Here is a 56,570-nt window from a genome sequence, read left to right as displayed (position 1 = left end):
GCGCTCGGGCTCGGCCATGCGGTGCTGACCGTCGAGAACATCGCGCCTGTGATGAGCTTCTATGTCGACGTGCTCGGCTTCGGCCTCAGCGACTACATCGAAAAACCATTCCGCGCCTATTTCTTCCACGTCAATGCGCGCCACCATTCGCTGGCGCTGATCGAGACCGGCACGAACGGCATGCATCATCTGATGGTGGAGCTGTTCTCGCTCGACGATGTCGGTCAGGCCTACGACATCGCGATGAAGGAAGACCGGGTCAACGTCACGCTCGGCCGCCACACCAACGACCTGATGACCTCGTTCTACGCCAAGTCGCCGTCAGCCTTCATGGTCGAGTGCGGCTGGGGCGGCCGCGAGATCGATCCCGCGAACTGGACGCCGTTCGAGATGCATGACGGCCCGAGCCTGTGGGGCCACGAGCGCGTCTGGCTGTCAGCGGAGAATCGCGCCGTCGCACGCGAGATGCGGATGCGCGCCGCCTCGGAAGGCAAGCGCGCGCCGGTGCAGGTGCTGGAAGGCAATTTCAAGCTGATGTCGGGGACCTGTCCGTGGTGGGACGGGGTGAAGGCGGAGAACTAGCTCTCCGTCGTCCCTGCGAAAGCAGGGACCCATAACCACAGGGCGTAGTTGCGTGGGAGATAACCGCCAATGTGCCCATTGCCGCGGCCGCGGCGTATGGGTCCCTGCTCCCATGCGCAATTGCGCACTCGGCAGGGACGACATCTCGCTTGAGGACGCAACTACCCCAGATGCTTCTTGAAGAAGTCCGTCGCCCGGTCCCAGGCCAGTTCCGCGCACTGGCGGTCGTGCACCGACAGGCGCTGCTCGTTGCCGAAACCGTGCTCGGCGTCATAGCGGTACAGCTCCAGCGATTTGCCGGCGGCCCTCATCGCCTTCTCAAAACCATCGACCAGTGCCGGCGTGCACCAGTCGTCCTTGGTGGCGAAATGGGCCTGCAGCGGAATTCTCACGTCGGCCGGCTTGGCCGCCTGCTCCGGCGGAATGCCGTAGAACACCACACCGGCGGTCAGCTCCGGGATCTTGGTGGCGCCGATGATGGTCACCGCGCCGCCGAGGCAGAAGCCGGTCAGGCCGACCTTGGCGCCGTTCTTGCCGAGATATTGCGCGGCGCCGCGCACCGTCTGCGTGGTGGCGTCCATGAAGTCGAGCGAGTTCATCTCTTTGCCGGCCGCGTCGGTGTCGTGATACGGCACCACCTTGCCCTTGTAGAGATCGGGCGCCAGCGCATCGAAACCGGCCCGCGCGAAGCGGTCGCACATTCCCTTGATCTGGTCCTGCAGCCCCCACCATTCCTGGATCACGACGACCCCGGGCGCGTTGCCGCGCGCTGCGTTGGCGAGATAGCCTGATGCTTCCTTGCCGTCCGGACGCTTGAAGTTGATGCTGGTACCCATGAGTTCCTCCGCGAAGTTTGCCCGCCGATTGGCCGGCATTTTGTCCGTACTCGGTGACGGACGCAATCGCCCTGCGGCGCGCTCGCGCACTCGTCATAACTGCGGAAGCACAAACGCCTTTCTCGCGAACCGGGGCTTGAACACGCACAAAACAAAAAAGCCCCCGAAGGGGCTTTTTCAAACGCGCGATACCATACCCGAGGTCAGTGAGCGTCGGCCCAGACCTTGCGCTTGGTGAAGTACATCAGGATGGCGAAGATCACGAGGAAGAAGAACACCTGCATGCCGATCCGCTTGCGCTCTTCCATGCGCGGCTCGGCCGCCCACATCAGGAACGTGGTGACGTCGTGCGCATACTGCTTGACCGTCGCCGGCGAACCGTCGTCGAAGGTCACCTGACCGTCGGACAGCGGCTTCGGCATCTTGATGGCGTGGCCGGGAAAATACTTATTGTAGTACGAGCCTTCCGGGATCGTCACGCCGGCCGGAGCCTTGTCCTCGAAGCCCTGCAGAACGGCGTCGACGTAGTCGGGTCCCTGCTCCTGGTACTGGGTGAAGAAGTCGATCACGAACTGCGGGAAGCCGCGCTTGTAGGACCGCGCCTTGGTGATCAGCGAGAGGTCCGGCGGTGCCGCGCCGCCATTGGCCACGCGCGCGGCCTGCTCGTTCGGGAACGGCGCCGGGAAATAATCCGCCGGGCGGCCCGGGCGCTCGAACATCTCGCCCTGGTCGTTCGGGCCGTCCTTGATCTTGTACTCGGCCGCGAGAGCCGCCGCCTGCGCCTCCGAATAGCCGGGGCCACCGGCATCGGCGAGGTTGCGGAACGCGATGTAGTTCAGGCCGTGGCAGGCCGAGCAGACTTCCTTGTAGACCTTCAGGCCACGCTGCAGCGAGCCGCGGTCATACTTGCCGAAAGGGCCGGAGAACGACCAGCTCTGGGCCGGCGGGGTGTCGCCGCCCTCCTCGGCCTTGGCGTTCTGGGTGCTGCCGGCGAACAGGCCGCCAGCCACCACCAGCGCAAGCATGACGGAGGCTGCGGTCGCGGCCCTGCCCTTGCTCTTCGCCAGCACGTCGTCGGCGATCGAGTTTGGCACCGGGCGCGGCGTCTCGATACGGGCGAGCAGCGGCAGCACGATCAGGAAGTAGGCGAAGTAGCACACCGTCAGGATCCGGCCGGCGATCACATAGATGCCTTCCGGCGGCTGCGAGCCGAGATAGCCGAGCAGGATGCAGACCACCACGAAGATCCAGAAGAACTGCTTGGCCAGCGGACGATACTTCGACGAACGGGTTCGTGCGTTGTCGAGCCAGGGCAGGAATGCCAGGACGATGATCGCACCGAACATGCACGCGACACCGGCGAGCTTGTTCGGGATCGAACGCAGGATCGCGTAGAACGGCAGGTAGTACCATTCAGGCACGATGTGCGCCGGGGTCACGCCGGGGTTCGCCGGGATGTAGTTGTCGGCGTCGCCGAGGTAGTTCGGCATGTAGAAGATGAACCAGGCGAAGAAGATCAGGAAGCACGACACACCGAACGCGTCCTTGATCGTCGCATGCGGCGTGAACGGAACGGTGTCCTTCTCGGTCTTTGCCTCGACGCCGGCCGGGTTGTTCTGACCCGCGACGTGCAGCGCCCAGATGTGCAGCACAACCACGCCGGCGATCACGAACGGCAGCAGGTAGTGCAGCGAGAAGAAGCGGTTCAGCGTCGGGTTACCGACCGAATAGCCGCCCCACAGCAGGGTCACGATGCTCTCGCCGAAATACGGCACGGCCGAGAACAGATTGGTGATGACGGTGGCGCCCCAGAAGCTCATCTGGCCCCACGGCAGCACGTAGCCCATGAAGCCGGTCGCCATCATCAGGAGGTAGATGATGACGCCGAGGATCCACAGCACCTCGCGCGGCTCCTTGTAGGACCCGTAATAGAGACCGCGGAACATGTGGATGTAGACCGCGAAGAAGAACATCGACGCGCCGCAGGCATGCATGTTGCGCAGCAGCCAGCCGTAATTGACGTCGCGGACGATCAGCTCGACCGACTTGAAGGCGAGATCGGCGTGCGGCGTGTAGTGCATCGCCAGGATCACGCCGGTCAGGATCTGCAGCGCCAGCATCATCGAAAGGATGGCGCCGAAGGTCCACCAGTAGTTCAGGTTGCGCGGCGTCGGATAGGCCACGAACGAGGAGTGGATCAGGCCGAAGATCGGAAGGCGCCGTTCGATCCACTTCAAGGCGGGGTTGCTCGGTTGAAAATCAGATGGTCCGCTCATTGATGCGATCCTGAAGAAGAAAAACGACGCGATGGGTCCAAGGGGAAGCCGAAATCCCGGAGGGTCCGGGACTTAGCCGATCTGGATTTTGGTGTCGGTAAGGAAGGCGTAGGGCGGCACCGGCAGGTTGGCGGGCGCCGGCCCCTGGCGAATACGACCGGAGGAGTCGTACTGCGAGCCGTGGCAGGGGCAGAAGAAGCCGTCGTAATTGCCCTCATGGGCGATCGGGATACAGCCGAGATGGGTGCAGATGCCGATCACGACCAGCCACTGGTCGTGGCCTGCCTTGACGCGGGCCGAGTCGGGCTGCGGATCGGGCAGGCTCGAGAGCGGCACCTTCTGGGCCTCCTCGATCTGCTTCTTGGTGCGATGGCTGATGTAGATCGGCTTGCCACGCCAGAAGACCTTGATGTCCTGGCCCTCGGCGATCGGCGTCAGATCGACCTGGATCGGCGCGCCGGCCGCGATCGTCGCGGCATCCGGGTTCATCTGGGCAACCAGCGGCCAAACGGTCGCGGCTGCGCCGACGACGGCGGCAGCTCCGGTTGCAACAAAGAGAAAATCACGGCGTGTCGGATGGTCCGCCGAAGACGCTGTCGTCACGATTCCTAGCCCTTTCTTTTCTGCAGCCGGTGGAACCGCCCCGGAGACGCAGAACGCGCCCCAAGAAAGGCTGCCGGCGCCCGCGGCCCCCGCGGCGGCAGAAAACCGCTATTCCCCACCCCAAATGGCGGAACAGCAGTCCAGAATCGTTCTATTGGCACCCTTGCCGGACGAGCGCAAGCCCGCTATCGGCTCGCACACGTGCAATGCACGAAATCCGCGCCGAGCGATGTTTTATTGAGACAATTTCATCCCGATTTCACAGGTCGTCCGCACTATGCAGATCGCGCTGTTCCAGCCCGACATCCCCCAGAATACAGGGACGATTCTGCGCCTCTGCGCCTGCCTGGACGTATCAGCCCATATCATCGAACCGGCGGGATTCGACGCCTCGGACCGGAATTTCCGCCGGGCGGGTATGGACTATCTCGACCATGTGCGGTTGAAGCGTCACGACTCATGGTCGAAATTCGAGGAATGGCGCGTCGAGGCCGGATGCCGGCTGGTCCTGTTCACGACCAAGGCGGCGAAATCCTACCTTGATTTCGCGTATACGGCCTCCGATGTCCTGCTGTTCGGGCGCGAGACGGCAGGGGTAACCGAGGCGGTGGTGGCTGCCGCGGATGCGCGGCTGCTGATTCCGATCAAGCCGACCATGCGTTCGCTCAATGTGGCCGTCACGGTGGCCATGGCCGTCGGTGAGGCGCTGCGGCAGACCGGTTCTGGTCCGGCAACTTAAGGGATTTTTGGTGAGCTACGCGGTCAAGGAGATCTTTCTCACCCTGCAGGGCGAAGGCGCCCATGCGGGCCGCGCATCCGTGTTCTGCCGCTTCGCCGGCTGCAACCTCTGGAGCGGCCGCGAGCAGGACCGCACTGGGGCCGTCTGCCGGTTCTGCGACACCGATTTCGTCGGCACCGACGGCACACTCGGCGGCCGCTATGCGACCGCCAGCGAGCTCGCCGGCACCATCGCCGCGCAATGGACCGGGGGCGAGGCCGACCGCTACGTGGTCCTGACCGGCGGTGAACCGCTGCTGCAGGTCGATACGGCGCTGATCGATGCGCTGCACGGCCACGGCTTTGCGATCGCGATCGAGACCAACGGCACCATCGCCCCGCCCGACGGGCTCGACTGGATCTGCGTCAGCCCCAAGGCCGCATCCGAGCTCGTAGTGCTCAGGGGACACGAGCTCAAACTGGTCTATCCGCAGCCGGAGAACGCACCGGAGGATTTTGCGGGACTTTCCTTCGAGCGCTTCTCGCTGCAGCCGATGGACGGCCCCGACGTGATCGAGAATACCGAGCTTGCGATCGCGTACTGCCTGAAGCACCCGCAATGGCGCCTCAGCGTGCAGACGCACAAGACGCTCGGCATCAGATGAACTAACTGAACTGGATTTTGAGAGAGATGTGGGAATTGACGAAAGCGTTTCGGTTCGAGGCTGCGCATGCGCTGTCCGGAACGACCTTTGGTAGCGCCAGCGAGGAGATTCACGGTCACTCGTTTCGAGCCGAGGTTACCGTCCGCGGCATACCGGATCCGAAAACCGGAATGGTGATCGATCTCGGCCTGCTCGAACGCGCGATGGCCGAGGTGCAAAAGACGCTCGACCACAAGTTTCTCAACAAGATCGAAGCAATCGGCGTGCCGACGCTGGAGAATCTCTCGCGCTTCATCTGGGAGCGGTTGCAGCACGCAGGCCGGCTGAGCCGCGTCAGCGTCCATCGCGACAGCTGCAACGAAAGCTGCACCTATTTCGGCCCGCAAGGTTAGTCATGCTCCCAACAGACCCCGCCATCATCGAGGACCGCAAGACGCGTGCGCGCGGCTGGTTCGAGGCGCTGCGCAACGACATCTGCGCGGCCTTCGAGACGCTTGAGGACGATGCCCCCGCCGCACTCCATCCCGGCAACGCTGGCCGCTTCGTGCGCACGCCTTGGGATCGCACCGATCACACCGGCAAGCCCGGCGGCGGCGGCGTGATGTCGATCATGAAGGGGCGGCTGTTCGAGAAGGTCGGCGTGCACTGCTCGACCGTGCATGGCGAGTTCGCCCCCGAATTCCGCGCGCAGATTCCCGGCGCCGCCGACGATCCGAGGTTCTGGGCGTCGGGGATTTCGCTCATCGCGCACTTGCGCAATCCCAACGTGCCCGCCGTGCACATGAACACCCGCTTCGTCGTCACCACCAAAGCCTGGTTCGGCGGCGGCGCCGATTTGACGCCGGTGCTGAACCGGCGACGCACCCAGGAAGACCCCGATACGGTCGCCTTCCATGCCGCGATGAAAGAGGCCTGCAGCGGACCGAACGGCGTCGCCGACTACGACAAGTACAAGAAATGGTGCGACGACTATTTCTATCTGCCACACCGCAAGGAAGCGCGCGGCATCGGCGGCATCTTCTATGACTGGCACGACAGCGGCGACTGGGAGGCCGATCTCGCCTTCACCCAGGACGTCGGGCGCAGCTTCCTGAAGATCTATCCCGACCTGGTGCGGCGCAATTTCGAGGCCGACTGGAGCGCGGAGGATCGCGACGAGCAGCTGATCCGCCGCGGGCGCTATGTCGAATTCAACCTGCTCTACGATCGCGGCACCATCTTCGGCCTGAAGACCGGCGGCAATGTCGATTCGATCCTGTCGTCGCTGCCGCCGGAGGTGAAATGGCCGTGACTGATCTGCCGCGAGCGATGCTGATCGACATGGATGACACCATCCTGTCGGCCTATGGACGTCCCGAGATCGCCTGGAACACGATTACCACCGAGTTCGCCGCAGAGCTCGCTCCCCTGCCGCCGGACATGGTCGCGACGGCGCTCTTGGCCTATGCACGGCAGTTCTGGTCGACGCCGAGCCGATCTGGCGGATCAAGCTCGGCGAGGCGCGGCGGCTGACCGTGAAGGGCGGCTTCGCTCAGCTTGCAGCGGCCGGCCATCGTACGCTGCCGGACGATCTCGCGGACCGCATCGCCGATCGCTTCACCGCCTATCGCGAGGAGGAGATGTTCGTGTTCCCCGGCGCGCATCAAGCGATCGATGCGTTCAAGGCGCTCGGCATCAAGCTCGCACTGGTCACCAACGGCGCCGCCGACATGCAGCGCGCCAAGGTCGAGCGCTTCGCGCTCGGCCATCGCTTCGATCACATCCAGATCGAGGGCGAGCACGGCTTCGGCAAGCCGGAGGAGCGCGCCTATCTGCACGCGATGCAGGCACTCGGCGTCACCGCATCGGATACCTGGATGATCGGCGACAATCTGGAGTGGGAAGTCGTGGCGCCGCAGCGGCTTGGCATCTACGCGATCTGGATGGACGTGCACGGTGTCGGGCTGCCGCCGGGATCGACGATCAAGCCCGACCGCATCATCCGCTCGCTGACCGAACTGGTTCCGGCCGCGCCGAAATAACGCAGCTTCTGTTTTCACCGCAAATCCACAGCGCCAGGCGCCGGCCGTGATCGCACTGTCATCACCGGTCGCTAGCTTGCCGTCCGCGTCATCCAGCGCGGAGGGAAAATCATGGAACTGAAACCAGGCGATGTCGTCATGCTGAAATCCGGCGGCCATCCGATCACGGTGGTGGAAGTCGACGAAGACAAGGTCGAGTGCCTGTGGATGGGCACGGACGGCGACCTGTTTCGCGAAACCCTGCCGCTCGTCGCACTCGAGTCGGCCGAAATCGATCCGGAAGACGATGAAGAGGAAGACGACGAGGACGAAGACAACGACGAGGAAGAAGAGGACGACGAAGACGAGGACGACGACGGCGATCGCAAGAAGAAGCGTAAGGCGGCTTGAGATCTGTTGGCGCGATGCTGCCTGGCAGATGCCGGCGGCATCGAGATGCCGGCAAGAAAATCCGGCAAGATACCCGGCAAGAAAATCTAGAGCCGATGGTCGCGGGTGAAACGGGAAACGGTCTGGTCGGCGATGCCAGACAACACCTGCGGATCGAGCGGGAAATCCGCCGCTAGCCAAGCATCCTCGGCGAGGGTCAGGACGTGCCCCAGCGCCGGTCCCTCGGCAATCCCGCGCGCGATGAAATCCGACGCCCGCAACGGAAAGTGAGGGGCGCGCCAGCGCTGCGGCAGCGTGGCGAGTGCGCGCCACTGATCGACGTCGCGGTTCGCGCCGGTTCGCGCCCAGGCGAGCAGCAGCCGATCGCGATAGGGCTCCTCGTCGAGCCGGTAGAGCCTGCGCTTGGCGCGCGCCTCGTCCATGCCGGGCAGGCGCCACCAGCGATGGCCCATCGAGTCGAGCGCCTTGGCCTCGGCGTTGGAGAGCCGCAGCCGGCTCGCGATCCGCCGCGCGTCCTCGGTCACGGCGACCGTCAGCGCGGCCAGCCTGCGGGTCGCGCTCGGCTTAAGCGCCATCAGCTGCTCGATCTCGATCATCGCCGCGAACGGCCCGGTATAGGCGACGCCGCCGAACAGCGGCAGCAGCAATCCGCCATCGCCCATCGCGACCACCGCGCCGGCGGCACCGTTCGCGACCACGAGCTTGAGCATCTCCATGCGGATGCGCTCGGCCGAGAGGCCGGCAAGTCCGGCGCGCCCGCTGATACAGGCGAGATAGCCGGCGCGATCGACCTCGCCTGCGCCATAGGCGGCGTGGAAGCGGAAGAAGCGCAGGATGCGCAGATAATCCTCTGCAATCCGCTGCGCGGGATCGCCGATGAAGCGCACGCGCCTCGCTTCGATGTCGGCGAGACCGCCGACGTGATCGTGCACGACGCCGGAGGCGTCGACCGACAGGCCGTTGATGGTGAAGTCGCGCCGCTCGGCGTCGCGCACCCAGTCGCGCCCGAACGCCACCTTGGCCTTGCGGCCATAGGTCTCGGTGTCCTCGCGCAGCGTCGTCACCTCGAAGGGATGGCCGTCGACGACCAGGGTCACCGTGCCATGCTCGATGCCGGTCGGCACGCTCTTGATGGCCGCCCGCTTGGCGCGGCGGATCACCTCCTCCGGCACTGCCGTGGTGGCGATGTCGATGTCGGCGAGCGGAATCCGCATCAGCGCGTTGCGCACGGCGCCGCCGATCACCCGCGCTTCCTCGCCGTCGGCATTGAGCAAGCCGAGCACGCGCGCCGCGGGCCCCGAAGCGAGCCATGGCGCGTCGGACAACAGGCGCACCTCGCTCATTTCTCAGCTCCCGGCACCAGCCTGCCGTTCTCGATATGGGCGGGAACGTAGGTGGAGTTCGGCGGCGCGCCGGTCAATTCGGCGAGCAGTACGAAGCTCACGATGACCAGCACCAGCGCCGCCAGCGTCAGCTTCGCGATCATGTCGAGCGGCCAGGATGTCGGCAGCGTCACGCCGGACCGCGTCGCGATGAGGAAGATGGCATAGACCGCGAAAGGGATCAGGAAGATTCCGACCTCGGTCAACACCGTGCGGATCATGACAGGTAGATCCGCTCGTACAGCACCCGCAGGATGCCGGCGGTCGCGCCCCAGATGTAGCGCTCGGCGAACGGCATCGCGTAGTAGGACCGGTCCATGCCGCGGAATTCCTTGGTGTGGATCTGATGATTCTCGGGGTTCATCAGGAAAGCGAGCGGCACCTCGAACGCATCGACGACCTCGGCCTCGTTGATCTCTAAGGTAAATCCCGGTCTCACCCTGGCGACCGTCGGCAGGATGCGGAAGCCGAACGCGGTGCCATAGAGGTCGAGATAGCCGACAGGGTCGATGAATTCCCGCTTCAGCCCGACTTCTTCGCAGGCTTCGCGCAGCGCCGCATCGAGCGGCGAGGCATCGGTGGCGTCGATCTTGCCGCCGGGAAACGAGATCTGACCGGCGTGGCTCGACAGATTGGGCGAGCGCTGCGTCAACAGCACGGTCGGCTCGGGATGATCGACCACCGGGATCAGCACCGCGGCCGGCCGCACCGGCTGCTCCTGCGCCACGATCTCGAGCATGCGATCGTTGCCGGAATCCCCAGTGCGCGGAATGATATGCGGATCGACCAGCCCCGGCGGCACTTCGAAATCGAGCCGCGTGCGGGCTCGCGCGAAGAATTCCGTCGAGCTGATCGTCGCCGGCTTCACCTTCAGCAACGGCTCGTTCAAAGTGCGCCCCTCACCTGGCTGGCATCGGCCATCGCGAAAAACTCGCCGCCGGACTCGATGCCGAACATCTCCTGACCATCGACCATCCGCTCCTCGCCCATGTCAACCAGATCGTAGTAGAGCGCGCGGGTGACCTTGGCCCACAGGTCGGCGCGGACATGCAGATAGGGCGTCAATCCGCCGTCCTCGGCGGCCTTGAATCTGAGGCCGTGGCCCTTCTCGCAATCGACCCAGTCGTCGACATTGGTGCGGAACCTGAGCAAACGGCCGCGCGCGTCTTCCTCGGTCTGCATTTCCACCGCAAGGAACGGCGCGTCATCGACGCGGATGCCGACCTTCTCCACCGGTGTCACGAGAAAGTGCTTGCCGTCCTCGCGCTTCAGAATCGTGGAGAACAGCCGCACCAGCGCGGGGCGTCCGATCGGCGTTCCCATGTAGAACCAGGTGCCGTCGGGCGCGATTCGCATGTCGAGATCGCCGCAGAACGGCGGATTCCATAGATGAACCGGCGGCAGGCCCTTGCGTCCGGCCGGAGCCGATGCCGCGGCTTGATTGGCGGCAGTGGTCAGCCCTTCGAGGCCCTTGCCTCCGAGGGCCTTCGTTTCGAGCCCCGTAGTTTCACTGCCGGAATCGCTCTGCCCTTGCTTCGCCATTGTTTGCCCTGAAGTTTCCAACCCTCAATCTGGCACAATTGGTGCACGTATCCTGAGATGTGGTCGGGATGTCATTCTCGCCACATCGTGATGCCGTTCATACCCTGAAATACCGATAAGGTGGGGATAGTTTAATTCAACGAATACATGGCCTTCGCATAGGTTTAGCATGCAGCCCATGTGGTGACGACGCGAGAATCGAGCGCATCGTCAAGAAGGAGCGGATCGAATGGCCGGTGCAGACAGCGTCGAAAAACTGGAAGATGTGATCGTCCGCTCGGCCGAGCAGGTCGCGGGCCAGATCAAGGCTGCCAAGGAAGCGGTCGCCACCGTCATCTTCGGCCAGGACCAGGTGATCGAAAACACCCTGGTGACGATCCTGTCCGGCGGCCACGCGCTGCTGATCGGCGTCCCCGGCCTTGCGAAGACGAAATTGGTCGAGACGCTCGGCGTCACGCTCGGGCTCGACGCCAAGCGCATCCAGTTCACGCCCGACCTGATGCCGTCGGACATTCTCGGCGCCGAAGTGCTCGATGAGAGTTCCGCCGGCAAGCGCTCGTTCCGCTTCATCTCGGGTCCGGTGTTCGCGCAGCTCCTGATGGCCGACGAGATCAACCGCGCCAGCCCGCGCACCCAATCGGCGCTGCTGCAGGCCATGCAGGAGCAGCACATCACCATTGCCGGCGCGCGACACGATTTGCCGAAGCCGTTCCACGTGCTCGCGACACAGAATCCGCTCGAGCAGGAAGGCACCTATCCGCTGCCCGAGGCGCAGCTCGACCGTTTCCTGATGGAAATCGACGTCGACTATCCCGATCGCGACGCCGAGCGGCGCATCCTGTTCGAAACCACCGGTGCCGATGAGACGCTCGCCAAGGCGTCGATGGACGCCGAGACGCTGATCACCGCGCAACGCCTGGTGCGCCGCCTGCCGGTCGGCGATTCCGTGGTCGAGGCGATCCTGACGCTGGTGCGCGCCGCCCGCCCCGGCACCGAGGGCGGAGAAGCCGGCAAGCTGATCGCCTGGGGACCCGGTCCCCGCGCCAGCCAGTCGCTGATGCTGGCGGTCCGCGCCCGCGCGCTGCTCGACGGAAGGCTCGCGCCGTCGATCGACGACGTGCTCGATCTCGCCGAGCCCGTGCTCAAGCACCGCATGGCGCTGACCTTCTCGGCGCGCGCCGAGGGCCGCACCATTCCTGACGTGATCAAGCAGCTGAAGACGCGGATCGGTTGATGGCGGCAGACAACAGGCACCAGAACGAGGAGATCCTGGCGGTTCGACGTGCCGATGGCGAAAGCCGAACGCTCGCCGCATCGCTGCCGCGTCTTGTGCTTGAGGCCCGCCGTGTCGCCGCCAACGTCATCCATGGCCTGCACGGCCGCCGCCGCGCCGGCTCGGGCGAGAATTTTTGGCAATACCGCCGCTTCGTCTCCGGCGAGCCGTCGCAGCGCGTCGACTGGCGCCGCTCGGCGCGCGATGACCATCTCTATGTCCGCGAGCAGGAGTGGGAGGCCGCGCACACGGTGTGGATCTGGCCCGACCGCTCGTCCTCGATGGCCTTTGCCTCGCGCGAAGCCCGCGACAGCAAGCTGGAGCGCGGACTGATCGTCGCCTTCGCGCTTGCCGAGCTGCTCGTTGCGGGCGGAGAACGCGTCGGCATTCCCGGCCTGCTGAACCCGACCGCAAGCCTCAACGTGATCGACAAGATGGCGGAAGCGATGTTGCACGACGAGACGACGCGCGCGAGCCTGCCGCCGTCCTTCGTCCCGTCGTCGCTGGCCGAAGTCGTCGTGCTGTCGGATTTCTGGTCGCCGATCGCAGAGATCACGACCATGCTGGCCGGGCTCGCCTCGTCGGGCGCGCACGGCACGATGATCCAGGTCGTCGATCCCGCCGAAGAGATCTTCCCCTATTCCGGTCGCGTCGAATTCGTCGAGCCGGAGGCCGGCAGCGTCATCACCGCGGGCCGTGCCGAGAGCTGGGCCAGCGACTATGTCGCGCGCGTCGCGCTGCATCGCGAGCAGATCCGTGCCGAGACCAACCGGCTCGACTGGCTGTTCTCGACCCACACCACCAGCCGCTCCGCGGCCGAACTGCTGCTGTTCCTGCACGCGGGCATGATGGTGAGCAAGGGCGGCGGCCGCTCGACCGTCAAAGCGGGACGCAGCGCATGATCGCAGGCCTCCCGCTCTCCTTCGCCGAACCATTGCTGCTATTGGGGCTGGTCAGCCTGCCGGTGCTGTGGTGGCTCTTGCGCGTGATGCCGCCGCGGCCGCGCCGGATCGAATTCCCGCCGACGCGGCTGCTGTTCGACATCGCGCCCAAGGAGGAGACGCCGTCGCGCACGCCGTGGTGGCTGACGCTGCTGCGGCTCGCCGCCGCCGCGCTGGTCATCTTCGCCGCCGCCGGACCGATCTGGAATCCGCAGACCGGCGTTGCCGCCGGCAAGCAGCCGCTGGTGATCCTGCTCGACGACGGCTGGAGCGCGGCCTCGAGTTGGGATGCGCGGATCAAGGCCGCGGACGAGCTGGTCACCAATGCCGACAGCGACCGCCGCGGCGTCGCGCTGGTGCCGCTGTCCGAGCCGACGCGCGACATCACGCTGATGCCGGCCGGCGCCGCGCGCGTCGCGCTGCGCCAGCTTGCGCCAAAACCCTACTCGATCGATCGCGTTGAAACCCTGGCGACGCTGGAACGTTTCCTCAAATCGACCGGCGACTGCGACATCGCCTGGCTGTCCGACGGCGTCGACACCGGCCGCGGCAGCGAATTCACCGAAGGTCTCGGCAAGGTGATCGAGAGCCGCAATCTGACGATCTATACCGGCGGCGCGCAATCCGCGCAGGCACTGGTCGCGGCCGAGAACGCCGCCGCCAAGATGACCGTGAAGGTCCTGCGCACCGAAAGCGGCATCGCGGCGGGAACGGTGCGCGCGGTCGACGCCAAGGGCTCGCCGATCGGCGAGGCCCGCTACGCATTCGGCCCGCAGGAGCGCGAGACCGAAGCTGCCTTCGATCTTCCGGTCGAACTGCGCAACGACATCGCGCGGCTCGAAATTTCCGGTGAGCATTCGGCCGGCGCCGTGCAGCTGCTCGACCGGCGCTGGCGCCGCCGCGCCATCGGCGTGGTCTCGGGTGCGAGCAACGACACCGCACAGCCGCTGCTGGCCTCGACCTTCTATCTCTCCCGCGCGCTGTCGCCCTTCGCCGACGTCAGGCTCGGCGATCGCGGCGCGCCGCAGCAGGTGATCGGACAATTCCTCGACCAGCGGCTGCCGATGATCGTGATGGCCGACGTCGGCACGCTGTCGCCGGAGATCCGCGACCGCCTCAATGCCTGGATCGAGCAAGGCGGCGTGCTGGTGCGCTTCGCAGGCCCTCGCCTCGCGCAGGCCGATGACGACCTCGTTCCCGTCAAGCTGCGCCGCGGCGGACGCACGCTCGGCGGCAGCCTGACCTGGGAGAAGCCGCAACACATGGCCTCGTTCGCCGCCGATGGCCCGTTCACGGGCCTCACCGTGCCGAAGGACATCACCGTGAGCCGCCAGGTGCTGGCCGAGCCCGACGCCGTGCTCGCGACCAAGAGCTGGGCCTCGCTCGAGGACGGCACGCCGCTCGTCACCGGCGAGCATCGCGGCAAGGGCGTGGTCAGCCTGTTCCATGTCGGCGCGACATGCGCTGGTCCGACCTGCCGATGTCCGGCACCTTCGTCGAGATGCTGCGCCGGCTGATCGACATGTCCGGCTACACTTCGAAGCCCGGCCCCGGCGTCGCCAGCGATCCCAATGCCGAGACGGTCGCGCCGCTGCGCACGCTCGATGGCTTCGGCGCGTTCGGCCCGCCGCCGTCGACCGCCAAGCCGATGTCGGCGGACTATCGCGACCGCGGCACCGCGGACCATCCGCCCGGCTTCTACGGCACCGCCGAGAGCCCGATCGCGGTCAACACGCTGGCCTCCGCCGACCGCATTGCGCCGCTCGACACCTCCGGCCTGCGCGCGAAGCATGCGACCTACACCAACAGCGAGCCGCGTGACCTGCGCGGCATCATGCTGTCGACGGCGCTGGCGCTGTTCCTGCTCGATGCGATCGTGGTGGCGATGCTCGGCGGCGGCCTTGCCGCGCTGATCCGGCGGCGCGCCGCGCTGGCGGTGCTTGCCTTGGCCTTCGTCCTTGCCACCATGATGGTGCCGTCGCCGACGCGCGCCCAGAACGCCAGCAGCGACGACTTCGCCATCAAGGCGGTGTCGCAGACGCGGCTGGCGTATGTCGTGACCGGCAATGCCGACGTCGATTCCATCGTCAAGGCCGGGATGTCCGGCCTGACGCTGTTCCTCGGGCAGCGCACCGCACTGGAAGCCGGCGATCCCGTCGGCATCGATCCCGCGCGCGACGAGCTGGCATTCTTCCCGCTGATCTACTGGCCGATCGTGCCGGGCGCGCCGAAGCCGGCGCAGGACGCCATCAACAAGATCGACGCCTATATGAAGCAGGGCGGCACCGTGATCTTCGACACCCGCGACGCTGTCGAGGCGCCGCCGGGCGACAATGGCGCGTCGCAGACGCCGGGCATGCAGACGCTGCGCGAATTGCTGTCGACCCTCGACGTGCCCGAGCTCGAGCCGGTGCCGCGCGAGCACGTGCTGACCAAGACGTTCTATCTGCTGCGCGACTTCCCCGGCCGCTTCAACTCGGGCCAGAGCTGGGTCGAGGCGCTGCCGCGCGAGGACGACGAGGAGGCCGCGCAGCGCCCGGCACGCGGCGGCGATGGCGTCTCGCCGATCATCATCACGTCGAACGACCTCGCCGGCGCCTGGGCGATCCGTCCCGACGGGCAGCCGATGCTGCCGCTGACCCCGGGCGAGCCGCGCCAGCGCGAATTCGCCTTCCGCGCCGGCGTCAACATCGTGATGTACACGCTGACTGGCAACTACAAGGCCGACCAGGTGCACGCGCCTGCCCTGATCGAGCGGCTGGGACAATGACATGAACTACGGTATCGCGTTCACACCGCTGGTTCCCTCGATCGTGCTGTGGATCGCGCTCGGCGCGATCGTCGTCATCGCGGTGCTGCTGTTGCTGTCGCGCGCGCGCGGCGCCGCGGTGCGTGTCGCCGCGCTGGCGCTGATCCTGCTCGCGCTGGCCAATCCCTCCTTCACCCGCGAGGACCGCGAGCCGCTATCGTCGGTCGCGGCCGTGGTGGTCGACAAGAGCCCGAGCCAGAATTTCGGCACCCGCAACCAGGAGACCGACAAGGCACGGCAGGCGCTGGTCGACAGCCTGAAGCAGATCAAGGGCCTCGAGGTCCGCGTCGTCGAGGCCGGCCAGGCCGACGGCGAAACCGACGGCACCAAACTGTTCGGCGCGCTGACATCGGCGCTGTCGGACGTTCCGGTCGAGCGCGTCGCCGGCGCGTTCATGATCACCGACGGCCGCGTGCACGATATTCCCGCCAACGCGCAGGCGCTCGGCTTCCAGGCGCCGGTGCACGCCTTGATCACCGGCCGCAAGGACGAGCGCGACCGCCGCATCGCGATCACGGCAGCGCCGCGCTTCGGCATCGTCGGCCAGACCCAGACCATCACCTACCGGCTCGACGACCAGGGCGTCACCGGCGAGCGCGCCAAGGTCACGATCCGCCGCGACGGCGAGGTGATCAACGAGCGCACGCTGACCAGCGGCCAGACCTCGAGCGTCGACATCGACATCAAGCATGCCGGTCCTAACATCGTCGAGATCGAGGCCTCGCCGCTCGAGAACGAGCTGACGCCGGTCAACAACCGCGCCGTTGTGGCGATCGACGGCGTGCGCGACAAACTGCGCGTGCTGCTGGTGTCCGGCGAGCCGCATGCCGGCGAGCGCACCTGGCGCAATCTGTTGAAGTCCGACCCCAGCGTCGATCTCGTCCACTTCACCATCCTGCGTCCGCCGGAGAAGCAGGACGGCACGCCGATCAACGAGCTGTCGCTGATCGCGTTTCCGACCCGTGAGCTGTTCCAGCAGAAGATCAACGAATTCCAGCTGATCATCTTCGACCGCTACGCCCGCCAGGGCGTGCTGCCGATCGCCTATTTCGACAACATCGCGCGCTATGTCCGCTCCGGCGGCGCAGTGCTGGTCTCGGCCGGTCCCGATTACGCCTCGACCACCAGCATCTGGCGCACGCCGCTGGATTCGGTGCTGCCGGCCGAGCCGGTCGGCGTGACCGAGAAGCCGTTCTATGCGCATTTGAGCGATGCCGGGAAACGCCATCCGGTGACACGCGGGCTGGAAGGCTCGAATGCCGAGCCGCCGCATTGGAGCCGGTTCTTCCGCACCGTCGACACCCGCAACGCGATCAACCCACCGGTCATGACCGGCGCCGACGGCAAGCCGCTGCTGCTGCTGTCGCGGTTCGGCGAAGGCCGCGTGGCGCTGCTGCTCTCCGACCAGATCTGGCTGTGGGCGCGCGGCTATGAAGGCGGCGGACCGCATCTCGATCTGTTGCGGCGGGTGTCGCACTGGCTGATGAAGCAGCCGGACCTCGACGAAGAGGCGCTGCGCATGCAGGTACAGGGCAAGGACCTCATGGTGGTGCGGCAGACCATGTCCGACACCGTCGCGCCGGTCACCGTGACGTCGCCGAGCGGCGCCACGCATGAACTGACCTTGACCGCAGGCGATCCCGGCGAGTGGCGCGCCACGTTGCCCGCGAGCGAGCTCGGTCTGTGGCAGGCCACGGACGGGACGCTGAAGGCGCTGATCAATGTCGGCCCGACCAACCCGAAGGAATTCTCGGAAGTCACCTCGACCACCGACATGCTGAAGCCGCTTTCGCAGGCGACCGGCGGCGACGCACGGCGCATCGTCGACGGATCGAGCCTCGACATGCCGCGCATCGTGCCGGTGCGCGCGTCGACGATCTTCCGCGGCGACGGCTGGCTCGGCGTCAAGATGCGCGACGCCAGCGTCGTGAAGGGCGTCGGCGTGCTGCCGATGTTCGCCGGCCTGGTCGGCCTGCTGCTGTTGCTCGGTGCATTCGCGGCAACCTGGCTGCGCGAGGGACGCTGAGACCGGCCCACACTCCCGATGTTCAACGACACCCCGTTGCTGCAATCACACACCAGCAACGGATCGATACAGTGTGTCTGAACCACCGTTGACATCACCGTCGCCCTCCGATGTTATAATGTAACATCGGGCGACTGGGTAGAGCCGGTCCGATGGTGGGGCTCAATCGGCATGGACTGGTTCCGGAAGCACATCAAGACTGGCTCGCGGCTGGCGCTGTTCGCGCTCGCCGTCCAGTTCGTGCTGTCGTTCGGGCACTTCCACCCCATTGCGGCCGCGCAAGCGGCGCCCGCGGTCCAGACCGGCCTGTCGCTGCTCGATCTCGCCTATATCGGGACCTCGGCGACGCCGGACCTCGCGGTCCCGGTGACCGGGACCGAGCCGCCCACGAGGCACGACAACGACCGGCATCCGGCGGATCATTGCGCGATCTGCACCGTCATCTCGCTCGCGAGCAGCATGCTGTTCACGGCGCCGCCAGTGTTGTTGCTGCCGGAAGCCATCGAGCTCCTGTTCCGCACCACCAATGCCGAATTCATCCATCTGAAGTCGGCGCCCGCGGCCTTTCACTCCCGTGCCCCTCCCCTGTCCTGACATCGACTGATTGCTGCACGCCCTGAGCCGACTGCCGCGTCACACTTGCGGCGAAACTCCACCAGGGCAAATCGGAATCGATCCGTCATTTCGACGGGCCTGGATCGGGACAATGACACTTCAGAAGAAACGAGCATTCCACATCGGGAGCGCGAGCTGGCTATTGCTGGGCGCAATGAGTAGCGGCGCGATCGCCCAGGATACGCCGACGCAACTGCCTGACATCACCGTGACGGCGCCGAGCCCGATCCAGCGGCACCGAACCGCGCCGACGCGCACGCCGACTCACGTTGTCCGGGCTGCGCCGAGCCGCAACCGCGAACGCACCGCCGCGGCGCAACCGGCGCCCGCTCCACCGGCGCCGGCACCACAGCAGGGCGTGCTGCCCGTCGTCACCGACCAGTTCGCAACCGTCACCGTGGTGCCCAATGAGGAACTGCGGCGCTCCGGCGGCGCCACGCTCGGCGATTTGCTGTTCTCGAAACCCGGCATCACCGGTTCGAGCTTCGCGCCCGGCGCATCGAGCCGGCCGATCATCCGCGGCCTCGACGTCAATCGCGTCGGCATCGTCGAGAACGGCCTCGGCGGCGGCGGCGCCTCGGATCTCGGCGAAGATCATTTCGTGCCGATCGATCCGTTCTCGACCAACCAGATCGAGGTGGTGCGGGGACCTGCCGCGTTGCGCTACGGCTCGACCTCGATCGGCGGCGTGGTGAGCGCCACCAACAACCGCATTCCCGACGCGATGCCGACCTGCGCGGCGACGCCGTTCCGGAGCTACGGCTTGCCGGTGAAGGCGCCGCTCGCCGATGCCGGCGGCCCGGGCTGCCTCAATGTCGAGACCCGCACCTCGGTGAGCTCGGTCAATCGCGGCGTCGAGGGTGGCATGCTGCTGGACGCCGGCGGCAACAACGTCGCGGTGCATGCCGATGTCTACGGCCGCACCACCAGCGACTACAGCATCCCGAGCTATCCGTATCTGTTTGTGCCCGGCCAGCCGATTAATGGCCGCCAGCCGAACTCCGCCACGCAGTCGGATGGCGCTTCAGTCGGCGCCTCCTATTTCTTCCAGGGCGGCTTTATCGGCGCGGCGATCACCCAGAACGACTCGCTCTACCACATCCCCGGCATCGACGGCGCCGATCACCAGACCCGGATCGACGCGCACCAGACCAAGATCGCCGTCAAGGGCGAGTACCGCCCCGATGCCGCGGCGATCGACGCCGTGCGGTTCTGGGTCGGCGCGACCGACTATCGCCACAACGAGCTCGGCCTCGCCGATCCGACCGACCTGACCAGCGACGGCGTGCGGCAGACTTTTACCAACAAGGAGCAAGAAGCCAGGCTCGAAGTGCAAATGATGCCGTTCAACGCGCGCTTCGCGGCCGTGACGACGGCGTTCGGCCTGCAGGCCGGTCATCAGGAATTGACGGCCCCAAGTCCGGACGATCCAGGCAGCCCGCTCAACGGATTGTGGGACCCTAACAACAACAACAGGGTCGCCGGTTACGTCTTCAATGAGCTGAAATTCAGCGAGACCACCAAGGCGCAGATCGCCGGGCGCATCGAGCACGTCAACCTCTCCGGGACAACGCCGGCATTCATACCTGACGTGTTCGACGTCAACATCGACCCTGCCAGTGTTGGTCCCGCCACGCAGCGCAATCCGCGCTTCACGCCGAAAAGTGCGAGCGTTGGCCTGATCCAGAACCTGCCGTGGGATCTGGTTGCGAGCATTACCGGTCAATACGTGGAACGCGCGCCGAAACCGGCAGAGCTGTTTTCGCGCGGCGCCCATGATGCGACCGCCACCTTCGACATCGGCAATCCCAATCTCGGCATCGAGACGGCAAAATCGATCGAGGTGGGATTACGGCGGGCGACGGGGCCGTTGCGATTCGAACTCACCGGCTACTACACGAAGTTCAACGGCTTTATCTACCGCCAATTGACTGGCAACACGTGCGACAGTGCGGCTTGCGTGGACATAGCCAATCCGGACCAGCTTGAGCTGAACCAGGCGAGATACGCGCAGCGTGACGCGATCTTCCGCGGCGCCGAGTTCCAGAGCCAGCTCGACATCGGCCCGCTCAATGGCGGGATCTGGGGCATCGAGAACCAGTTCGACGTGGTGCGCGCCACCTTCACCGACGGCAGCAACGTGCCGCGGATTCCGCCGGTGCGGCTCGGCGGCGGCGTCTACTGGCGCGACAGCAACTGGTTCACCCGCATCAATCTGGTGCACGCCTTCGCGCAGAGCGACATCGCTGTCATCGGCGAGACCCCGACCGCGGGCTTTAATCTGCTGAATGCGGAGGTCACCTACAACACCAAGCTCAGTCAGTCATGGATCGGCGCGCGCGAGATGACGCTCGGTCTGGTCGGCAACAATCTGCTCAACCAGAACATCCGCAACTCGGTGTCCTACACCAAGGACGAGGTGCTGATGCCGGGCCTCGGCGTGCGGGCCTTCGCCAATCTGAAGTTCTGAGACAAGCGTGTCCCTCTGCCATCAACGGCAGAGGGATCATGCTCTACGTCCGCGCCGTTCAGTGACCGACGACGACTTCGCTGATCTGGATCACCGGCTGCAGATCGGTGTAATTCGGAATGTCGCCCATGATCTCCTGGGCGTGCTTGCCCATGCCGGTCGCGAAAGCCTCAACCGAATCGCAGAAGATGTGGCACATCCCGACATAGGTTGCGGGCGTCCCCGGCGCGCCGCCGGCGAGACCCTTGTCGACGGTGTAGTATTTGCAGGCGTCGCCGAGGCGCGCCTTCACCAGCGGCATGTGCTTGTCGCGATAATACTCGTGATCAAAGCGTGCGCCTGGATTGTTCGGATACATCACACTGACCTTGATCATGGCGCGCACTCTCCCTGTTGATATGACATGCGCCGGTCTTGTCCCGGCGCTTGCCTCAACTGTGCTTCAGTTTCCGATAGCGCGCAACCGTTCCGGGCGACGCTCGCGCGGATGTCAGATCGCCTTGCTCCAGTCCGGCTGGATCGGCCCGGACACGCCCTCGGCAGCGCCGTCGACCAGTTCCATGACAAGCAGGCGACTGTAGTCGACGGGGCCGGGCATCGTCATCCGTCCCTTCGGGACCGGCTTGAAGCCGACCCGCGAATAATACGGCGCGTCACCGACCAGCACGATCAGCCGATGGCCCTTGGCGCGGGCGTCGTTGATCGCACGCTCGAGCAGCGCGCGGCCGACGCCGCGGCTGCGGAACGGCGGCTCGACCGTCAACGGCCCGAGCATCAGGGCCGGCGTATCGCCGATCGTGACCGGGAGTTGGCGCACCGAGCCGACCAGCAGCGTGCCGATCCGCGCCGTGAAGGAGACGTCGAGCAGATGATCGACATGCTCGCGCAACCGGTAGGCGCTGAGCGCGAAGCGGCCGGGCCCGAAGGTGCGCTCGTGCAGGCGCTCGATCGCCTGGGCGTCTTTCGGGGTCTCGGGCAGGATGGTCAGGGACAGTTCTGTCATTGTGGGGCGCGGGATAGCATCTGGCGCGGGCGCGGTCCATCACCGCCATGTCGCCGGCGGCGGCTTGCCCTCGAGCACCTCCGCGATCCGCAGCCGCGTACCGGGGGTGGTGTCATCTGGCAGATCAGCCGGGTCGAAAAAGCCGCAGGCCACGATCTCGCGATTCGGCTCCGGCAGCCGGTCCTGCCGGTAGTTCCTGACGACATAGACCGCGACATGATCGCGCGGCGAGACGTGGCTGTTGTGGAAGATGCCGTGCAACACCGGCGTGCCGTCGAGCTCGATCCGCCCTTCCTCCTCGAGCTCGCGCCGCAGCGCTTCGATAAAACTTTCACCAACCTCGACCCCGCCGCCGGGCAGATACCAGCCCTGGACGTAGCTGTGCTTGACCAGGAACACCTTGTTGTCGGCGTCGAGCACCACGGCGCGGACCCCGAGCGTCATGCTGCGGGCCAGCCGCCAGTAGAGATGAAACACCCACCTGATCTGCGGCTCGTAGCGCTTGCGTAAATCGAGCAGGACCGTCACTGAACCCTCGACATCATGGTGCTTGATCCGTGCTTTGATCCTTGCGCGCCTGCGCAGCTCTTGCCAATACAGGGCAGGACGTTCGGGATAGCACGACATGACCGGCTGCCGGCCACTTTTCACCGACAATCCGAAGGGAATCGCGTGATGGCGGTGTTCCGTCTCGCGCATTTGTCGGATCCGCATCTGCCGCCGCTGCCGGCGGCGCGGCTGCGCGACCTCGCCGGCAAGCGCGCCTTCGGCTACCTGAACTGGACGCGCAACCGTCACAAATATCATCGCCGCGACGTGCTCGACACGCTGGTGTCGGACATGCAGGAACAGCAGCCGGACCACGTCGCCGTGACCGGCGATCTCGTCAATCTGGCGCTGGATGCCGAGTTCAATCCGGCGCGGCAATGGCTCGAGGGTGTCGGCGGTGCCGCCGACGTCACCGTGGTCCCCGGCAATCACGACGCCTACGTGCGCGCGACCCGGCATCGCTTCGTCAGTCACTTCGGCGACTATCTGCGCGGCGACGCCGATGGCGCGGCGTCGCATTTTCCGTTCGTGCGCCGCCGCGGCCCGGTGGCGCTGATCGGCGTCTCCTCGGCGGTGCCGACGCCGCCGCTGATGGCGACCGGCCGGCTCGGCCATGCCCAGCTCACTGCGCTGGATACGATCCTCGCGCAGCTGTCGCGGGAGGAGGCCTTTCGCGTCCTCCTGGTGCATCACCCGCTGCACTCCGACGGGCGCGCCAAACGGCTGACCGATTCGCATCAGCTGCTGGCGCTGCTCAAGCGACACGGCGTCGAGCTGGTGCTGCATGGCCATGACCACATCCATTCGACGATGTGGTTCGACGGCCCCGAGCGGAAGATCCCGGCGATCGGCGTGCCGTCGGCGTCGGCGCTGGCGCGCAAGCACTATCCGGCGGCGGCCTACAATCTGTTCTCGATCGAGCGCGACGGCAATGGCTGGCGCTGCGAGCAAACCGTGCGCGGCCTCGGCGCTCACGACGGCATTCGCGAGCTGAAACAAGTGCGGCTATCCTAATCACCGCCACCGCCGCCGCCACATCCACCGCCGCAGCCGCCTCCGCTGTCGCCGCCACCGCCACCGTCGCCACCACCTCCATCACCGACGCCGTGGCCACCCCCGTCGCCACCATGGCCGCCATGGCTTCCGTCACTGCCGGCATCGCCAAAACCCGCCGACGATCCGTCGATCGACGAGTCGGCGAAATCGCCGCCACAATACGGACTGCTGCCACTGATGCCGCTGCGGCGCAGTGCCTCGCAGTCGGTGTGATAGATGAAGCCGTTCGCGATGCTGAGCTTGGCGTCGAGCGCGAACAACAGCGGCAACCGCGTCGGCCTGACCGGATCGATGTTCTCGTATTTGCAGCAGTACCACCAGACCCGCCGCAGCCCTTCATTACTCCGGCGCCGCTCCTTCACCAGCACGACCGCGGGCGTGTGATGCAGGAAGGATCCGAAGGCCCGGCGGCAGAACGCGTCGTATTCGCGGGTGTAGAGAATGAATTCGTGCCAGAGGTCGTCGGCCGCTTGCGACGGCATCGAGACGTAACGCTTGCCGCTCATCAGATAGGCGAGGAAGAACTGCCGCAGGCCGCGCGACACCAGCGCACTGTCCTTGCGGGCGAAGCCGGGGTGATGCTTCTCGAGCCGGGCCAATAGGCCCGCCGGCCACTTGAAGGTGCGGATATATTCGGCGCGCCGCAGCGTCTGCCATTTGCCGAACAGCACGGCGCTGCCGACCACCGCGGCCGCCGCCAGAATGCCGAAAAATGCCGAGGCGGGAGTTACGACCACGATGCCCCCCGCCGGTCAGCGGCTAGAAGTTCTGCAAGCTCGCCAGCAGCGCGAAGCCGAACAGCGCCAGCCCGCCCAGGATGAAGCCGAGCACGAACATGCCGATCCCGCCGCGGCGCTTCGGCGCCACCACCGGCACCGGCGGCGGAGCCGGCGACTCGGCAACCGGAAGCGGCGTTGCCACCATCGCATGCTCGCGTTCGATCATGCGCCGCGCGACATAGTCGGTGACCGCATCGACCATCACGGCCACGTCGTGCGATTCGGCAAGCACGATGCGGCCGAATCTCGTGTCCTGCACGAAGCGGTAGATGCGCTTGTCGCGGCCCATCAGTACATGCGCGACCACGTCGATCCACAGCCGCGGCGTCTCGCCCTGGCTGATGCCGCGGTCGAACAGATCGACCTTCTCCGGCACCTGCGCAAACAAGGGATCGAGCGCGTCGTTGAGGATCTCGAGCCGAGCCACTTCGGCATCGCGCAACTCGACGACGACGCCGGTGCGATCGGCCGCCTCGATCCGCGCCCGCCGCAGCGCCTCTCGCAGCGTCGGCCGCATCTCGCGCGCCTCGCTGCCGGTGTTCTGCGGATCGGACATGCCTTACGGCCTCGTGGTGACGGGTTGCCTTACCCATTAACCTATCAGCAACCATGACGTCCGCAAAGCACGTTGGTTCCCAAGCACTTAGGTGGCCACTTATCCCCAGATGAAAGATCCCGGCACTGTCCCAAAAGCGGTCGACCCCACCCGGATGAACCGGATGGGGCCGCCGTCCTTGGACGTTTCTTAGCTCAGGTAATTTTGGTGTCAGGCCGAAACCCGGGACGGCTCCTCGACGATCGAGAAGCGCACGCCGGCCTTGTGGCGGCTCTCTTCCGAGACTTCCTTCCAGCACTCTTCGGCTTCCTTGCGGGTCTTGAACGGACCGCGGACCTGGGCCGAGCCTTCGACGAGCTTGTGGAAGTTCATCGAGCCGAACTCGCCGCCGATCACCCAGAAATTGCTGCCCTTGCTCATCGTCAGTCTCCTCTAAAAGTCCTGCTGCCCTTGCTCAGCCGCCTGAATTCTGATCCCCGCGACCTACTCGCCGTATCGACATTCTTGACAGAGCATCGCGAAGCGCGTGTCAGGAGATAAACGCGAAAGCGGGAAGTTCGTACAGACGCCTTGTTTTTTATTGGTGATGTTATGTAACATCTGAACTTGTAATAAATGTCGATTTGTAAATATTGTCACAAAATGGGTCAGTAAGGCTGTCATGCCGGGCGAGTCCGGAAAGAAGCTGTTCGTCGGTCCGCGCTTTCGGCGGATCCGGCAGCAATTGGGGCTGTCGCAGACCCAGATCGCCGAGGGGCTCGGCATCTCGCCCTCCTACATCAACCTGATCGAGCGCAACCAGCGCCCGGTGACCGCGCAGATCCTGCTGCGGCTGGCCGAGACCTACGACCTCGATCTGCGTGACCTCGCCACCGCCGACGAGGACCGCTTCTTCGCGGAACTCAACGAGATCTTCTCCGATCCCCTGTTCCGCCAGATCGACGTGCCGAAGCAGGAACTGCGTGATCTCGCCGAGCTGTGCCCCGGCGTGACGCATGCGCTGCAACGGCTCTACGCCGCCTATACCGAGGCGCGCCGCGGCGAGACGCTGGTGGCGGCGCAGATGGCCGATCGCGAAGGCTCGCAGTTCGACGCCAACCCGATCGAGCGGGTGCGCGACCTGATCGAGGCCAACCGCAACTATTTTCCGGAGCTCGAGACCGCGGCGGAAAATCTGCGCGACGAGCTCAACGTGCCGACCGAAGGCCTGTTCACGGCACTCGCCACGCGCCTGCGCGAAAAACATTCGATCGTCACCCGCGTCATGCCGGTCGACGTGATGCGCGAGACCCTGCGCCGTTTCGACCGCCATCGCCGGCAGTTGCTGATCTCCGAACTGGTCGACAGTGCCGGCCGCAGCTTCCAGCTCGCGCTGCAGATCGGCTTTGTCGAATGCGGCGCCGCGATCGACGCGATCGTTAGCCGCGCCGGCCCGCTCGACGACACCGCGCGCCGGCTGTACCGCATCACGCTCGCCAATTATTTCGCGGCGGCCGCGATGATGCCCTACCAGGCATTTCATTCCGCGGCCGAGGCCCTGAGCTACGACGTCCACGTGCTGGCGCAGCGCTTCAATGCCGGCTTCGAGCAGGTCTGCCACCGCCTCACCACGCTGCAGCGGCCGAACGCGCGCGGCGTGCCGTTCTTCCTGTTGCGCGTCGACAATGCCGGCAACGTGTCGAAGCGGTTTTCCTCGGGCACCTTCCCGTTCTCCAAATTCGGCGGCACCTGCCCGCTCTGGAACGTGCATTCGACCTTCGACATGCCCGACCGCCTGCTGAGCCAGGTGATCGAGCTGCCGGACGGCACGCGCTACTTCTCGATCGCGCAGACGGTGCGGCGGCCGGTAGCGCCCTATCCGCAGCCGCAGCCGCGCTTTGCGATCGGGCTCGGCTGCGAAATCCGTCATGCGGCAAAGCTCGTCTATGCGACCGGCATGGATCTGGAGAAGGTCGAGGGCACGCCGATCGGCGTCAACTGCCGGCTCTGCGAGCGCGAGAACTGCAGCCAGCGTGCCGAGCCGCCGATCACGCGCACCCTGATCCTGGACGAGACCACGCGGCGGGTGTCGTCGTTCGCATTCTCGAATGCGCGGGAGTTGTAGGCTTACATTCAATCCACCGCCGCAAAGGCCTTGCACCAGCCATCCTTGCTGATAGCGCCCTCCACCACCTTGCAGCCGTCGGGCGCGACGAACAGCGTGCACAGCCGGCAGGAATAGATGCCGTTCGGCGTGTCCTGGTATTCCGCTTGCAGCCTGGTCATTCTGTCGGAGGCCGCGGCGGTGCGCAGCAGAAGCGATGCGGGAATTCCTGCGATGGCGGCGCCGACGAAGGCGCGCCGCGAACGCTCGCACTGTTGTTTGGCCATGGTGTTCACCCCATGCGTCGTCGCGGCGAAAGCCGGGACCCGTACTCCGCGACAGGCATTGTAAACGGGACTCGTCGTTCCATCACCGCACAACAATGATCATTTGTGGTTATGGGTCCCGGCCTGCGCCCGAGACGACAGCCAACAGCAGTCCAAATCCCGTCATCCCCAAAGGCTTTGCCTTTGTCGCTGGAGGCGCGAGCGGAGCGAGCCTCGAAGGATGAATCGGCCCGAGAGGAGGCCGTGCATCCTTCGAGACGCGCTTCGCGCTCCTCAGGATGACGGGACTGACTTGATCATACACTCAGTGGCAGGGCCTAGCTCTATCTTCTCGTCATTCCGGGGCAACCCGAAGGGCTGAGCCCGGAATCCATTGCACCACAAGACAAGTGGCGAAATGGATTCCGGGTTCTCGCGGAGCCTGTCATCGGGCGCGCGTTCGCGCGACCCGTTGGCGAGCGCTCAGGTGCGCAATTGCGCACCGGGGAATGACGAAGGAATACGAACGCGCGACCGAACCCGCTCAGGGTTTGCGCAGATTGAGCGAGAAGCGCAGGTTGAGCGGCTGCAACATCTCCGGCGGCGGGGCCTCGCCGACATTGCCGCGCTTCAGGATGGTACGCAGGTCCTCGGTCGCGCCGGCGTCATTGAAGGCCGGAAACGCGACGCGCTCGACGGTGCCGTCCGGATTGAGCCAGGCGCGCACCACGAGCGTCGGCGGCGAGCCGTTCTCCTTGCCGGAATGCTCGATGACCCAGTTGCGGAAGCGATTGGCAACCGTCTCGTCGGCCGCGATCCATTCCTCGAACCGGTATTTCACCAGCTTGGCGAACTGCGCCCATGACGGCGGCGCCTGTTCCGGATTGCGAAAGTTGGCGTCTTGAGCGTGGCCCGGCGCTGGGGACAGGATCAAGAGGCCGAACGAGAGCACGAGCGTGCCCCGCAAGATGAGCATGGTTCTGGACAAGGGTTGACCGCGGACAGCAGGCTGACAAGGCAACGCGAGAATATTAGCGCTTGCAGCAACTAGTCGCTCATTGTTGCAGGCATGTGACGCGTGCCGAGATGCTGGCGGCGCGATGCGCGCGTGACGCAGTGCCGCTCATCTGCGGCCGGTCGTCCTCCTGGAAGCGCACGCCATGCGCGGCAAGAAAGGATTTGGCGTGCACGGCATCGACCGCCAGCACGCGATCGACCGTGGTCCTACGGCTCACCACGCCTTCGACGAGGCCGCGGGAATCCAGCACCGGCGCACCGCTGGTGCCGAAGGTGACATTCGAGCGCAGCACGAGGTGCTCGGGATCGCGCAGGATGGTATCGACGAACGCATTGCCGAGCGATCCGCCATGCGCGAGCATCGGCTTCAGGCGGTCATAGGCCTCGGCAAACACCATGTCGTTGGCAACGGACGTGTTGGCGCGCGGAAATACCGCTGCGAGACCCAGCGTGCGCGGCACCTTGATCAATGCAATGTCGCTCGCGGCCAGCGCCACCACGCGCGCCGCGACGGCCCGGCCCTCCTTGCTGACGACAATCCGGGCGCAATCCGCGACCGCATGCCGCGCGGTCAGCATGTGGCCGAGATCGTCGACAAAGAACGCAGTGCCGTCGAGCCGCTGGCTGGCGGCCGGCGGACCAGTGACGTCACGCGCCAGCGGCTTCGCAGCCTCCATCTGTCGCACTGGTTGAAACGGGGAGAATGGCACCTGCGCCGCCGCGCGTTGCGGCGCGAAGCCAATCAGGCGCAACCGATCGCAATTCCGCAGGCCAGCCGGACCATGCGGACAGGCAATCCCGCGCGCGCTGCCGACGCCGCGCCCAACATCGAAGCCAAGTGATGCACCTTCAGACCCCAACCCGCAGACCCCAAGCGCCTGCCCTTCAACGCCGCCGCGCAAATCGCTTGGCGGCAACGTTTGTAGATACACCGCACTGAAGGGTGGCTGAAGAGGGCTCGACGTACGATGAGGCGCGCCAAAGCGCTTTCGCCCGCAACGCCGTCACGTCGATGCATCAAAATGTGAAACGATGACCTTCCATCATTGCCGTTTCGCAACGGCGGCTGCGACCACATGATTTCAGATATCACATGGAGGTCTCAGATGAACGAGCATGCCAGCAAGACGAGTGTCGCCCCCTCCGCGGGCGCAGATGTGGGCGTGATCGAAACGCTGCTGACCCGAAACCTTCCAGAGGTTTTCGGCGAAGGCAATCCGGTGCGCCGAAGGGCCGCAACTGAAGAGCTCTACACCGCGGACTGCGTGCTCCACGCGCCGCCGGGCGTTCTCGTAGGCCGCGACGCACTCGACAAGTTCGCCGGCGATCTCCGCGCGACGCATCAGCGCACTATGTCTATGCGCCGCATGGCGCGCCGCAGGCGCTGCACAATTCCGGGCGCCTGGCGTGGGGCTCCGGGCCGAAAGGCGAAACACCGGTCCATACCGGCGTGGATTTCATCATCGCGCGGGACGGCAAGCTCGCGGCGCTTTACGTGTATTTGGACTCTCCGCCCTCGTGAGCGGCGGTGGCGTGGTGCCGCGATCGCCGCGCCGAAGACGTGCTGAACGAGGCGGCGGACGTCATGCGACGGCACAACCGGCCGGGGCTATGCGAGCCAGCATGCGCGCGCGACATCCGCCTGAGCGACTGCCCATCCGTTGAACGCGCCCCGGATCTGCGGCGCGCAACGGTCCTCGCCTCCGCGCGGGACGCTGCGAAGCGCCGCCGCGCGCGAGGGACAGCGGTCATCAGATCGATCTGCGCCGCGTTTCGTCGTCCGTGCCCGCTAACTTCCTGGAGGCGAGTAGGCAGCCTTGAGCTTGCTCGCGTGCTGACGCACCACCTTGATCTCGTCCTGCGTGAACAGCCGGACCAGCTTCACATTCTGGATGGCGCCGGACGCGACGACCACGCCGGTGATGGCGGGTGCGACGGTCGGATCCGGCACGTCGAAGATCACCATCACGCCGGGGCCATCGGCCGCCATGCTGTACATCGAAATCAATTTGCCGCCGGCCGTCTCGATCAACTTCTTGGCCGCCTCAAGCCGATTGGTTGTCGGGTTCTCCATGATGCTGTTGATGGAACGTGGCGTGTATTCCCCTGAGAGGCAGAAGTGCATGGCAATCCCTCCACTTGGCTGGGAATGAAAAAAGCGTTCACCCGAGCGCGGCCCGGGCAGAAGAAGATTTCGTACTGAAATGAGGAAGAAGCGGCCTGCCGATGGCCAGTTGCGCTGCCGCTCATTCTCCGGAATTCGGCGTGACCGGTGGCAGCTCGCGCGACAATCTACATCAAACGTCCTGCGAATGAAATCCTGCGGTGCGACGAAATCGCCCGAAGACGCAGACTGAGGGGCAGCGAAGCTGACCTGACGCGCGGCCTGCATCATTCCTTCCAATCGATCATTTCCGGATTCGCCTCCGGTCGTTGCGGCCGGCGCGGTGCCTTGCAAACAGGGGCAATCTGCCTCAGTGTCCCGCGCCTCCCGTCAAGAACAAGAGAAAGAACACTCATGAAGCATCGCGCGCTCGGCCGCTCCGGCATCACCGTCCCTCCCCTCTGCTTCGGCTGCAATGTGTTCGGCTGGACGGTGGACGAGACCGCATCTTTCCGGCTGCTCGACACCGTGCTGGAGCATGGACTGACGTTCCTCGATACGGCCGACGTCTATTCGCGCTGGGTCCCGGGTCATCACGGCGGCGAGTCCGAGACGATCATCGGCAAATGGATGAAGGCGCGCGGCAACCGCAACCGCATCATCCTCGCCACCAAGGTCGGCATGGACATGGGAGACGGCAATGTCGGCCTGAAGCCGGACTACATCGCGCGCGCCGTCGAGGACTCGCTGCGGCGGCTGCAGACCGACCACATCGATCTCTACCAGTCCCATAAGGACGATGAGACCACACCGCAGGAAGAAACGCTCGCGGCCTATGACAAATTGATCAAGGCCGGCAAGATCAGGGCGATCGGCGCCTCGAATTTCTCGGCGGAGCGGCTCAAGAGCGCGCTGGATATTTCCAGGGCGAATGGGCTGCCGCGCTACGAGAGCATGCAGCCCGAATACAGCCTGGCGGAGCGGTCGAGCTATGAGGGCGCGCTGCAACGCGTCTGCGAAGAGAACGACGTCGGCGTGATCACGTTCTTCTCCCTCGCCGCAGGATTCCTGACCGGCAAATATCGCTCGGAGAGCGACTTCACCAAGAGCCCGCGCGGCGCGCGCAGCATTCCAAAATACATGAACCCGCGCGGCATGCGGATCCTCGCCGGCCTCGACGAGGTCGCCGCGGAGACTCACGCAGAGCCGGCCGCGGTTGCGCTCGCCTGGCTGATGGCCAAGCCCGGCATCACCGCACCGATAGCGAGCGCAACCAAGCCCGAGCAGGTCGCGACGCTTGTCGCGGCGGCGAAGCTCGAGCTGAACAAGGGGCAGGTTGAGCGGCTGGACGCCGCGAGCGCGTAGCGGCCGACTTCACCTCGCCCCGCGTGCGGCAGGGCTATCGCATATGGCCTGCCTCCGCAGGGGCGCACTGCCAAAATATTGAAAACAACCCCATGCAAAGTAGCCGGCCGCGTGCCGGCATTCGACACGGCAACTTGACATGTCGGGCAAATCAGCGGCATTATTCTATTATCCAGAAACTACGCAGGCGCGCCTCACCCCGCGCGATGGGACGTGGCCGTAGCCATATGCAATTGCCCTGCCGCGTGCGGGGGAGAGGTCGGAATGCATCGCCAGTTGCATTCCGGGTGAGGGGGAGCCTCCGCGAATGCAGCTATCGCCGTAACTGCGGAGACAGCCCTCACCCGTAAAAACGGGGAACGGGAGCGGACCGGGCTTTGCGGCGACTATTTCACCCCGCCTAACCCCACGGCCCGCGCTGGCCCGATGCTCCGCCCCACGGGCTGCGCGGCGGAGTGCCGGCGCCGGCCGGGCGTGGCGCCGTTTGGGTGCCGAGCTCGGCGGCGAGCTGCTGCAGCGCGGCGATGCGGTTCGCGGTCGAGGGGTGGGTGGCGAACAGATTGTCGACACCGTGGCCCGACAGCGGGTTGACGATGAACATGTGCGCGGTGGCCGGATTGCGCTCCGCTTCCATGTTCGGGACCTGATGCGCGGCGTTCTCGATCTTCGCGAGCGCGGACGCGAGCCACATCGGCTGGCCGACGATGCGTGCGCCGAAATTGTCGGCGGCGTATTCACGGGTGCGGCTGATCGCCATCTGCACCAGCATGGCGCCGAGCGGTGCCAGGATCATCATCGCGATCGAGCCGACGATGCCCGGGCCGTTGTTGTTGCGGTTGCCGCCGAAGAACATGCCGAACTGCGCCAGCATCGAGATCGCGCCGGCGATCGTCGCGGTGATCGTCATGGTCAGCGTGTCGTGATGCTTGATATGCGCGAGCTCGTGCGCGATCACGCCGGCGAGCTCCTCACGGCTGAGCTGCTGCATCAATCCAGTGGTAACGGCGACCGCCGCATTCTCCGGATTGCGGCCGGTCGCGAATGCATTCGGCTGCGCCTCGTCCATCACGAACACGCGCGGCATCGGCAGCGCGGCGCGCTGCGCGAGCTCGGCGACGAGATTGGTGAGGTCCGGCGCCGAACGCGCATCGATCTGATGGGCGCCGTACATCGACAGCACCATGCGGTCGGAATTCCAGTAGGTGAACAGATTTGTCGCAACCGCAACGATCAGCGCGATCACGGCGCCGGTGCCGCCGCCGATCAGATAGCCGACGCCCATGAACAGCGCAGTGAGGCCGGCAAGCAGGAGCGCGGTGCGGAAATAGTTCATCGTGGTTCCCTCACGGCGAGCGGAATGCTGCCACAACTGACGCCGCTGAGGTAGGGATTTTGCCGCTGAAGGAAGGCGTGCGTCGCAGCGACGCGGCGCGGATTAACGATTGGTCATGTCGGTTGCCGTAGCCCGGATGAGTCCGTAGCCCCCGAAGCCCAATTGGTCTAACAGGCCTCCCCCCGTTGTTGCCCGGTGTCGCCCTGGTGTATGCAGGATGTGCCTTGATCCCCCTATCCCAGCCGGTGACATCGATGCCAGCATCCTCCCTTCGCGCCCCGATCATGTTCGCAGCGATCGCGGGAGTGCTGGCGCTCTCCTCCCCTGCATTGGCGCAGCAGCCGCTGCCCAATCCCGCAGGCTCCGCCCCGGTCAGGCCGCGCCCGGCCGCGGTGGCCTCGCCAAGGGCTGCGTCCTGCCACAACGGGCAGAGCTTCGATCGCTTCCTCGCCGAGCTGAAGCAGAAGGCGGCCGCCGCCGGCGTCTCGCAGCGCACGATCGCGGAGGCCGCGCCCTACCTGGTTTACGACCAGGGCATCGTCAACCGCGACCGCGGCCAGCGCGTGTTCGGGCAGATCTTCACCCAGTTCGCCGGCCGCATGGCTGCGAACTACCGGATGCAGCAGGGCCAGCAATACATCCGGACCTACGCGGCCGCGTTCGCGCGCGCCGAGAAGGAGTATGGCGTGCCGCCGGCGGTGATCGCCGCGTTCTGGGGACTGGAGAGCGACTTCGGCGTCCAGATGGGCAATCTGCCGACGCTGAAATCGCTGGTGTCGCTGGCCTATGATTGCCGCCGCTCGGAGATGTTCCAGGGCGAGACCATCGCGGCGCTGAAGATCATCGAGCGCGGCGACCTGACGCCCGACGAGATGATTGGCTCGTGGGCGGGCGAGCTCGGCCAGACGCAATTTTTGCCGACGCACTATTTCAACTATGCCGTCGACTATGACGGCGACGGCCATCGCAATCTGCTCGCCAGCGGCCCCGACGTGATCGGCTCGACCGCAAATTACGTCGCCAACGGATTGAAGTGGCGGCGCGGTGAGCCGTGGCTGCAGGAGGTGCGCGTGCCGCAGGCTGCGAATTTTCCTTGGGACCAGGCCGACCTCACCATCAAGCTGCCGCGCTCGAAATGGGCAGCGCTCGGCGTCACCTTGACCGACGGCAAGCCGCTCGCCAATGACGAGATGCCGGCCTCGCTGCTGCTGCCGATGGGCCGGATGGGACCAGCCTTCCTCGCTTATCCAAACTTCGCCGCCTACACCGAGTGGAATAACTCGCTGATCTACTCGACCACCGCCGGCTATCTCGCCGGCCGCATCGCGGGCGCACCGCCGATGCAGCGGCCGCACGCACCGGTCGCGCAACTGCCGTTCAACGAAATCAAGGAGCTGCAATCGCTGCTGGCGCGCGCCGGCTACGATGTCGGCAAGATCGACGGCGTGCTCGGCCAGGCGAGCCGCAGCGCGGTGAAAGCGATGCAAATGAAATACGGCCTGCCGGCGGACTCCTGGCCGACCGCGGAGCTTTTGGCGCGGATGCGCGGCGGTGGCCGCACGCAGCCGGCCGCGGACGCCGCGATGCCGCCGACGCGGTAGGGATGTCGTCGGGCTTTCTGCGTACCTAGCAGTGCTTTTGAACCGTCACGCTGAGGAGCGCGTAGCGCGTCTCGAAGGGCCGACGGCCACCAGTAGCGGTCTCGCTGCTCAATTTCCGTAGCCCCGGATGGAGCGAAGCGAAATCCGGGAGGACAACCGACGCGGCCCCCGGATCGGACTGCGCTCCATCCGGGCTACGCAGACTCTGGTGATCCGTCATCCTGAGGTGCGAGCGGAGCGAGCCTCAAAGGATGAATCGGCCACATCGGGGCCGTGCATCCTTCGAGGCTCGCCGAAGAGGCTCGCACCTCAGGATGACGGGACTTAGAGCGGCACCGCGAGAAATAATTGACCAAGTGTTACAGACGTCCGCAGTTGTATTCTTCCCTTCGCGGCCCCATGTGCAGCATCGCCGTTCGGCAGATCCGGATTTCATCAGAACAAAGAGCATCCACATGTCCTTTTATGACGCCGTCGTCCCCGCGTACTTGCAGATCCTCAACAGCCTCACCGGCGAGCTGACCAAGGCCGAGGCGCATTGCGAAGCGAAGAAGATCGCGCCCGAGGTGCTGCTGGGATCGCGGCTCTATGCGGACATGCTGCCGCTGACCAAGCAGGTGCAACTGGTCTGCGATCACGCCGCACGCGGCTGCGCGCGGCTGACGCATAGCGAGGTGCCGTCGACGCCCGACACCGAGAAGAGCTTCGGCGAACTGAAGCAGCGGCTGGCGAAGACGATCGACTATGTGAAATCGTTCAAGCCGGAGCAGTTCGACGGCGCCGACGCCAAGGACGTCACCTTCCCGATCGGCGCAGATCGAACCATGACCCTGAAGGGCCAGCAATTCGTCAGCGCCTTCTCGTTTCCGAACTTCTACTTCCACGCCGTCACCGCGCACGGCATCCTGCGCCACAACGGTGTCGAGATCGGCAAGCGCGACTTCCTCGGCGTCAGCTGACGCGATATTCCCCGCGGCGGGATTTTCTCACCTCTCGCCAAGGCTTCGGCGCGACAAGTCGCCTCGCACGCACAGCCGTGCTACTGCTCCCTGACAACAACAAGACGTCAGGGAGCACGCCATGCCGACGACCCACGCACCGAAAGCCATCGATCCGTCCGCCTCGCTGCATGCGGAATCGCTGGGGCTGGCGAAGAACCACGGCCGCCTCACCGGACGGCGCATCATCGTGGTCGGTGCGGGACAGCGCACAACCGTGGATGAAGCGCCGCCGATCGGCAATGGGCGCGCCATGAGCGTGCTGTTCGCGCGCGAGGGCGCCGCGGTCGCCTGCCTCGACGTCAACAAGGACGCCGCCGACGACACCGTCGCGCAGATCACAGGCGAAGGCGGCACGGCCTTCACGGATGTGGTCGATGTCTCCGACGTCGCGGCGATCGCGCCCGCGGTCGAACGCTGCGCGCAAAAGCTCGGCGGGCTCGACGGGCTGGCGCTGAATGTCGGCATTTCCTCCGGCCTGTCGCTGCCCAAGATGACGGCCGAGGCCTGGGACCGCGACTACGCCGTCAATGTGCGCAGCCACATGCTGTTTGCGCAGCAGGCGCTCGAGGTGATGGCGCCGGGCGGCGCGATCATCCTGATCTCCTCGATGGCGAGCCAGCGCGCCGGCGGCCGCAACCCGGCCTATGAATCCTCCAAGGCGGCGCAGATCGCGCTCGGACGGGCGATCGCGCGGGCCGGCGAGGACAAGGGCATTCGCTGCAATGTGATCGCGCCCGGCTTCATGGATACGCCGATGGGCCGAGATGCCAGCCGCAGGCGATCGGACCGCGCCGTGACAGTGCCTTTCGGCCGCCAGGGCACCGGCTGGGAGGTCGCCTATACTGCGCTGTTCCTGATTTCGAATGAATCCTCCTATGTGAACGCGCACACTTTGTTCCTCGATGCCGGCCACATGGGCGGAATTGTGCGCGGCTAGCCTGCAAACTGGGCATATCCCGGCCATTGCGCTCGTCGCGGCAATGCACAAATCTCCCTCATCGATCATTGTCTGGAACCGTTTCACATGAGCCAACCGACCAAACTTCTCGAGCCCTACAAGCTTGGCCCGCTGACGCTGCCGAACCGCTTCGTGATGGCGCCGCTGACGCGCAACCGCGCGGTGCCGCCCGGCATGGTGCCAAACCCGCTCGCGGTGGACTATTACGGCCAGCGCGCTTCCGCCGGCCTTCTGATCACCGAGGCGAGCCAGGTCTCGCAGCAGGGCCAGGGCTATCAGGACACGCCCGGCATCTATTCGAAGGAACAGGTCGCGGCCTGGCGCAAGGTCACCGATCGCGTGCATGAGCGCGGTGGCCACATCTTCATCCAGCTCTGGCATGTCGGCCGTATTTCGCACACCTCGCTGCAGCCGAACGGCGGCGCGCCGGTGGCGCCGAGCGCAATCCGCGCCAAGACCAAGACCTTCGTGAACGGCACCTTCGCCGACGTGTCCGAGCCGCGCGCGCTCGAACTGTCGGAAATCCCGGGGATCATCGAGGACTTCAAGCGCGGCACCGCGAATGCGCTGGCGGCCGGCTTCGACGGCGTCGAGATCCATGGCGCCAACGGCTATTTGCTCGACCAGTTCGCCAGGGACAGCAGCAACAAGCGCACCGACGCCTATGGCGGTTCGATCGAGAAACGCGCCCAGCTGATGCTGGAGGTCTCCAAGGTCGTCGCCAAGGAGGCCGGCGCCGAGCGTACCGGCATCCGCATCTCGCCGGTGACGCCGGCCAACGACGTCTCCGACAGCAATCCGCAGCCGCTGTTCGACTACATCGTTGACCAGCTCAATGCGCTGAAGCTGACCTATGTCCACGTCATCGAGGGCGCGACCGGCGGCCCGCGCGACATCGCACCGTTCGACTACGCCTCGCTGCGCAAGCGCTTCAAGCAGACCTATGTCGCCAACAACGGCTACGACTTCGCGCTGGCGGAGAAGGTGCTGGAGGCAGGTGCTGCCGACCTGATCGCGTTCGGCAAGCCGTTCATCTCGAATCCCGATCTGGTCGAGCGGCTCAAGGCCGGCGCCCCGCTCAACGACTGGGACAAGGCGACCTTCTACGGCGGCGGCGCCAAGGGCTACACCGATTATCCGTCGCTGAAGGCGACCGAGGCGGCGGAGTAAGGCCTCGCTTCCTCATCATCGTCATTGCGAGCGGAGCGAAGCAATCCATGGAACCGCATACGTGGAAGCATGGATTGCTTCGTCGCTATTGCTCCTCGCAATGACGGAAGGCAACAAGGCCGGGATCGCTCCCCGGCCTTTGTTCGTTGCGTGCCGTGCTCCGGATTCTTATGCCCATGCAGATGCGCGCGGCAGCCGGCGACTCCGCGCCGCGGTAAGCGCTGGTCATGATCTCCGGCGCCGCATAGCATGGACCGTAACGAGCTAACCTGAAGACGGTCGCGCACGGGAATGAGCAAGGACAACGCCGAGGATATCGTTCGACGCGCCACCGCCGCATTCAACGGCGGCCGGCATGGCGAGGCGATCGAGCTCTGCGAGCGCGGCCTCGCGCGCCAGCCCGGCGAGCCGATGCTGAGCCATCTGCTCGCTGCCGTATTGTTCGCCAAAGGCGAGATCGCGCCGGCCCGCAGGCATATCGAGACCAGCCTGGCGCGGCGCCCGGACAATGCGGGGGCGCGGCTGCTCGCGGCGCGCCTCGCCCGCAGCGGCGGCGAATTCGACGCCGCACTGACGCATCTCGACCGCGCCGTCGCACTCAAGCCGCAACGCGAAGCCTTCGTCGAGAAGGCACGCACGCTGGAGCTGGCCGGCCGCAAGGCACAGGCCCGCGAGGCCTGGGAGGCGATCCTCAAGGCCATCCCGGAGCATCAGGAAGCCAACGCAAGACTTGGCCGGCTGGCCTGGGAGGATGGCGACCTCGTCGCTGCGGTGAGCTTGCTCGAGCGCGCTGTTGCAAGCGCGGCGCCGGCCTCGGTGTGGTTCGATCTCGGTGTCGCAAAGCAGGATTTGCGCGATCACGACGGCGCCGCACGCGCCTATCGCAAGGCGCTCGAGATCAAGCCGGATTACGCCGAAGCGGCACTCAATCTGGGGATCACGCTGCAGGAGAGCGGCGAGCCCGACGCCGCGATGCAGGCCTTCGCGCGCGCCTATGCCTTGCGGCCACACCTGTTCGGATCGATCGCGATGGCGCTGACCTCGGCCCCGCACGGCCGGCTGTGGCTCGATGAGCGCGCGCTGCGCGCAGCGCTAGGTCACTAGCCGGCCGCGCGTGGCGCGGAAATGCTTGCGATAGACGTTGGGTGCGGCCAACACCTCGCCGACGACCTTCGAATAGGCTTCGCGATGCGCGTCGTCGAAGGCTTCGAACACCAGTTCGGGGGCCCCGCGCGGCACCGCGAAGCATTGCACGACCGGCGTCCCTTTCGGCAACACACCGGCAAAATCAGGCTGGGTCCAGACCGCCGGGAAATTGATGCCGCCGTCGTGAAACCGGTCGGCATCGACCAGCCCCGAGATCACGCGGAACGGCAGGTCGTCGCGATTGACCGGATGGGTCGCGAACAGCGACCAGCCCGGCTCGAGCTCGATGGTCCAGAAGCTGTTGAATTTCAGCGCAGCCTGCCCGTTGGCGAACGGCGCGCCGGCGAACTGCGCGACGGGATGGAAGCTGAGCGGCGCGCGCGGATGGCCCTGCGTTGCGGGCTCCGGAATGTCCCAGTCCCAGGCGAAGGCGCCGCGTTCGACCCTGACATCGCAGGGCAGCGGGATCATGACCCCATGAGCCATCGCATCGACGAAGGGCGGGCATTGCTTGACCGTGCGGATCTCGCGGTCGTGGATGTCGGAATGCGCCTTCGCCGGCATCGCGCGCAGCCAATCGGGCAACGCAGTGCGGGCCGGGAACGGCCGCGGCAGATGATCGGCGAGCCGCGGATCGCAGCGAAAAGTCATGCGCATGAGGAAACTCCGGAGGTCATGATGCGATGACAAGGAGACGCATATGACCTCATCGCGTCATTTGAGCACAATCCTGAACCGGTCTCCACCGCTGTCGGCCCAGCAAAAAAGGCCGGGATTGCTCCCGGCCTTTTGCAGTTTGCGGATGGCGTGGGCTGGTACGCCTTCTTACTTCGCTTCGGCGCGCTTCGGCGGGCTCGCCGGCCACGACTTGATCAGCGTGTCGTAGTCGATCGTTTCGCCCTTCGGCTTCTCGTTCGCGAGCTTGCGCTGCGGAGCGATGGTGCCGTCCTTCTCGGCCTTCTTGTACCAGTACTCGGCAGTTTCCTTCTTGTTCAGCTTCGGTCCGCAGGCACCCTGCACACCGGACTTCTCAAGACGCTCCATCACCGAATCCTGGGCCGCGGCGAGCGCGTCCATCGCAGCTTGCGGCGTCTTCGCACCGGACGACGCATCGCCGATGTTCTGCCACCAGAGCTGAGCGAGCTTCGGATAGTCAGGCACGTTGTTGCCGGTCGGGGTCCACTGCACGCGCGCGGGCGAACGGTAGAACTCGATCAGACCGCCGAGCTTCGGCGCGCGCTCGGTGAACGACTTGTCCCAGATGTCGGATTCACGGATGAAGGTGAGACCGACTTGGCTCTTCTTCAGGCTCGTCGTCTTGGAGACGATGAACTGCAGGTAGAGCCAGGCCGCCTTGCGGCGATCAACCGGGGTCGACTTCAGCAGCGTGGCCGAACCCACGTCCTGGTAGCCGAGCTTCATGCCGTCCTTCCAGTACGAGCCGTGCGGCGACGGAGCCATACGCCACTTCGGCGTACCGTCCGCGTTCATCACGGCAATCCCCGGCTTCACCATGTCGGCGGTGAAGGCGGTGTACCAGAAGATCTGCTGGGCGATGTTGCCCTGCGAAGGCACCGGGCCCGACTCGGAGAAGGTCATGCCCTGCGCCTGCGGCGGAGCATACTTCTTCATCCAGTCGAGATACTTGACGATCGAATAGACCGACGCCGGACCGTTGACGTCGCCGCCACGTTCGACCGACGAGCCGACCGGACGGCAGCCTTCCATGCGGATGCCCCATTCGTCGACCGGCAGGCCGTTCGGGAGACCCTTGTCGCCGTTGCCGGCCATCGACAGCCAGGCGTCGGTGAAACGCCAGCCGAGCGAGGGGTCCTTCTTGCCATAGTCCATATGGCCGTAGACCTTGACGCCGCTGATCTCCTTGATGTCGTTGGTGAAGAAGTCGGCGATATCTTCATAGGCCGACCAGTTCACCGGCACGCCGAGATCGTAGCCGTACTTGGCCTTGAACTTGGCCTTGTATTCCGGGTTGGTGAACCAGTCGTAGCGGAACCAGTAGAGGTTCGCGAACTGCTGGTCGGGCAGCTGATAGAGGTGACCGTTCGGTGCGGTCGTGAACGACTTGCCGATGAAGTCGTCGACGTCGAGCATCGGATCGGTGACGTCCTTGGCTTCGCCCTTCATCCACTCGGTCAGGTCGACGGCCTGGCCGTAACGGAAGTGGGTGCCGATGAAGTCGGAGTCGTTGATCCAGCCGTCATAGACGTTCTTGCCGGACTGCATCTGGGTCTGGATCTTTTCGACGACGTCACCTTCCTGGATGATGTCGTGCTTGACCTTGATGCCGGTGATCTCCTCGAACGCCTTGGCGAGCGTGCGGGATTCGTATTCGTGCACCGTCAGGGTCTCGGAGACGACATTGATCTCCATGCCCTTGAAGGGGGCAGCGGCCTTGATGAACCACTGCATCTCCTTCATCTGGTCGTCCTTGGAGAGGGTCGACGGCTGGAATTCGCTGTCGATCCACTTCTTCGCGGCCGCCTCGTCGGCGCGGGCCGGCGCGACAAGAGTGACCGATGCTGCGACGAGCGCGACCGCGCTGGTCATCGTCAAAAGCTTATCTTTAGTCATTCGTAAATGTCGCATTAGATTCCTCCGGTTGCAGCGACTAAATCAGGCCCGGGTAGACCCCGGATCTGCTCTTTTTCGCGTTCTTCAGACGGTGCGAAAAATCACCACGGCTGAAAGAAGCGAAATTACCGTTCCGAGCCACAGGCTCGAAATCTCGACGCCCTCCCCGATCGGCAGGGTGAAAATCGGATCGGTGCCGACGAGGCCGACCCACAGCAGGTGGATCACCGCCGCCAGCACCAGCGAGACGAACAGACGGTCGCCGCGCGTGGTCGGAATGCGCAGCACGCCGACCCGCTCCGCCTCGGGATAGGCGATCGCGAGCCAGGTCATCATCCAGAGCGTAGAGGCAAGCAGCACGAAGAAGACCGCAGTGGGCCAGGTCCATGCCATCCATGCGATGCTGTCCATGAGCGCCTCCTAGACCCGGCCGAGCGCGAAGCCGCGCGCGATGTAATTGCGGACGAACCAGATCACGAGTGCGCCGGGGATGATGGTGAGCACGCCGGCCGCGGCAAGCAGGCCCCAGTCCATGCCGGCAGCCGAGACCGTGCGCGTCATGATCGCCGCGATCGGCTTGGCCTGCACCGAGGTCAGCGTGCGCGCCAGCAGCAGTTCGACCCATGAGAACATGAAGCAGAAGAAGGCGGCGACGCCGATACCGCTCGCGATCAGCGGCACCAGGATCTTGATGAAGAAACGCGGGAACGAATAGCCGTCGAGGAAGGCGGTCTCGTCGATCTCGCGCGGCACGCCGGAGACGAAGCCTTCGAGGATCCACACCGCCAGCGGCACATTGAAGATGCAATGCGCGAGCGCGACCGCCCACGGCGTATCAAACAGGCCGATCGCCGAATACAGGTTGAAGAACGGCAGCGCGTAGACCGCCGCCGGCGCCATGCGGTTGGACAATAGCCAGAAGAACAGGTGCTTGTCGCCGAGGAAGCGGTAGCGCGAGAACGCATAGGCCGCCGGCAACGCCACCGCGATCGAGATCACGGTGTTGATCACGACATATTCCAGCGAGTTGATGTAGCCCGAGTACCAGCTCTCGTCGGTGAAGATGCGCCGGTAGTGCTGCAGCGTCGGCGTATGCGGCCACAGCGTCATCGTCGAGACGATCTCGGCGTTGGTCTTGAAGCTCATGTTGACGAGCCAGTAGATCGGCAACAGCAGGAAGATCAGGAACAGCGCCATGATCAGGCGGCGGCCGGGGATCGAATGCATCACGCCGCTCCTTCCTTGACCGGACGCTCGGAGCCGGCATTGGTCATCACGGTGTAGAACACCCAGCACACGATCAGGATGATCAAATTGTAGACCAGCGACAGCGCCGCGGCCTTGCCGAGGTCGAACTGGCCGAGCGCAATCTTGACGAGCTCGATCGAGACGAAGGTCGTCGAGTTGCCGGGACCGCCGCCGGTGACCACGAACGGCTCGGTGTAGATCATGAAGCTATCCATGAAGCGCAGCAGCACCGCGATCAGCAGCACGCGGTTCATCTTCGGCAGCTGGATCGCCTTGAACACCGCCCAGCGCGAGGCGCCGTCGATCTGCGCCGCCTGGTAATAGGCGTCGGGGATTGACTTCAGGCCGGCGTAGCAGAGCAGCGCGACCAAGCTGGTCCAATGCCAGACGTCCATCACGATGACAGTGACCCAGGCGTCGACCTCATTGGAGACGTAGTTGTAGTTGAAGCCGAGGTGGTTCAGCACATAGCCGAGCAGGCCGATATCCGGCCGGCCGAAGATCTGCCAGATGGTGCCGACAACGTTCCATGGAATCAGAAGCGGCAGCGCGAGGATGACGAGGCAGGCCGCGACGCTCCAGCCCTCGCGCGGCATCGACAGCGCGACGATGATGCCGAGCGGCACCTCGATCGCAAGGATCACGGCGGAGAAGAACAGGTTGCGGCCGAGCGAGGCCAGGAAGCGGCCGCCGAGATCGGTCGAGGGATCGAGCAGCTCCTTGAACCAGCCGACGCCGTTCCAGAAGAACTGGTTGTTGCCGAAAGTGTCCTGCATCGAATAGTTCACCACCGTCATCAGCGGCAGCACCGCCGAGAACGCCACCACCAGGAACACCGGCAGCACCAGGAACCAGGCTTTTTGGTTGATGGTCTTGTCCATCAGGCGACCCCTTCGACCAAATGGCTGTCGGCATAGACGTGGACGTTGGCGGGATTGAAGATCAGGCCGGCGGTATCGCCGGAGATCGAGAAGCCCGGCGGCACGCGCGCCGCGAGTTTGGTGTTGCCGATCCGGACGCGGGCGAACTGGATGCGGCCGAGATCGTCGATCCGCTCGATGGTGGCCGACAGCAGCCCCGACGCGGGTGCTGCGACATCGACAAATTCAGGCCGCACGCCGATCTCGATCTTCTTGCCGGCCGGCAGGACACCATAGTTTCGATGCAGGCCGATGACATGGCCGTCGATCCGCGCCTCGTGGCCACTGACCTCGGCGGGCACGATGTTCATGCCGGGCGAGCCGATGAAGTAGCCCACGAAGGTGTGCGCGGGCTTGTCGAACAGTTCGGCCGGCGTGCCGCTCTGCACCACACGGCCGTCATGCATGACGACGACGGTATCGGCAAAGGTCAGCGCCTCGGTCTGGTCGTGGGTGACGTAGATCATCGTGAGGTCGAGCTCGCGATGCAACGCCTTCAGCTTGGAGCGCAGCTGCCATTTCAGCTCGGGATCAATCACGGTCAGCGGCTCGTCGAACAGCACGGCGGCGACGTCGGAGCGCACCAGGCCGCGACCGAGCGAGATCTTCTGCTTGGCATCGGCAGTGAGCCGCGTCGCCTTGCGGTTGAGGTACGGCGTGAGGTCGAGCAAATCGGCGATCTGCTTGACCCGGGCATCGACCTCGGCCTTGGCGATGCCGCGGTTCTTCAGCGGGAAGGCCAGGTTCTGCCCGACCGTCATGGTGTCGTAGATGACCGGAAACTGGAACACCTGCGCGATGTTGCGCTTCTGCGTCGACAGCGGCGTGATGTCCTGGCCGTCGAACAGGATCTTGCCGCGCGACGGCGTCACGATGCCGGAAATCAGGTTCAGCAGCGTGGTCTTGCCGCAGCCGGAGGGTCCGAGCAGCGCATAGGCGCCGCCCTGCCGCCAGGTCATTGTCACCGGTTTCAACGCAAAGGATTCCGGCGGCGCGTCATTGCCGCTGTAGGATTGCGCCAGATCGACGAGGTCAATGCGAGCCATCGGGCATCTCCCTCAATTGCTCTTGCTGGCTGACGCGCGTGCCGCAAGCGAACTGCCATACAATTCGCTTGCAAACGCGGTCGCGGGCGACGCGACCAGGCGGTCAGCGGCGTCAAACACAAAGATATTCTCGGGATCGAGCGCGGCCTCGAGCACCTGCCCGGGTTCATATTCGTGCACGCCGTGCAGCACCGCGACCCAGTTCGAATCATGGACATGAACGTGCACAAAGCTCTCCGACCCGGTGATCTCGGTCACCGTCACGGTGGCGGAGAATTTGTGGCGGCCGGGCACGACGCTCCCGACCTCGAGCTGATGCGCACGGAAGCCGATCTTGTACCTGCCGTCAGGCAGGTTGGCGTACAGGCCCGCCGCGGGCGCCTGTTCGCCGCCGGCATAGATCACCCGGTCGCCCTTCTTCTCGATGCCGATGATGTTGAGCGGCGGATCGGAGAACACCTGCGCGACCCGCAGGGTGTCGGGATGGCGGTAGACCTTCGGCGTGGCGCCGGTCTGCAGCGCCTGGCCTTCCCACATGCACACCGTGTCGCCGCCGAGCAGCAGCGCCTCCGACGGTTCGGTGGTGGCATAGACGAAGATCGCACCCGATGCCTCGAATATCCGCGGCAGCTCGGCGCGCAGCTCCTCGCGCAGCTTGTAGTCGAGGTTGGCGAGCGGCTCGTCGAGCAGCACGAGGTCGGCGCCCTTGACCAGCGCGCGCGCAATCGCGGTGCGCTGCTGCTGACCGCCGGAGAGCTGCAGCGGCGTCCGCTTCAGATAGGGCTCGAGCCGCAACAGGCTGGCCGCCTCCGCCACCCGCTGCTCAATCTCCGCCTTCGGCTTGCCCTGCACCCGCAGCGGCGAGGCGATGTTCTCGTAGACCGTCAGCGAGGGATAGTTGATGAACTGCTGATAGACCATCGCCACCGAGCGCTGCCGCACGTCGGCGCCGGTGACGTCCTTGCCGTCGACCAGCACGCGGCCGGTGGTCGGCTTGTCGAGGCCGGCGAGCAGCCGCATGATCGAGGTCTTGCCCGACAGCGTCGGCCCGAGCAGCACGCTGAGCGTGCCACGCTCCAGCGTCAGCGAAACATCGCGGATGGTCTGAATGCCATCCACGGTTCGCGTGACGTTCTGCAGTGTAACGCTCATGCCCGTCCTCCCGCTTCGCGGAGGGGACGTTCACCTGACACGCGGTTGGCGACCATCCACTCGTCGAGCGCGGCGATTTCACCCGCCGTCATCCGCAAGCCCAGCTTGGATCGTCGCCAGACGACATCGTCCGCGGTCCGCGCCCATTCGTTTGCCATCAGGTACCGGACTTCACTCTCCGTCAAGGTGGCGCCGAAGGCGCGGCCGAGATCATCAGCCGTTGCTGCATTGCCCAAGACCTTGCTGGCGCGCGTGCCATAGGCGTGGGCGAGACGGTTGGCGTGGGACTGCGCGAGGAACGGGTAGTTGCGAACCAGCTCGGCGCTCAGCGCCGCGACCGCGGAGACGACCATGTCGCCGCCGGGCAGCGGCGCCTTGCCGGTCCAGCCCTCCTGCGCTTTCGCGCCGCGGAGATAGGGCGACAGCCGCTCCAGCGCCTCTTCGGAGAGGCGGCGATAGGTGGTGATCTTGCCGCCATAGATCGACAGCAGCGGCGCACCGCCGGGCGTATCGAGCTCGAACACGTAGTCGCGGGTCGCGGCCTTGGCTTCGCTCGCACCGTCGTCATAGAGCGGACGCACGCCGGAGTAATTCCAGACCACGTCCTCGGGCTTCACCGGCTTGGCAAGGTATTCGCTGGCGGAGGCGCAGAGATACTCGATCTCCTCGCGCGTCGCCTTCACCTCGGCCGGATCGCCGTCATAGTCGCGATCGGTGGTGCCGATCAGCGAGAAATCGTTCTGGTACGGAATGACGAAGATGATGCGGCCGTCGGCATTCTGGAAGATGTAGGCGCGGTCGTGGTCGTAGAGTTTCGGCACGACGATATGCGAGCCCTGCACCAGCCGCACCTTGGCCCGCGCGTTGACGCCGACACCGGTGGCCAGCACCTGCTCCACCCAGGGACCGCCGGCATTGACCAGCACGCGCGCCTTGATGGTGTCGCGGGCGCCGGTGGCGCCGTCCTCGACCGTGACGTGCCAGACGCCGTCGATCTGCCTGATCTCGACCGCGCGGGTACGGGTGCGAATCTCGGCGCCACGATCGGCGGCATCGCGCGCGGTCAGCGCCACCAGCCGCGCGTCGTCGACGAAGCAATCGGAATATTCAAAGCCCTTGGTGTAGCGCCCGGGGATCAGCGGCTTGCCGACCACGTCGCGTGTCAGGTCGACCGAGCGCGTCGCCGGCAGCAGGTGCCGGCCGCCGATATGGTCGTAGAGGAAAAGGCCGAGCCGCAGCAGCCAGGCCGGGCGCAGGCCCGAATGGTGCGGCAAAACGAAACGCAGCGGACGAATGATATGCGGCGCGATCTGCCAGAGGATCTCGCGCTCGATCAGCGCCTCGCGCACCAGACGAAATTCGTAATACTCGAGATAGCGCAGACCGCCATGCACGAGCTTGGTCGACCAGGACGACGTTCCACTGGCCAAATCATTCATTTCACAGAGGAAAACAGAATTGCCCCGGCCCGCCGCATCGCGCGCGATGCCGCAGCCATTAACGCCGCCTCCAATGATGGCGAGGTCGTAAATTCGGTCCAAAGAACGCTTCCCCCGGCAACCGTTTTCGCTTTGACGGTTTTACTTTCGGATTGAAGTAGATCACAACCGAAAACGAAAGCAAAGTGAAAATGGGGAACTTTAGCTGGGGATTTTTTGGGCGGATTGAGTGCGGAATGATGGACAGGTTCACCCGACCCGACCCGCGCGATCACTTAACCCGTCACCCCGCGCAATGGCGTAGCCATTGTCGCTGGAGGTGCGAGCGGAGCGAGCCTCGAAGGGGGCACGGCCCCCGTCGGTGGCCGTCGACCCTTCGACACGCGCAACGCGCTCCTCCAGCGACAATGGCTACGCCATTGCGCGGGGGTGACGGGATTAGAAGAGAAGACGCGGCTATCTCGCCGACGCGGACAGGGCGACTTCGCCCTACGCGCTGCGCAGCGTCGCGGGTGCGGCGTCGGCGCCGTTGTCGTCGATATCGGCTTGCGGCTTGTCCATCGCGACGACTACCTCGATGCCGCGGCTGTGGCAGATGTTGGCGAGGCCCGCAGGCAAGGGCGAATCGGTGACGAAGGTCTGGATCTGGCTCATATGGGCGATCCGCACCGGCGCGCTGCGGCGGAGTTTTGTCGCATCGGACACCAGCATCACGTTGCGCGCGTTGGCGATGATCGCCTGCGCCACCTGCACCTCGCGATAGTCGAAGTCGAGCAGCGCGCCCTCCTCGTCGATCGCGGACGCGCCGATGATCGCGTAATCGACCTTGAACTGGCCGATCAACTGCGTCGCGGTGGAGCCGACCACGGCACCGTCGGCGCGGCGCACCGTGCCGCCGGCCACCACCACCTCGATGCGCGGATGGCGGTACAGCAGCATCGCGACGTTGAGGTTGTTGGTGATGACAAGCAGGTCCTCATGCGAGGTCAGCGCGCTCGCGACCTCTTCCGTGGTGGTGCCGATATTGATGAACAGCGAGCAGCCGTTCGGAATCCGCGCGGCCGCGGCGGCGCCGATCGCCTTCTTCTCCTCGGCGGCGACGAAGCGGCGCGCCTCATAGGCGAGGTTCTCGACACCCGAGGCGATGATCGCGCCGCCATGGATGCGGGTCAGCGACCGCTCGTCGCAGAGATCGTTGAGGTCCTTGCGGATGGTCTGCGCCGACACCTCGAATCGCTTGGCAAGGTCCTCGACCATGACCCGGCCGAATGCACGTGCGATGTTGAGGATTTCAGTCTGGCGATGGGAGAGTCCGGCCACGGCGGCCCCCTTGAAACGGCGACGGTTGGAGCACGATCTTTTCGGAAAGCCGGCTTCCACTTTTCCGGATCGTGCTCTGGCCCATGGTGCGACCGTTCGGCACGGAGGTCAACGAGCAACCATCGCCGGGGTTAAGGACTGCGTTGCAGCAATGTCGAGCCGGCAACGTTTCGGCACAATGCCTCACCGCGCCGTTCCCTCACCACGCCATGGCTGATGCAACCAGGCGAATCAATTCCGGATCATCGAATGCCGCCGCGCTGGCGACCGCGCCGGCCGCGAGCAGATCGGCATGACCGAGCCCGGTTCGCATCCCGATCGTCGCGATGCCCGCCGCCGTCGCGGACTGAATGCCGGAGCGCGAATCCTCGAACGCGAGCGAAGCCTGAGCCGACGCGCCGGCGCGGCGCAGCCCCTCGAGATACGGCAAGGGATGCGGTTTGCCGTGCGCCAATTCATCGCCGATCACGACCGCCTCGAAACGGTGCGCGATGCCCAGTCCCGCGAGCAGCAGTTCGGCGTTCGCGCGCGGCGCGTTGGTCACCGCCACCATCGGCACGCCGGCGCGATCGGCCCGGTCGAGCAGCGCCATCAATCCGGGCACCGGCACGATCTGGCCGGAGACCAATTCGCGGAAAATCCGCTCCTTCTCGCCAAGGATGCTGGCGCGGCGGTCGGCCGGCTCGTGGGCGAGGAAACGCTCGCCGATCGACGCATTGGAGAAGCCTTGCAGCTCCTTGCCGAAGCGCGCGTGATCGAAGCTGTGTCCATGGGGGCCGAGCACCCGGTTGAACGCCGCCAGATGCAGCGGATCGGTGTCGGCGAGCGTGCCGTCGATATCGAACAGCAGTGCTTTACCTTGTGTCTGCGACATCCGAAAACGTTTCCGTGAGTTCGGATGCATCAATACAGACTCTCGCGGCGCGCGCAAATGACGCGCCGCCGAGGCCGGATGTCAGGAGGCCAGCTGCAGATATTGCCCAGTGACAAGCCGTCGCGCCGCGCGCTCGGCCTCGCGTGCGTTGCGGAAGATCTGGCCTTCGAGGGCCTGGAAGCGGTGCGAGGCTGCAAAAAACGCGTAACCCTTGGTATCGCGCACCACGATACCCGCGGTCTGTGAACTCACTTCGATGACGTAGCAGTCAGACATTATCGGCCTCGGTTTGATTCCGAGCCGACAACGGCATCACCGTCTGTTTGTTCCTCGGTTTATTTGCGAAGCGAAGCGCCGCTTTTGCGATCGAGCCGCGCTCCTGTCTCAGTTTCGACGCGTTTTCTCTTGCGCCGAATCAGCGGCGCTCTTCGCGCGAAAGACGTCAGGTCGAAATCGTCGCACCATCGCGCTGGATCGGTTGCGGACGGCCCTGATCGTCGATCGAGACGTAGGTGAAATTGCCATCGGTGACGAGGATCGACTGCTGCTCGCGGCGGCGCAGCACCCAGGCTTCGAGATGCACCGTGATCGAGGTGCGGCCGACGCGCACGAGATTGGCGTGCACCGACACGAGATCACCGACATAGACCGCCTTGCGGAAGTTCATCGCGTCGATCGCAACCGTCACGGTGCGGGACTTCGCCAGCTTGGAAGCGAACACGCCGCCGCCAACGTCCATCTGGCTGAGCAGCCAGCCGCCGAAGATGTCGCCATTGGCGTTGGTGTCGGCCGGCATCGCCAGCGTGCGGATGCAGAGATCGCCCTGCGGCTCGTTGCCGCTGATCGGCGGTACGTGAACATGCGTTTTCAGGCGCCTGGGTGTCGGTCACTTGAAGGTCTCCCAGCCTGCATCGGGTGCGAAACGATCGCCGAATTTCTGCGCCAGCGCGCGCAGCGCGGATACGACAGCCTCGACGCCGCGGGTGCGCGCGTAGTTGAGCGGGCCGCCGCGGAACGGAGCATAGCCGGTGCCGAAGATCATCGCGCCGTCGACCATATCGGGGTCGTCGACGATGCCCTCGCGCAAGGCGGCGATGCAGACATTGGAGATCGGCAGCACCAGGTGGTCGATCATCTCGTCGCTGACTTTCGGACCGGTCTCCGGCAGCGGCGCCTTCTCTGCCTTGCCGTCCTTCCAGGTGTAGAAGCCCTTGCCGGTCTTGCGGCCGAGCTCACCCTTCGCAACCTTCTCGCGCAGCCAGGCCGGCGTCGGCGGCAGGGTATCGCCGAACTTCGAGCGCAGCATGTCGCCGACATCGAGGCAGATATCGAGGCCGACCTGGTCGGCGAGCTCGATCGGGCCCATCGGCATGCCGAACTCGACCGCAGCCACGTCGATCAGGCGCTGGTCGATCTTCTCGTCCAGCATCATCATCGCTTCCAGCATGTAGGGCGTCAGCGCGCGGTTGACGAGGAAGCCCGGCGAGCTCTTCACCGGCAGCGGCAGGCGATCGATGGCGCCGACGAAGGCGCGCGCTTCCTTGAGCATCGCAGCGTCGGTGCCGTCATGGCTGACGACCTCGACGAGCTGCAGCCGCGACACCGGGTTGAAGAAATGCAGGCCGAGGAGCCGCTCCGGCCGTGCCAGCGTGGTGCGTAGATCCTGCAGCGGAATGCTCGATGTGTTGGTGGCGAGGATCGCGCCAGCCTTCATCTTCGGTTCAAGCCCGGCATAGACCTTCTGCTTGAGCTCGAGCTTTTCCGGGACCGCCTCGATGATCAGATCGGCGTTGCGGACGCCTTCGCCGTCCATGTCGGGGATCAGCCGGTCGAGCGCGTCGCGCTGGTCGGTGCGCTTGCGCATGATCTTGCCGAACAGCTCGGCGGCGCGCTTCATCGCGCCCGCGATCGGCTCGGCCTTCATGTCGGCGAGCGTCACGCGCATGTCCTGGCTGGCGCACCAGGCCGCGATATCGCCGCCCATCGCGCCGGCACCGATGACATGGACGTGCGCAACCTTGTTGCCGCTGCCGGCCGCCTTCTTCATCTGCTCGCGCAGGAAGAACACCCGGATCAGGTTCTGCGCGGTCGGCGTCACCATCAGATTGGCGAAGGAGGCCTTCTCCGCATTCAGCATCGCCGAGCGATTGCCGGCGTGCTTCTCCCAGAGCTCGATCAGCGCATAGGGCGCCGGATAATGCTTGCGCGGCGCAGCCTTCTCCGCCTCGCTGCGCATCCGCGAGGCAAGCAAGCCCCGGACCGGACCAAGGTTGAGGATCGCGTTGAGCGCGCCCGGCTTGGCGCGCTTCAGCCGGCCGAACACAGCATCCTTCACCGCGTTGCGGACGTGGCGCTCCTGGGTGACGGCATCGACGAGGCCGAGCGATTTGGCGCGGCGCGCGTCGATCGTCTTGCCGGTCAGCATCAAGGTCATCGCCTGCATCGGGTTGACCAGCTCGGTGAAGCGCACGGTGCCGCCGAGGCCGGGATGCAGGCCGAGCATCACCTCGGGGAAGCCGAACCGCGCATCGTCGATCGCGATCCGCATCTGGCAGGCCAGCGCGACCTCGAGGCCGCCGCCGAGACAGAAACCGTGGATCACGGCGACCGACGGCACGCGCGACGCCTCGAGCCGGTCGATCACCGCATGCGCGCGGCCGATCTCGGTCTCGACCGCCCGCGGGTCGCTGGCGCCGCGAAATTCATTGACGTCGGCTCCGGCGACGAAGCCGCTCTTTTTCGCGGAGCGCACCACAAGGCCGGTGGGCCGCTGGTTCTCCAGCGCCGCGACAACGGCATCGAGCTCCTCGAGCAGATCGGCGGACAGCGTGTTGGCGCTGGTGCCGGCGCGGTCGAACAGCAGCCAGGCAATGCCGTCCTCGTCGCGCGTCAGCTTGAAATTCTTGTACGGGCTGTCGGCGGCCGGCTTCGGCCCGAGCTCGAGCACGCGGTCGGCGAGAACGTCCATGATCCGTGAATCCATGATCACACCGTCTCTATCAACATCGCGCCGCCCTGCCCGCCACCGATGCATTCGGTGGCGACGCCGCGCCTGGTGCCGAGCCGCTTCATCGCATTGACCAGATGCAGGACGATGCGGTTGCCGCTGGTGCCGACGGGATGGCCAAGGCTGATGGCGCCGCCGTCGACATTCAACTTCGCGCGGTCGATCTCGCCGGCCGCGCCGTCGAGTCCCAAAATCTCGCGGCAGAATTTGTCGTCGTTCCAGGCGGCGAGACAGCCGAGCACCTGCGTGGCAAAGGCCTCGTTCAGCTCCCAGGTCTCGACCTCCTGCAAGGTCAGCCCGTTGCGCTTGAGCAGTGCGCTCGCCGACAGCACCGGACCGAGACCCATGATCGACGGATCGAGCGCCGACCACTGGCTGTCGAGGATGACGGCCCTTGGCGTCAGCCCGTGCTTTGCCACCGCCGTCTCGGACGCCAGGATCACCCAGGATGCGCCGTCGGTGATTTGCGAGGAATTGCCGGCGGTGACCTGACCCCACGGGCGCTCGAACACCGGCTTCAGCTTTGCCAGCGTTTCGGCTGTCGAGTCCGGGCGGACGCCGTCGTCATGGTCGTAGAACTTGCCGTCGCGGGAGAACGCGGTCTCGACCTCGCCCTTCAGAAAGCCCTGCTTCTGCGCGTTGGCCAGCCGCTGATGGCTCTCGGCGGCGTAAGCATCGGATTGCGCACGGGTGATGCCGAAGAGATGGCCGACCTTCTCGGCGGTCTGCCCCATGTTGAGCTCGGTGATGGGATCGGTCAGCCCGCGCTCGAGCCCGATGATCGGCTTGAAGTAGCTCGGCCTCACCTTCAGCGCCGCGGCGATCTTGGCCCCTAACCCCTTGGCGCCGGCAAAGCCGGCAAACCAGCGCACGCCTGAATTGGGCCAGACCAGCGGCGCGTGGCTCAGCGCCTCGGCGCCGCCGGCGAGGATCAGGTCGGAGATGCCCTCGCGGATGTAGCGATAGCCGGTGTCGATCGACTGCATGCCGGAGCCGCAATTGATCTGCATCGTGAAGGCGACCATCTGCTCGCCCATGCCGAGCCGGAGCGCCGCGACCCGCGCCGGGTTCATCTCGTCGGCGATCACGTTGACGCAGCCGAGGATGACCTGGTCGAAGGCGGTGGGTGCGAAAGGCTGCCGCGCCAGCAATGGCCGGCCGCATTGCACGGCGAGATCGACCGGGGTGAACGGGCCGGGACCGGAACGCGCCTTCAGGAACGGCGTCCGGCTGCCGTCGACGATAAAGACTGGTCGCGCCATCAGCTCGCCGCCCTCTGCTCACCAAGCTCCTGGAAGAACTGATGCACGTCGGCGGTTTTCTTGTAAATCGGGGACAGCGCCTCGGGCGCAAAATCATCGACCTCGATGACCTTGGCGACGGCCTCATGGGCCGCGGCGAGCTTCTCGCCGTCGGCCTCGGTGATGACGCCTTTCTTCACCCCCTCCTTCCAGTCATGCAGCCGTGCCGCGCGCAGCTGTTTGGCCGCATCCTCGGACTCGGTGACGAGACGGAAGGCCTTTTCCAGCCGCGCGATGCCGCCGTCGTCCTCGACAAAGGCGAGATCCGGCGTCAGGCGGTCGCGTGCCGCCGACGGCGACAGCACGAGCTGTGCGCAGAGATGCACGACGCTATCAGACGGCCCCGTGACGCGCGCGCCGAACGGCTGGATCAGGAATTTCAGCATCCATGCCACCGGGCGGTTCGGCAGATTGGCGAGGATCTCCGCAAAGCGGTTCTCGATGGTCTTGAAGCCGGATGCCATGCACCATTGGAGCGCGGGAAGATCCGCCTTCTGCCGCCCCTCGTCCTGCCAGCGTTTCAGCGCGGCAGAAAGCAAGTAAAGCTCGGACAGGATGTCGCCGAACCGCGCCGAGAGCATTTCCTTGCGCTTCAGCGCGCCGCCGAGGGTGAGCAGCGCCATGTCGGCGCACAGCGCGAACGCCGACGAATAGCGCGAGAGCTGGCGATAGAACTCCGTTGCGTCGCCGGCATCCGGCGCCGGTGCGAACAGGCCAAAGGTCCAGCTGCGGCCCCAGGCGCGGAACATGGTCGCGAAGCTGTGACCGACATGCTTCCAGAACGCGGTGTCGAACGCAGTCAGGCCCTTGTCGCGATCGGTCTCGCTGAGCGCATTCATCTCCTGCAGCAGATACGGATGCGCGCGGATCGCGCCCTGCCCGAACACGATCAGATTGCGGGTCAGGATATTGGCGCCCTCGACCGTGATGCCGACCGGCACCGAGCGGTAGAGCCCGCCGAGATAATTCTGCGGTCCGTCGATCACGGCCTTGCCGCCATGGATGTCCATGGCATCGTCGATCGCGATCCGCATCCGCTCGGTGGCGTGCAGCTTCATGATTCCTGAAATGACCGCGGGGTGATGCCCCTCGTTCAGCGCGGCGCAGGTCAGCCGCCGCGCGGCGTCGAGCAGATAGGCGATGCCGGCGATGCGCGCGAGCGGCTCCTCGATGCCCTCGAACTTCGAGATCGAGATACCGAACTGCTCGCGGATGCGGGCATAGGCGCCGGTGGTGCGCGCGGCGTAGGCGGCGCCGGCGGCCGACAGCGACGGCAGCGAGATGCCGCGGCCGGCCGCGAGCGCCGTCATCAGCATCTTCCAGCCCTGGCCCAAGCGCTCCTGGCCGCCGATGATGTAGTCGAGCGGGATGAAGACATCGCGGCCCCAGTTCGGGCCGTTCTGGAACACCTGCATCGCCGGCAGATGGCGCTGGCCGATCGAGACGCCGGGCAGATGGGTAGGGATCAGCGCGACCGTGATGCCGAGTTCGTCCTCGCTACCGACCAGGTGATCGGGATCATAGGCCTTGAAGGCGAGGCCGAGCAGCGTCGCCACTGGCCCCAGCGTGATGTAGCGCTTGTGCCAATTCAGCTTCAGCCCAAGCACCTCGCGGCCTTCGAAATTGCCCTTGCAGATGATGCCGGTGTCGATCATCGAGGCGGCGTCCGAGCCGGCCTCCGGGCTGGTCAGCCCGAAGCAGGGAATGTCCTGGCCCGCGGCCAAGCGCGGCAGCCATCTGTCCTGCTGCTCCTTGGTGCCGAAGCGCATCAGGAGTTCGCCCGGCCCGAGCGAGTTCGGCACCATCACGGTGACGGCCGCGGTCAGCGAGCGCGAGGAAATCTTGCGCACCACTTCGGAATGCGCATAAGGCGAGAAGCCGAGGCCGCCGAATTCCTTCGGGATGATCATGCCGAAGAACTTCGTCGCCTTGATGAAGGCCCAGACCTCCGGCGGCAGATCGCGCCATTCCCAATTGATCTTCCACTCGTCGAGCATCGCACAGAGCTCGTCGACCGGGCCGTGCAGGAAGGCGTTCTCCTCGTCGGTCAGTTTGGCCGGCGCGAACGCCAGCAATTTCGACCAGTCGGGATTGCCGGTGAAGAGATCGGCGTCCCACCAGACGTCGCCGGCTTCCAGCGCCTCGCGCTCGGTATCCGACATGGTCGGCAGCACACCACGCGCCCAGGAGAAGATCGGCTTGGACAGGTAATCGCGGCGGAAGCTCATGGTGGGGTCCTCATGAAACGGCAGCGCGGATGGGTGATGACCCTATCGGAAAGTGCCGTTCACCGGTGAACACTTCGCTGTTCAAATAAAGCGAAATTGACGCGGCCAAGCCGCCGTTTGTTAACGGCAGACCACGCGTTCAGTTCCGAAAGCTGAGCTGCGACAATCGGGTAGCGGGGGATGGCGCCGAGCCGTCCGATCCGCGCGAGGTTGGCCGAGTTGGGCGCGGCAGCGGAAGCCCACCTCTCCCTTGGGAGAGGTCGCGCGCAGCGCCGGGTGAGGGGTGACGGTCTCTCGTGAGAGCAGCG

Annotated in this window: 53 protein-coding genes and 2 pseudogenes (1 of these 55 running past the window's edge); 21 read left to right on the top strand and 34 right to left on the bottom strand. The window is 65.4% G+C overall.

Annotated features, from left to right (window positions below):
• A protein-coding gene (locus tag H8B02_RS03285) for a VOC family protein (protein WP_229164838.1) crosses the window boundary here: on the top strand, window positions 1–582 show its 3' portion. The gene continues 417 nt to the left of window position 1, outside the view; the window shows 582 of its 999 coding nt (coding positions 418–999); the start codon falls outside the window, past its left edge; it ends in the stop codon at window positions 580–582.
• Between the two features lie 161 nt (window positions 583–743).
• On the opposite strand, the gene H8B02_RS03280 is transcribed toward H8B02_RS03285, so the two are convergent.
• The 3 genes from H8B02_RS03280 to petA form a co-directional block, all read right to left on the bottom strand.
• Window positions 744–1,418, bottom strand: coding sequence for a dienelactone hydrolase family protein (locus tag H8B02_RS03280; RefSeq protein ID WP_229164837.1), 675 nt, complete (start codon window positions 1,416–1,418; stop codon window positions 744–746).
• 203 nt (window positions 1,419–1,621) lie between these two features.
• Window positions 1,622–3,694: a cytochrome c1 gene (locus tag H8B02_RS03275; protein ID WP_229164836.1), complete on the bottom strand. Its 2,073-nt coding sequence runs from the start codon at window positions 3,692–3,694 to the stop codon at window positions 1,622–1,624.
• A 72-nt stretch (window positions 3,695–3,766) separates the two neighbouring features.
• Window positions 3,767–4,297: a ubiquinol-cytochrome c reductase iron-sulfur subunit gene (gene petA, locus H8B02_RS03270; protein WP_229164835.1), complete on the bottom strand. Its 531-nt coding sequence runs from the start codon at window positions 4,295–4,297 to the stop codon at window positions 3,767–3,769.
• A 277-nt stretch (window positions 4,298–4,574) separates the two neighbouring features.
• Between petA and H8B02_RS03265 the strand changes: the two genes are divergently transcribed.
• The 6 genes and pseudogenes from H8B02_RS03265 to H8B02_RS03240 all read left to right on the top strand — a co-directional run bounded on the left by H8B02_RS03265 (window position 4,575) and on the right by H8B02_RS03240 (window position 8,090).
• Window positions 4,575–5,036: a tRNA (cytidine(34)-2'-O)-methyltransferase gene (locus tag H8B02_RS03265; RefSeq protein WP_229164834.1), complete on the top strand. Its 462-nt coding sequence runs from the start codon at window positions 4,575–4,577 to the stop codon at window positions 5,034–5,036.
• Window positions 5,037–5,046: 10 nt separating this feature from the next.
• Window positions 5,047–5,679, top strand: a complete 633-nt coding sequence (gene queE / locus H8B02_RS03260; protein ID WP_229164833.1) for a 7-carboxy-7-deazaguanine synthase — start codon at window positions 5,047–5,049, stop codon at window positions 5,677–5,679.
• A gap of 26 nt (window positions 5,680–5,705) precedes the next feature.
• Entirely contained in the window at window positions 5,706–6,071 is a 366-nt protein-coding gene (locus H8B02_RS03255) for a 6-pyruvoyl trahydropterin synthase family protein (RefSeq protein ID WP_229164832.1), read from the top strand.
• A gap of 2 nt (window positions 6,072–6,073) precedes the next feature.
• Window positions 6,074–6,970, top strand: coding sequence for an oxygen-dependent coproporphyrinogen oxidase (gene hemF, locus H8B02_RS03250; protein ID WP_229164831.1), 897 nt, complete (start codon window positions 6,074–6,076; stop codon window positions 6,968–6,970).
• Window positions 6,961–7,700, top strand: a pseudogene (locus tag H8B02_RS03245) (HAD family hydrolase). Before hemF ends, H8B02_RS03245 begins: the two are co-directional and overlap by 10 nt.
• A 138-nt stretch (window positions 7,701–7,838) precedes the next feature.
• Entirely contained in the window at window positions 7,839–8,090 is a 252-nt protein-coding gene (locus H8B02_RS03240; protein WP_229164830.1) for a DUF2158 domain-containing protein, read from the top strand.
• Between the two features lie 86 nt (window positions 8,091–8,176).
• On the opposite strand, the gene H8B02_RS03235 is transcribed toward H8B02_RS03240, so the two are convergent.
• From H8B02_RS03235 to H8B02_RS03220, 4 genes are read right to left on the bottom strand one after another with little or no spacing between them, the layout of a single operon-like run.
• Window positions 8,177–9,433, bottom strand: coding sequence for a CCA tRNA nucleotidyltransferase (locus H8B02_RS03235; protein ID WP_229164829.1), 1,257 nt, complete (start codon window positions 9,431–9,433; stop codon window positions 8,177–8,179).
• Window positions 9,430–9,693, bottom strand: a complete 264-nt coding sequence (locus H8B02_RS03230; RefSeq protein WP_212315578.1) for a DUF6111 family protein — start codon at window positions 9,691–9,693, stop codon at window positions 9,430–9,432. Before H8B02_RS03230 ends, H8B02_RS03235 begins: the two co-directional genes overlap by 4 nt.
• Window positions 9,690–10,325 carry a CoA pyrophosphatase gene (locus tag H8B02_RS03225; RefSeq protein WP_376711588.1) on the bottom strand — a complete coding sequence of 212 codons (636 nt, stop codon included), beginning with the start codon at window positions 10,323–10,325 and terminating at the stop codon, window positions 9,690–9,692. Before H8B02_RS03225 ends, H8B02_RS03230 begins: the two co-directional genes overlap by 4 nt.
• A gap of 32 nt (window positions 10,326–10,357) precedes the next feature.
• Window positions 10,358–11,014: a DUF1285 domain-containing protein gene (locus H8B02_RS03220; RefSeq protein ID WP_229164827.1), complete on the bottom strand. Its 657-nt coding sequence runs from the start codon at window positions 11,012–11,014 to the stop codon at window positions 10,358–10,360.
• A 229-nt stretch (window positions 11,015–11,243) separates the two neighbouring features.
• Between H8B02_RS03220 and H8B02_RS03215 the strand changes: the two genes are divergently transcribed.
• From H8B02_RS03215 to H8B02_RS03190, 6 genes and pseudogenes are all read left to right on the top strand, one after another.
• A complete protein-coding gene (locus H8B02_RS03215; protein ID WP_176533166.1) occupies window positions 11,244–12,248 on the top strand; it encodes an AAA family ATPase in 1,005 nt (334 codons plus the stop codon).
• Window positions 12,248–13,189: a DUF58 domain-containing protein gene (locus H8B02_RS03210; protein WP_229164826.1), complete on the top strand. Its 942-nt coding sequence runs from the start codon at window positions 12,248–12,250 to the stop codon at window positions 13,187–13,189. Before H8B02_RS03215 ends, H8B02_RS03210 begins: the two co-directional genes overlap by 1 nt.
• Window positions 13,189–15,998: pseudogene (locus tag H8B02_RS03205) on the top strand (DUF4159 domain-containing protein). Before H8B02_RS03210 ends, H8B02_RS03205 begins: the two are co-directional and overlap by 1 nt.
• Window position 15,999: 1 nt before the next feature.
• A complete protein-coding gene (locus H8B02_RS03200) occupies window positions 16,000–18,063 on the top strand; it encodes a hypothetical protein (protein WP_229164825.1) in 2,064 nt (687 codons plus the stop codon).
• A 171-nt stretch (window positions 18,064–18,234) separates the two neighbouring features.
• Window positions 18,235–18,657, top strand: coding sequence for a DUF2946 family protein (locus H8B02_RS03195; RefSeq protein ID WP_229164824.1), 423 nt, complete (start codon window positions 18,235–18,237; stop codon window positions 18,655–18,657).
• A 112-nt stretch (window positions 18,658–18,769) separates the two neighbouring features.
• A complete protein-coding gene (locus tag H8B02_RS03190; protein ID WP_229164823.1) occupies window positions 18,770–21,148 on the top strand; it encodes a TonB-dependent receptor in 2,379 nt (792 codons plus the stop codon).
• A gap of 58 nt (window positions 21,149–21,206) precedes the next feature.
• Here the strand turns inward: H8B02_RS03190 and H8B02_RS03185 are convergent, their stop codons facing one another.
• From H8B02_RS03185 to H8B02_RS03175, 3 genes are all read right to left on the bottom strand, one after another.
• A complete protein-coding gene (locus tag H8B02_RS03185) occupies window positions 21,207–21,524 on the bottom strand; it encodes an EthD family reductase (protein WP_229164822.1) in 318 nt (105 codons plus the stop codon).
• A 114-nt stretch (window positions 21,525–21,638) separates the two neighbouring features.
• Window positions 21,639–22,151 (bottom strand): GNAT family N-acetyltransferase, encoded by a 513-nt coding sequence (locus H8B02_RS03180; protein WP_207835642.1) that lies wholly within the window; start codon window positions 22,149–22,151, stop codon window positions 21,639–21,641.
• 39 nt (window positions 22,152–22,190) lie between these two features.
• Complete coding sequence (locus H8B02_RS03175) at window positions 22,191–22,679, bottom strand: NUDIX domain-containing protein (protein ID WP_229164821.1); 489 nt, start codon at window positions 22,677–22,679, stop codon at window positions 22,191–22,193.
• A 147-nt stretch (window positions 22,680–22,826) separates the two neighbouring features.
• On the opposite strand from H8B02_RS03175, the gene H8B02_RS03170 reads away from it, so the two are divergent.
• On the top strand, window positions 22,827–23,714 hold the full coding sequence (locus H8B02_RS03170; RefSeq protein WP_229164820.1) for a metallophosphoesterase family protein: 888 nt from the start codon (window positions 22,827–22,829) through the stop codon (window positions 23,712–23,714).
• On the opposite strand, the gene H8B02_RS03165 is transcribed toward H8B02_RS03170, so the two are convergent.
• The 3 genes from H8B02_RS03165 to H8B02_RS03155 all read right to left on the bottom strand — a co-directional run bounded on the left by H8B02_RS03165 (window position 23,711) and on the right by H8B02_RS03155 (window position 25,511).
• Entirely contained in the window at window positions 23,711–24,493 is a 783-nt protein-coding gene (locus H8B02_RS03165) for a glycine-rich domain-containing protein (protein WP_229164819.1), read from the bottom strand. The genes H8B02_RS03170 and H8B02_RS03165 overlap by 4 nt on opposite strands.
• Before the next feature lie 22 nt (window positions 24,494–24,515).
• Window positions 24,516–25,091 carry a hypothetical protein gene (locus H8B02_RS03160; protein ID WP_229164818.1) on the bottom strand — a complete coding sequence of 192 codons (576 nt, stop codon included), beginning with the start codon at window positions 25,089–25,091 and terminating at the stop codon, window positions 24,516–24,518.
• A 210-nt stretch (window positions 25,092–25,301) separates the two neighbouring features.
• Window positions 25,302–25,511, bottom strand: a complete 210-nt coding sequence (locus H8B02_RS03155; protein WP_016839740.1) for a DUF4170 domain-containing protein — start codon at window positions 25,509–25,511, stop codon at window positions 25,302–25,304.
• Window positions 25,512–25,752: 241 nt separating this feature from the next.
• On the opposite strand from H8B02_RS03155, the gene H8B02_RS03150 reads away from it, so the two are divergent.
• Window positions 25,753–27,195 carry a helix-turn-helix domain-containing protein gene (locus H8B02_RS03150; protein WP_229164817.1) on the top strand — a complete coding sequence of 481 codons (1,443 nt, stop codon included), beginning with the start codon at window positions 25,753–25,755 and terminating at the stop codon, window positions 27,193–27,195.
• Window positions 27,196–27,203: 8 nt separating this feature from the next.
• Here H8B02_RS03150 and H8B02_RS03145 read toward each other — a convergent pair whose 3' ends face one another.
• The 4 genes from H8B02_RS03145 to H8B02_RS03130 form a co-directional block, all read right to left on the bottom strand.
• Window positions 27,204–27,461, bottom strand: a complete 258-nt coding sequence (locus tag H8B02_RS03145) for an iron oxidase (protein ID WP_229164816.1) — start codon at window positions 27,459–27,461, stop codon at window positions 27,204–27,206.
• A 523-nt stretch (window positions 27,462–27,984) separates the two neighbouring features.
• Complete coding sequence (locus H8B02_RS03140; RefSeq protein WP_229164815.1) at window positions 27,985–28,416, bottom strand: hypothetical protein; 432 nt, start codon at window positions 28,414–28,416, stop codon at window positions 27,985–27,987.
• A gap of 79 nt (window positions 28,417–28,495) precedes the next feature.
• Window positions 28,496–29,134: a S1 family peptidase gene (locus H8B02_RS03135; RefSeq protein WP_229164814.1), complete on the bottom strand. Its 639-nt coding sequence runs from the start codon at window positions 29,132–29,134 to the stop codon at window positions 28,496–28,498.
• Between the two features lie 1,112 nt (window positions 29,135–30,246).
• Window positions 30,247–30,849 (bottom strand): GYD domain-containing protein, encoded by a 603-nt coding sequence (locus H8B02_RS03130; protein WP_229164813.1) that lies wholly within the window; start codon window positions 30,847–30,849, stop codon window positions 30,247–30,249.
• Between the two features lie 126 nt (window positions 30,850–30,975).
• Between H8B02_RS03130 and H8B02_RS03125 the strand changes: the two genes are divergently transcribed.
• Window positions 30,976–31,926, top strand: a complete 951-nt coding sequence (locus H8B02_RS03125; protein ID WP_229164812.1) for an aldo/keto reductase — start codon at window positions 30,976–30,978, stop codon at window positions 31,924–31,926.
• A gap of 400 nt (window positions 31,927–32,326) precedes the next feature.
• On the opposite strand, the gene htpX is transcribed toward H8B02_RS03125, so the two are convergent.
• Entirely contained in the window at window positions 32,327–33,259 is a 933-nt protein-coding gene (htpX, locus tag H8B02_RS03120; protein WP_229164811.1) for a zinc metalloprotease HtpX, read from the bottom strand.
• 254 nt (window positions 33,260–33,513) lie between these two features.
• Here htpX and H8B02_RS03115 point away from each other — a divergent pair, with 254 nt between their 5' ends.
• The 5 genes from H8B02_RS03115 (at window position 33,514) to H8B02_RS03095 (ending at window position 39,093) form a co-directional block, all read left to right on the top strand.
• The gene (locus tag H8B02_RS03115; RefSeq protein WP_229164810.1) at window positions 33,514–34,860 is read left to right on the top strand and encodes a lytic murein transglycosylase; all 1,347 of its coding nucleotides are present in this window, start codon (window positions 33,514–33,516) and stop codon (window positions 34,858–34,860) included.
• A 455-nt stretch (window positions 34,861–35,315) separates the two neighbouring features.
• Entirely contained in the window at window positions 35,316–35,819 is a 504-nt protein-coding gene (locus tag H8B02_RS03110; protein ID WP_176533184.1) for a DUF1993 domain-containing protein, read from the top strand.
• Window positions 35,820–35,940: 121 nt separating this feature from the next.
• Window positions 35,941–36,798 (top strand): SDR family NAD(P)-dependent oxidoreductase, encoded by an 858-nt coding sequence (locus H8B02_RS03105; protein ID WP_229164809.1) that lies wholly within the window; start codon window positions 35,941–35,943, stop codon window positions 36,796–36,798.
• Between the two features lie 87 nt (window positions 36,799–36,885).
• Window positions 36,886–37,989, top strand: coding sequence for an alkene reductase (locus H8B02_RS03100; protein WP_229164808.1), 1,104 nt, complete (start codon window positions 36,886–36,888; stop codon window positions 37,987–37,989).
• Window positions 37,990–38,280: 291 nt separating this feature from the next.
• Complete coding sequence (locus H8B02_RS03095) at window positions 38,281–39,093, top strand: tetratricopeptide repeat protein (RefSeq protein ID WP_229164807.1); 813 nt, start codon at window positions 38,281–38,283, stop codon at window positions 39,091–39,093.
• Here the strand turns inward: H8B02_RS03095 and H8B02_RS03090 are convergent.
• The 16 genes from H8B02_RS03090 to H8B02_RS03015 form a co-directional block, all read right to left on the bottom strand.
• Window positions 39,082–39,792 (bottom strand): hypothetical protein, encoded by a 711-nt coding sequence (locus H8B02_RS03090; protein WP_229164806.1) that lies wholly within the window; start codon window positions 39,790–39,792, stop codon window positions 39,082–39,084. The two genes, H8B02_RS03095 and H8B02_RS03090, sit on opposite strands and share 12 nt — an antisense overlap.
• A 168-nt stretch (window positions 39,793–39,960) precedes the next feature.
• Window positions 39,961–41,703 (bottom strand): ABC transporter substrate-binding protein, encoded by a 1,743-nt coding sequence (locus tag H8B02_RS03085; RefSeq protein WP_229164869.1) that lies wholly within the window; start codon window positions 41,701–41,703, stop codon window positions 39,961–39,963.
• 108 nt (window positions 41,704–41,811) lie between these two features.
• Entirely contained in the window at window positions 41,812–42,138 is a 327-nt protein-coding gene (locus H8B02_RS03080; protein ID WP_229164805.1) for a DUF2160 domain-containing protein, read from the bottom strand.
• Window positions 42,139–42,147: 9 nt separating this feature from the next.
• On the bottom strand, window positions 42,148–42,954 hold the full coding sequence (locus tag H8B02_RS03075; protein ID WP_021075985.1) for a carbohydrate ABC transporter permease: 807 nt from the start codon (window positions 42,952–42,954) through the stop codon (window positions 42,148–42,150).
• Entirely contained in the window at window positions 42,954–43,856 is a 903-nt protein-coding gene (locus H8B02_RS03070) for a carbohydrate ABC transporter permease (RefSeq protein ID WP_092124514.1), read from the bottom strand. Before H8B02_RS03070 ends, H8B02_RS03075 begins: the two co-directional genes overlap by 1 nt.
• Window positions 43,856–44,941, bottom strand: a complete 1,086-nt coding sequence (locus H8B02_RS03065) for an ABC transporter ATP-binding protein (RefSeq protein WP_229164804.1) — start codon at window positions 44,939–44,941, stop codon at window positions 43,856–43,858. Before H8B02_RS03065 ends, H8B02_RS03070 begins: the two co-directional genes overlap by 1 nt.
• A 12-nt stretch (window positions 44,942–44,953) precedes the next feature.
• Entirely contained in the window at window positions 44,954–46,093 is a 1,140-nt protein-coding gene (locus H8B02_RS03060; protein WP_212315624.1) for an ABC transporter ATP-binding protein, read from the bottom strand.
• Window positions 46,090–47,634 (bottom strand): glycerol-3-phosphate dehydrogenase, encoded by a 1,545-nt coding sequence (gene glpD, locus H8B02_RS03055; protein WP_229164803.1) that lies wholly within the window; start codon window positions 47,632–47,634, stop codon window positions 46,090–46,092. Before glpD ends, H8B02_RS03060 begins: the two co-directional genes overlap by 4 nt.
• A complete protein-coding gene (locus H8B02_RS03050; protein WP_229164874.1) occupies window positions 47,529–47,807 on the bottom strand; it encodes a hypothetical protein in 279 nt (92 codons plus the stop codon). The genes glpD and H8B02_RS03050 overlap by 106 nt, the downstream gene beginning before the upstream one ends.
• 214 nt (window positions 47,808–48,021) lie before the next feature.
• A complete protein-coding gene (locus H8B02_RS03045; RefSeq protein ID WP_092124510.1) occupies window positions 48,022–48,852 on the bottom strand; it encodes a DeoR/GlpR family DNA-binding transcription regulator in 831 nt (276 codons plus the stop codon).
• Window positions 48,853–49,051: 199 nt separating this feature from the next.
• The gene (locus H8B02_RS03040) at window positions 49,052–49,726 is read right to left on the bottom strand and encodes an HAD family hydrolase (protein ID WP_229164802.1); all 675 of its coding nucleotides are present in this window, start codon (window positions 49,724–49,726) and stop codon (window positions 49,052–49,054) included.
• Window positions 49,727–49,807: 81 nt separating this feature from the next.
• Window positions 49,808–50,002: a hypothetical protein gene (locus H8B02_RS03035; RefSeq protein WP_229164801.1), complete on the bottom strand. Its 195-nt coding sequence runs from the start codon at window positions 50,000–50,002 to the stop codon at window positions 49,808–49,810.
• A 166-nt stretch (window positions 50,003–50,168) separates the two neighbouring features.
• Complete coding sequence (locus tag H8B02_RS03030) at window positions 50,169–50,522, bottom strand: acyl-CoA thioesterase (protein WP_229164800.1); 354 nt, start codon at window positions 50,520–50,522, stop codon at window positions 50,169–50,171.
• A gap of 90 nt (window positions 50,523–50,612) precedes the next feature.
• Window positions 50,613–52,709, bottom strand: coding sequence for a 3-hydroxyacyl-CoA dehydrogenase NAD-binding domain-containing protein (locus tag H8B02_RS03025; RefSeq protein ID WP_229164799.1), 2,097 nt, complete (start codon window positions 52,707–52,709; stop codon window positions 50,613–50,615).
• Between the two features lie 2 nt (window positions 52,710–52,711).
• Window positions 52,712–53,995 carry an acetyl-CoA C-acetyltransferase gene (locus H8B02_RS03020; RefSeq protein WP_212315632.1) on the bottom strand — a complete coding sequence of 428 codons (1,284 nt, stop codon included), beginning with the start codon at window positions 53,993–53,995 and terminating at the stop codon, window positions 52,712–52,714.
• The gene (locus H8B02_RS03015; RefSeq protein ID WP_229164798.1) at window positions 53,995–56,262 is read right to left on the bottom strand and encodes an acyl-CoA dehydrogenase; all 2,268 of its coding nucleotides are present in this window, start codon (window positions 56,260–56,262) and stop codon (window positions 53,995–53,997) included. The genes H8B02_RS03020 and H8B02_RS03015 overlap by 1 nt, the downstream gene beginning before the upstream one ends.
• Between the last annotated feature and the right edge of the window lie 308 nt (window positions 56,263–56,570).

The organism is Bradyrhizobium altum (assembly GCF_020889705.1).
Taxonomy (GTDB): domain Bacteria; phylum Pseudomonadota; class Alphaproteobacteria; order Rhizobiales; family Xanthobacteraceae; genus Bradyrhizobium; species Bradyrhizobium altum.
This window is presented reverse-complemented; position numbering and strand designations above follow the sequence as displayed.

What these genes read in the sequence shown, in the direction of transcription:
- H8B02_RS03280 (WP_229164837.1), bottom strand. Translation starts at nt 1,418, where the DNA reads ATGGGTACCAGCATCAACTTCAAGCGTCCGGACGGCAAGGAAGCATCA.
- H8B02_RS03275 (WP_229164836.1), bottom strand. Translation starts at nt 3,694, where the DNA reads ATGAGCGGACCATCTGATTTTCAACCGAGCAACCCCGCCTTGAAGTGG.
- H8B02_RS03265 (WP_229164834.1), top strand. Translation starts at nt 4,575, where the DNA reads ATGCAGATCGCGCTGTTCCAGCCCGACATCCCCCAGAATACAGGGACG.
- H8B02_RS03255 (WP_229164832.1), top strand. Translation starts at nt 5,706, where the DNA reads ATGTGGGAATTGACGAAAGCGTTTCGGTTCGAGGCTGCGCATGCGCTG.
- hemF (WP_229164831.1), top strand. Translation starts at nt 6,074, where the DNA reads ATGCTCCCAACAGACCCCGCCATCATCGAGGACCGCAAGACGCGTGCG.
- H8B02_RS03240 (WP_229164830.1), top strand. Translation starts at nt 7,839, where the DNA reads ATGCTGAAATCCGGCGGCCATCCGATCACGGTGGTGGAAGTCGACGAA.
- H8B02_RS03235 (WP_229164829.1), bottom strand. Translation starts at nt 9,433, where the DNA reads ATGAGCGAGGTGCGCCTGTTGTCCGACGCGCCATGGCTCGCTTCGGGG.
- H8B02_RS03230 (WP_212315578.1), bottom strand. Translation starts at nt 9,693, where the DNA reads ATGATCCGCACGGTGTTGACCGAGGTCGGAATCTTCCTGATCCCTTTC.
- H8B02_RS03220 (WP_229164827.1), bottom strand. Translation starts at nt 11,014, where the DNA reads ATGGCGAAGCAAGGGCAGAGCGATTCCGGCAGTGAAACTACGGGGCTC.
- H8B02_RS03215 (WP_176533166.1), top strand. Translation starts at nt 11,244, where the DNA reads ATGGCCGGTGCAGACAGCGTCGAAAAACTGGAAGATGTGATCGTCCGC.
- H8B02_RS03210 (WP_229164826.1), top strand. Translation starts at nt 12,248, where the DNA reads ATGGCGGCAGACAACAGGCACCAGAACGAGGAGATCCTGGCGGTTCGA.
- H8B02_RS03200 (WP_229164825.1), top strand. Translation starts at nt 16,000, where the DNA reads ATGAACTACGGTATCGCGTTCACACCGCTGGTTCCCTCGATCGTGCTG.
- H8B02_RS03195 (WP_229164824.1), top strand. Translation starts at nt 18,235, where the DNA reads ATGGACTGGTTCCGGAAGCACATCAAGACTGGCTCGCGGCTGGCGCTG.
- H8B02_RS03190 (WP_229164823.1), top strand. Translation starts at nt 18,770, where the DNA reads ATGACACTTCAGAAGAAACGAGCATTCCACATCGGGAGCGCGAGCTGG.
- H8B02_RS03185 (WP_229164822.1), bottom strand. Translation starts at nt 21,524, where the DNA reads ATGATCAAGGTCAGTGTGATGTATCCGAACAATCCAGGCGCACGCTTT.
- H8B02_RS03180 (WP_207835642.1), bottom strand. Translation starts at nt 22,151, where the DNA reads ATGACAGAACTGTCCCTGACCATCCTGCCCGAGACCCCGAAAGACGCC.
- H8B02_RS03170 (WP_229164820.1), top strand. Translation starts at nt 22,827, where the DNA reads ATGGCGGTGTTCCGTCTCGCGCATTTGTCGGATCCGCATCTGCCGCCG.
- H8B02_RS03160 (WP_229164818.1), bottom strand. Translation starts at nt 25,091, where the DNA reads ATGTCCGATCCGCAGAACACCGGCAGCGAGGCGCGCGAGATGCGGCCG.
- H8B02_RS03155 (WP_016839740.1), bottom strand. Translation starts at nt 25,511, where the DNA reads ATGAGCAAGGGCAGCAATTTCTGGGTGATCGGCGGCGAGTTCGGCTCG.
- H8B02_RS03150 (WP_229164817.1), top strand. Translation starts at nt 25,753, where the DNA reads ATGCCGGGCGAGTCCGGAAAGAAGCTGTTCGTCGGTCCGCGCTTTCGG.
- H8B02_RS03145 (WP_229164816.1), bottom strand. Translation starts at nt 27,461, where the DNA reads ATGGCCAAACAACAGTGCGAGCGTTCGCGGCGCGCCTTCGTCGGCGCC.
- H8B02_RS03140 (WP_229164815.1), bottom strand. Translation starts at nt 28,416, where the DNA reads ATGCTCATCTTGCGGGGCACGCTCGTGCTCTCGTTCGGCCTCTTGATC.
- H8B02_RS03135 (WP_229164814.1), bottom strand. Translation starts at nt 29,134, where the DNA reads ATGGAGGCTGCGAAGCCGCTGGCGCGTGACGTCACTGGTCCGCCGGCC.
- H8B02_RS03130 (WP_229164813.1), bottom strand. Translation starts at nt 30,849, where the DNA reads ATGCAGGCCGCGCGTCAGGTCAGCTTCGCTGCCCCTCAGTCTGCGTCT.
- H8B02_RS03125 (WP_229164812.1), top strand. Translation starts at nt 30,976, where the DNA reads ATGAAGCATCGCGCGCTCGGCCGCTCCGGCATCACCGTCCCTCCCCTC.
- htpX (WP_229164811.1), bottom strand. Translation starts at nt 33,259, where the DNA reads ATGAACTATTTCCGCACCGCGCTCCTGCTTGCCGGCCTCACTGCGCTG.
- H8B02_RS03115 (WP_229164810.1), top strand. Translation starts at nt 33,514, where the DNA reads ATGCCAGCATCCTCCCTTCGCGCCCCGATCATGTTCGCAGCGATCGCG.
- H8B02_RS03110 (WP_176533184.1), top strand. Translation starts at nt 35,316, where the DNA reads ATGTCCTTTTATGACGCCGTCGTCCCCGCGTACTTGCAGATCCTCAAC.
- H8B02_RS03105 (WP_229164809.1), top strand. Translation starts at nt 35,941, where the DNA reads ATGCCGACGACCCACGCACCGAAAGCCATCGATCCGTCCGCCTCGCTG.
- H8B02_RS03100 (WP_229164808.1), top strand. Translation starts at nt 36,886, where the DNA reads ATGAGCCAACCGACCAAACTTCTCGAGCCCTACAAGCTTGGCCCGCTG.
- H8B02_RS03095 (WP_229164807.1), top strand. Translation starts at nt 38,281, where the DNA reads ATGAGCAAGGACAACGCCGAGGATATCGTTCGACGCGCCACCGCCGCA.
- H8B02_RS03090 (WP_229164806.1), bottom strand. Translation starts at nt 39,792, where the DNA reads ATGCGCATGACTTTTCGCTGCGATCCGCGGCTCGCCGATCATCTGCCG.
- H8B02_RS03085 (WP_229164869.1), bottom strand. Translation starts at nt 41,703, where the DNA reads ATGACCAGCGCGGTCGCGCTCGTCGCAGCATCGGTCACTCTTGTCGCG.
- H8B02_RS03080 (WP_229164805.1), bottom strand. Translation starts at nt 42,138, where the DNA reads ATGGACAGCATCGCATGGATGGCATGGACCTGGCCCACTGCGGTCTTC.
- H8B02_RS03075 (WP_021075985.1), bottom strand. Translation starts at nt 42,954, where the DNA reads ATGCATTCGATCCCCGGCCGCCGCCTGATCATGGCGCTGTTCCTGATC.
- H8B02_RS03070 (WP_092124514.1), bottom strand. Translation starts at nt 43,856, where the DNA reads ATGGACAAGACCATCAACCAAAAAGCCTGGTTCCTGGTGCTGCCGGTG.
- H8B02_RS03065 (WP_229164804.1), bottom strand. Translation starts at nt 44,941, where the DNA reads ATGGCTCGCATTGACCTCGTCGATCTGGCGCAATCCTACAGCGGCAAT.
- H8B02_RS03060 (WP_212315624.1), bottom strand. Translation starts at nt 46,093, where the DNA reads ATGAGCGTTACACTGCAGAACGTCACGCGAACCGTGGATGGCATTCAG.
- H8B02_RS03040 (WP_229164802.1), bottom strand. Translation starts at nt 49,726, where the DNA reads ATGTCGCAGACACAAGGTAAAGCACTGCTGTTCGATATCGACGGCACG.
- H8B02_RS03035 (WP_229164801.1), bottom strand. Translation starts at nt 50,002, where the DNA reads ATGTCTGACTGCTACGTCATCGAAGTGAGTTCACAGACCGCGGGTATC.
- H8B02_RS03030 (WP_229164800.1), bottom strand. Translation starts at nt 50,522, where the DNA reads ATGCCGGCCGACACCAACGCCAATGGCGACATCTTCGGCGGCTGGCTG.
- H8B02_RS03025 (WP_229164799.1), bottom strand. Translation starts at nt 52,709, where the DNA reads ATGGATTCACGGATCATGGACGTTCTCGCCGACCGCGTGCTCGAGCTC.
- H8B02_RS03020 (WP_212315632.1), bottom strand. Translation starts at nt 53,995, where the DNA reads ATGGCGCGACCAGTCTTTATCGTCGACGGCAGCCGGACGCCGTTCCTG.
- H8B02_RS03015 (WP_229164798.1), bottom strand. Translation starts at nt 56,262, where the DNA reads ATGAGCTTCCGCCGCGATTACCTGTCCAAGCCGATCTTCTCCTGGGCG.